This is a genomic window from Ruegeria sp. O4 (assembly GCF_056535125.1).
In genome coordinates this window covers 56398-111565 of sequence record NZ_JBQERO010000006.1, presented here as the reverse complement: position 1 = coordinate 111565, position 55168 = coordinate 56398, and the positions used below count along the sequence as shown (strand labels likewise).

Genomic DNA, 55168 nt, shown 5'->3' with positions numbered 1-55168 from the left:
GAATTTTTCAAACGCGAATTTCGGGATCTTGGTGACGACATAGTCGATGGTAGGTTCGAACGACGCAGGCGTGACCTTGGTGATGTCATTGTCCAGCTCGTCCAGCGTGTAGCCGACGGCCAGTTTCGCGGCGATCTTGGCAATAGGGAAACCCGTCGCCTTGGAGGCCAGCGCCGATGAACGCGACACGCGCGGGTTCATTTCGATCACAACCATGCGGCCATCATCGGGGTTGATTGCCCATTGCACGTTCGAGCCACCGGTTTCCACCCCGATCTCGCGCAGGACGGCAATCGAGCCGTTGCGCATGATCTGGTATTCCTTGTCGGTCAGCGTCAGGGCAGGGGCCACGGTGATCGAGTCACCCGTGTGCACGCCCATCGGGTCGACGTTTTCGATGGAACAGACGATGATGGCGTTGTCGGCAGTGTCGCGCACCACTTCCATCTCGTATTCTTTCCAGCCCAGCAGGCTTTCATCGACGAGGATCTGGTTGACAGGCGAGGCATCCATGCCCGAGCGGCAGAAATGGATATAATCCTCGCGGTTATAGGCCACGCCGCCGCCTGTGCCGCCCAAGGTAAAGGCCGGGCGGATGATGGCGGGCAGGCCGATTTCCTCCAACTCGTCCAGAGCGATCTGCACACCTGCTTCCAGATCGGCAGAGCCGTCGGCCTTCTTGGGGGCGGTCACGATGGTGGCTTTGGGGTTTTCCAACCCCAGCCGATCCATCGCCTCGCGGAACAATTTGCGATCCTCGGCCATCTCGATGGCGTCGCGTTTGGCACCGATCATCTCGACACCGAACTTGTCCAACACCCCCATCTCTTCCAGCGCGAGCGAGGTGTTCAGACCGGTTTGCCCGCCCATTGTGGGCAGCAGGGCGTCAGGGCGTTCCTTTTCGATGATCTTGGCGACGACCTCGGGCGTGATCGGCTCGATATAGGTGGCATCGGCAAGTCCGGGGTCAGTCATGATTGTCGCCGGGTTCGAGTTGACCAGAATAACCCGGTAACCTTCTTCGCGCAGGGCCTTGCAGGCTTGAGCGCCGGAATAGTCGAACTCGCAGGCCTGACCGATAACAATGGGACCCGCCCCGATGATCATGATCGACTTGATGTCGGTTCTCTTCGGCATGGTCTGGCCCCTTCGATTTTGCACGAGTCGCGGGCGCCGCCCAAGCGCCCAAATTGTCGTGCGTTATAGGGACCACGCAGAAAGGTTCAAGGGGTATCGGAAACAGAAGCGAAATTGCCGCTTTCCCCCCTTTCCCCTGCCAGAGTATTCTCTATATCGCCCTTCACGGCAAAAGAGGATGCAGTTGCGTATTCGTTTTGATCAGGGACCAGCCGGTCGCGGAACCCGGTTTCAGCGCCCGTCTCGGATTATCCGCGCGGATACGGCGGAGGACGTGCCCCAGGCTCTGGCGGCGCTGGATGAGGCGCGCGCGCGCGGCGCCTGGCTGGCTGGCTATGCCAGTTATGAACTGGGATATGTGCTTGAACCCCGGCTGATCAAACTTTTGCCGGAATCGCGTCGGCTGCCCTTGCTGTGCTTTGGAGTTTACGGCGCGCCGGATCGGGTTTCTTTACCGACGCCCGCAGGCGAGGTGCGCGCGTTTCAGCCGCGCTGGGACGAGGCGCGCTATGGCGAAGCCTTTCAAGTGGTGCATGATGCCATCGGTGCCGGTGACATCTATCAGGCGAACCTGACCTTTCCGATTGACCTGACCGTCTCGGGCAGCAGTGAAACCCTTTATGCGGCACTGGCAGCGGGGCAGCCCGTTGGGCATGGTGCGCTGGTGCAGCAGGTCGGGTTGCCGGATTTGCTCAGCCGCTCGCCAGAGTTGTTCTTCCGCACAGACGCGGATGGAAAGATCGAGACTCGACCGATGAAGGGCACCCAGCCGCGCAGCGAAGACCCGGATGAGGATATGCGGCGCCGGGCGTTTCTGACCACGGACGAAAAGAACCGGGCGGAAAACCTGATGATCGTCGATCTTCTGCGCAACGATATCAGCCGTGTCGCGTTGCCCGGTTCCGTTCATGTCCCTGAACTGTTCAAGGTGGAAACCTATGCGACAGTGCATCAGATGGTTTCACTTGTCCGTGCCCAGTTGCTCAAATGCGCAGGGCTCAGCGATATACTGACGGCTCTGTTTCCCTGCGGCTCGATCACGGGCGCCCCCAAAATTCGCGCCATGGAAATTCTGGCCGGGCTGGAACCCTGGCCGCGCGACATCTATTGTGGCACCATCGGCTGGGCCGCGCCTGATGGCCGGTCCGAGTTCAACGTGGCCATCCGTACGCTGATGCTGGAAGACGATCAGGCCACCCTGAACGTGGGCGGGGGCCTTGTCTGGGACAGCACCGCCCCGGCAGAATATGAGGAGGCGCTATGGAAAGCCCGCTTCGCCCGCCAGCTGAGCCTCATTTCCGCCTGATCGAAACACTGGCGTTTCGGCCAGGTCAGGGCTTTGTCCGAAAAGACCGTCACCTTGCGCGCATGGCCCGAACCGCTGCGGCCTTTGGCCTTCCCTTCAACCCGGATTCAGCGACCGCCGCGCTGGATGGCGCGTTGGGCGACACCCCCTTGCGGTGCCGCCTTACACTGGACGCATCGGGCGCATTCGAATTGACCACCGGGGTTCTGGCCAGCAACCCTCCGGTCTGGCGCATCGCCCTGTCTGATCAGCGACTGGCTTCCAATGATCTTTGGCTGCGTCACAAGACAAGCCGCCGCGCCCTTTATGACAATACTCGCGCCGCGCTGACGGATGGCATAGACGAGGTGTTATTCCTGAATGAGCTTGATGAGCTGTGTGAGGGCACCATCAGCAACCTTTTCGTCGAAAAACAGGACGGTCGTATTCTGACACCTGCGCTCTCCAGCGGTCTGTTGCCTGGCATATTGCGCGAAGAATTACTGGATAAAGGAACGGTGTCTGAGGCCGTGCTGACCTTGAGCGACCTGAAAAATGCACAAACTGCCTACATGGGCAATTCATTGCGCGGGCTGATCCGGGTGGAGCTGATAGACACGTGACCAAAGACAGCGCGATGGTCGGACCGCCGGTTGCATTGCCGCGGTTAAGAGTTGAGTTCGGCCTGTTCTATGTTGTCCTGCCGCTGATCATCGCGGTTTTGTTTCCACCGAACTGGATGTTTCCGGCTCTGTTTGCCCTGACCGGGCTGGGGATCATGCTGCTGCATTGGACACCGGGCTTTCAATGGGCCGAGCTGCGCTATGATTGGGCCAACTGGTCGCTTCGCGAAGTTGTGCTGTTTACCGCTTTCATGTCCGTGTTTTGCGTTGGGCTGATTCAGGTGACACGCCCCGACGCCGCGTTTTTTCTGCTAGTACACCGCCCTGAGATGCTGGCGTTTATCTGGATCGGTTATCCTGTTTTGTCTGCACTGCCACAGGAACTTCTGTTCCGCCCACTGTTCTTCCGTCGCTATCACGCGATCCTGCCAGAAGGGCGCGCGGCTTATGTGCTGAATGCTGCCATCTTCTCGTTCGCGCATCTGATGTATTGGAGTTGGATTGTCGTCCTCATGACATTTGCGGGCGGGCTGCTGTTTGCATGGGCCTACAGGCAGCGCGGCTCGTTCTTCTATGCGGTGCTGCTGCACGCGATTGCGGGCAATATCATCTTTGCGGTCGGGCTGGGTGTCTATTTCTACTCAGGCAACGTGCAAAGGCCGTTTTGACAGGGCGACCCGCCTTGACTTTCCGGGCCTGACAGGGTGTATCGGCGCGACGAATTCTGCGCCCGAAGGGATATGATCCATGCACGCCTATCGCAGCCACACCTGCGCCGCACTGACCGCCGCTAATGTCGGTGAAACCGTTCGCCTGTCCGGTTGGGTGCATCGGGTCCGAGATCATGGGGGCGTCCTGTTCATCGACCTGCGCGACCATTTCGGCGTAACCCAGATCCTGTGTGACGGCGACAGCGCCGCTTTTGCTGCGCTTGAAAAGGTGCGTTCCGAATGGTGCATCCGCATCGACGGAACCGTCAAGGCGCGTGCCGCCGAACTGGTGAACCCGAAACTGCCCACCGGTGAGATCGAGGTTTACGTGCGCGAACTGGAAGTTCTGGGGGCCGCCGAGGAACTGCCGCTAATGGTGTTCGGCGATCAGGAATACCCCGAGGAAACCCGCCTGCGCTATCGTTACCTCGACCTGCGACGCGAGGCGATGCAGCGCAACATGACCTTGCGCTCGGACGTGGTGGCCTCCATGCGCAAGCGTATGTGGGATCAGGGGTTCCGCGAGTACCAGACGCCGATCATCACCGCGTCCTCACCCGAAGGCGCGCGTGACTTCCTTGTGCCGTCGCGCCTGCATCCGGGTAAGTTCTACGCGTTGCCGCAAGCCCCGCAGCAGTTCAAGCAGCTGATTATGGTGTCGGGTTTCGACAAGTATTTCCAGATTGCGCCCTGCTTCCGCGACGAAGACCCGCGCGCCGACCGCTCACCCACCGATTTCTACCAGCTTGACCTCGAGATGTCCTTTGTCGAGCAGCAGGACGTGTTCGACACGATCCAGCCCGTTCTGACCGGTGTGTTCGAAGAGTTCGGTGGCGTTCGCAAGGTCGATCAGGACTGGCCGCAGATTTCATACAAGGATTCGGCTCTGTGGTACGGCACGGACAAGCCCGACCTGCGGAACCCAATTAAGATGCAGGTGGTTTCCGACCACTTCCGCGGGTCTGGTTTTGCGATTTTTGCAAAGCTGCTCGAACAGGAAGGCACCGAAATTCGCGCTATCCCCGCGCCAACCGGTGGCAGCCGCAAGTTCTGTGACCGCATGAACGCCTTTGCCCAGAAAGAGGGTCTGCCCGGTATGGGCTACATCTTCTGGCGCGATCAGGGCGAAGGGATGGAAGCCGCAGGCCCGCTGGCCAAGAACATCGGCCCCGAGCGGACCGAGGCCATCCGTCAGCAATTGGGTCTGGGTGTCGGCGATGCGGCGTTTTTCCTGGGCGGCAAGCCGAAAGCCTTTGAAAAGGTTGCAGGCAAGGCGCGCGATGTGATCGGCGACGAGCTTGGGCTGACCGAGAAAGACCGCTTTGCCTTTGCCTGGATCGTTGATTTCCCGATCTACGAGCAAGACGAAGAAACCGGCGCGATCGACTTTGAGCACAACCCGTTCTCGATGCCGCAGGGCGGCATGGAAGCGCTACAGGGCAATCCGCTGGATGTGCGCGGGTATCAGTATGACCTCGCGTGCAATGGATATGAGCTGGTGTCGGGTGCGATCCGGAACCACAAGCCGGAAATCATGCTGAAGGCCTTTGAACTGGCAGGCTATGGCGAGGATGAAGTGAAATCCCGCTTTGGCGCTCTGTTCAACGCCTTCCACTACGGTGCGCCGCCGCACGGTGGCTGCGCCGCTGGGATCGACCGGATCGTGATGCTGTTGGCGGATGAGGCCAATATCCGCGAGGTCATGATGTTCCCTATGAACCAGCGGGCCGAAGATCTGATGATGGACGCACCTTCAGACCCGACCTCGGATCAGCTGATGGAACTGGGCTTGCGCCTCATCCCGCAGGACTGAACGAGAGCCGCCCGCATTCAGCGGGCGGTTTCATTTTGGTGCCGGTGCGTATTCGCGGGTCAGTCCAGTGGGTTGTTCAAATCGCCTCGGTTGACACGAATTGAGCGTGCAGTCTGCCGTGTTTGGCGATAGGCCCAGATGCACAGAAGCGTTGCAGTGATGAAATAAGCTGCAATCACGTCAAATCGCCTTTCTTTGTTCCAAACGGTTCTGCACCATGCCGGCGACCTGCGCTGCCTGCGCCGTGATCGGTGCGCCGTTCGCCCGTGACAGCGCCAGCTTTCGGGCGGCTTCTGCCAACGGTCTGTCATCGGCTTCCCGTGCGACCCCTTGCAGAAACTGGGCGGCGTAATCCCATGTGCGATGATCGTTGGGCCCGGTAAGGACATCGGCGATATGCGCCATGTCGTCCTGATAAGCCATCGGGTCGGGTCGGATGACTTCGTCGCGAACCGAGTGGAGCCCGCTTGGGCGTCGATCTTCGGGCAGGCGCTCCAGAATGGACTTCTGAAAATAAGACAATGATTTTATCGGCTTGGACAGAAATCCATCCGCTCCGGCTGCGTACGCCAGACCTTCGGTAGCGTCATCGCCCGACAGGCCCATGATCACGCTGATCCGTGGTGAAGCTTCGGCCAGTTCGGCGATCAGGTCAGCTCCGGACCCGTCGGGCAGGCCCATATCGACCAGAATGACCGAGGGGCGATAGATCTGCAGGTGTCGCCGTGCCGATTTCAGGCAGTCAGCGCGTCGGATGCGTGCGCCGCTGTGCAGGCACATCAGGCGGATCGCGTCGCAGGCATATCGGCTGTCTTCAACAACCAGAATTGTCTGTCCCAGCAAGGGCCGCGTTGCGGTGGGCGTGGCGGCGGTGGTGGCAATGAGGCCCGAATCGTCCATGGCAGCTCTCCTATCCAGCAGATGCTTCACGCTAGGAACTTCTGGCTAACACGACGTTAACGCGCGATTTGGCGCACTTGTCCTTTTGCAGAGCAGCCCCCATAACCCACGCAACGCAGGACATCAGGAGTGAGACATGATTGGGCGTCTGAACCACGTTGCCATCGCCGTACCCGACCTTGAGACGGCATCCGAACAGTACCGCAATGCGCTGGGCGCTAAGGTTGGCGCGCCGCAGGACGAACCGGATCATGGCGTCACGGTTGTGTTCATCGAACTGCCCAACACCAAGATCGAACTTTTGTACCCGCTGGGCGACGACAGCCCTATCAACGGGTTTCTGGAAAAGAACCCGGCAGGCGGTATTCATCACGTATGCTATGAGGTCGAAGACATCATCGCCGCCCGTGATCATTTGAAAGCGACCGGTGCCCGTGTTCTGGGGTCGGGGGAGCCCAAGATCGGCGCGCATGGCAAGCCGGTGCTGTTCCTGCATCCCAAGGACTTCAACGGCTGCCTTGTCGAGCTGGAACAGGTATGATCCGCAAAATCCGGAGGGGCTGAAGTGACCATTACTGCTGCATTGGTGCTGTTTGCCGTCATCTGGTTCATGACGTTGCTAGTGGTTTTGCCCATTCGCATCAAAACTCAGGGTGACCTGAACGATATCGTTCCGGGCACCCATGCGGGTGCGCCGGAAGTCCATCATCTGAAGGCAAAGATGTGGATCACCACCGCCATTGCTGTGGTTTTGTGGGCTATCATTGCCGGCATCATCATTTCCGGTGTGATTTCAGTGCGGGACTTCGACTGGCTGAACCAACTGGAGCCGCGCTAATCTGTGTCAGACCTTTTGGCCTGACACAGCATGAAAAATATGGGTGAATGTCGCCGCGCCAAGGATCGGGATCACCAGATTCAACAGCGGTATCGACAGCGGAATGGCCATCAGGGTTCCAGCGACCCAGATCGTGGTCGAATGCCTGGCTCGCAATTGGCGTGCGCCATCCCGTCCGATCCGGCGCATTGCAGCCAGCGTGAAGTATTCCCGCCCCAACAGGAACCCGTTCATGGCCCAGAAGATGAAGGGCGCAAACGGGGTGAAGATCGCATAGAGGATCAGCGCCAGCAGGTTTGCGACAATCAGCACGCCAAGAAAGCTGAGGCCGTCCAACAGGGCTTCTGACACCGGGATGCGTCGTGCAGGTGGTAAGGCTGGAAAGTGCTTGTCCTCGACGGCCTGTGCCACTTCGTCCAGAAAGATCGATGTGATGGCTGACGCCACCGGCACCATCAGGAAAACAGGCAGGATCAGGACGAGAACGATACCTGAATAGTTCAGAACGTCGTTCAGCCACGGGACAGCTCCGACAAATGGCAGCGAGATTTCACTGCCTGACAACAAGTTGATCAACCTGATCGCACCCGCACAGGCGAGACCCAGCAACAGGATGGTCAAACCTACACCGCGCAGCAGAACGGCGCGGAATTTGGGGTCTCCGATCTGGCCGAGCGCGCTGAAAAAGGCGTTCAGGATGATCATTCTGTGATCCATTCCGTCAAGGCTGCCACATCGGGCCGCGGGCGTTCGGGTGGCGCTGTTCCCTCGGTGGCGATATGTATCAGCCCGGCGACACGTTCGTTGTCGGCAAGCCCAAAGGCGTCGACGCAGAAGTCGTGGTCATGGGTTTGCCAACCCGATAGCCAGTTTGCGCCCCAGCCTGCGGCCAGCGCGACATTCAGCAGGGCCAGACAGACCGCGCCCGCAGAATAGGTTTGTTCGATCGCGGGTATTTTCTCGGACGGTTTTTGTACTTCGATCACGGCTACGGCCAGATGCCCCATGTCGAACTGGCTGCGCGCTTTTGAAATATCTTCCGGACTTTTGTTCAGCCGTTGCCCGCAGGCCTCGGTCAAGGTTGCCAACCGTGCCATGGCCCCCTGTTCCAGAACGATAAATCGCCAGGGTTCCAGTTTTCCGTGATCGGGGCTGCGTGCGGCTGCGGTCAGCAGGGGGCGCAATTCGTCCCGTGTCGGAGCCGGGGCAACCAGTGTCTTGGCGGGTCGGGACCGGCGCGACTGCAAAAACTCCAGAGCAGCGGGGTTTTTCATGGACATATGTTAACTTCCTTTACATCACGTCTCTGTATCTTGGTCGGCATGCCGAGGGTTTCAAGGGCGCGGCGACGGATCGCGTGGATCAATTTCATTCCGCCGCCCATCATGCAAGACTATTGAGGGAAGGGGCGACAATGGCGAAATCCAAACTACGAGATCTGCCGGATCTCAGCGCGCAGGCGCACGCCGGGGCAACGTTTCATCTGAAAGTTATACCCAAGGCCGCGCGCGACCGGGTGGTCGTGAAAGACGGGCAGATCAGGGTATTTGTCACGGCACCGCCTGACAGCGGCAAAGCCAACCATGCGGTTCAGGTGATCCTTGCGAAATGTCTTGGCGTTGCCCCTTCGACACTGACACTCAAGCAGGGGCAAACCGCGCGCAACAAGGTGTTTGTCTATGTGCCCTAAGGCCCCGTTTCACGGATCTGGTAAACACCCTCGGGCAGGTCCAGCGCTGCGGCCAGATCGCGGACCTGTTCGGGCGACAAGGTGATCTTTTGCACCTGGTCGGTTCGCGGATCAAACTGTTCCAGCGTGACGCATTCGGCGAAATTGTTGATCACAACATCCTCTTGCAAAGGTTTTTCACCTTCGTCCACAAGCGTTATGACCGTCGAGTCGAATTCATGCTCAATCGAAAACATAAGGACAGAGTGCAAGCCGTCGACGCGCAATGCAAGACGTTCGTTTCAAAGCATTGTGTGGTTACTCTGAACAGCACGTACTATGTTGAAATCACGGTCAGACCGAGCCGAAGGATGTAACATGCGCAGACGCTTTGTTTTGGTGCTTCCCCTGCTGCTTGCGGCCTGTGCGGAAGGTGCATTGCGCGTGCAACCCGCCGCGGATTGGCTGGGTGAAGGGCCGGAGTCCGAAACCATGGCCCAGACCTTTCGCGAAGTCAGCCAGAACATTGGGGCCGAGGCTCGCAGCCAGTGTTTGAAACAATCAAGGCCTCAGAAATGCGATTTCCGGGTTCTCGTTGATCTGAACCCACGTGCGCCGGCCAATGCGTTTCAGACATTGGACGACCAGAAGCAACCCACCATAATCTTTACACTTGCGATGATCCGTTCCACACAAAATGCAGATGAACTGGCTTTTGTCATGGGGCACGAGGCGGCCCATCACGTGCTGGGCCACATCGCACGGCAAAGCGAAAATGCCAGCGCAAGCGCAACTGAGTTCGGAAAGGCGGAAAAGCTGCGCGGGGGCGACGCCGCCGACATAGAAGAGGCCCAGAAAGTTGGGGCGCAGGTTGGTGTTCAGGCTTATGTGAAGGATTTTGAGCTTGAGGCTGACCAGATGGGCACGATCATTACACATAATGCGGGCTACAACCCGCTGATCGGGGCAAAGTTCTTTGATCGCATTCCGGATCCCGGTGACAGGTTTCTGGGCACCCACCCGCCAAACGCGCAGCGCGTTCACATCGTGCTTGAAACCGCGACACAACTGGGACTGACGCAATGACCGATCTTGTGCGCCTTGGCGTGATTTTGACGGATCGCGGGTCGAAATATGCGGTATCTGGCGCGCCTGTGGCGTCACGCGCGGACGTCGACGCGGTTTTGGACCAACTGAAGTCCGATAAATCCTATGCCAAGGCCACACATAACACCTGGGCCGCCTCTTTGCCGACCGGCGCGCTGAAGGCCGATGATGGGGAGAGCGGCGCCGGTATGGTAATCCTGCGGATGATCGAGCGTGCAGGGCTGGACAATCACGTGATCATCGTCACCCGCTGGTACGGAGGCAAAAAGCTGGGCGGGGACCGCTTTCGCCGCGTTCAGGATGCAACCCGGGCCTATCTGGACCACATCGGCGTCCAATCTTGACCTGTATCAAAGTCTGACCTTCCGGATGCGCTAGGATTTCGTAAAGCGCGAAAGGGAAAGGATATAGCATGCCCACCCGAGAGTCCTTGCGGCTTCATGCCGGATTGGTGGACGATATGGCCAGAATGCTGGACATCGATCTTGAGGAAGCAGCCATTGGCGGCAAGCTATCTGTCGACCAGATTTCTGACGCAGTTCTGCGATGTACCGATTGTCCGAACCCGGATCATTGTCAGGATCTGCTTAAGAAAATGGCGACCGCTGGGCGGACACCTGAATATTGCCGTAACCAGGAGTTACTGCACAAATTGATGCCTTAACTGTCAGGTTCGCCATGCCACGTCTCGGTGAAATCATGGCCCACCTGCGCCTGGTACTGCGGATGGGCGAGGTCACAGGAACCGACCTGGCCGCAGCCTATCGGGACGGTCACCTGAAACATGAGGATTGGGCCGAGATCGTGCAGCAATGCCGAGGCTGTGCCTGGGCCAGAACCTGCCCAGAGTGGCTGGAACGGCGCGAACAGATTGATCATGCCCCATGCACATGCCCGAACCGTGAGCGTTTCAAGGCCATCAAAGCTTTGCAAGCGGAGGACGCGTGATGCCTCGGGATATTCTGGGTGAGGTCGAAAAGCACTTTTGGTTGACGCGCTCTGTCTCGCGAAGCATGGGAATTTCACTGAGCGAAGCAATGGCCGAAGGGCGGCTGTCGCCCGAAGAATACGCCAAACTGGTCACGCGTTGTCGCGCATCGGGCTGTGATGCGCAATGCACCAGCTGGCTGGCTCAGCGGCAGCATCCAGCGGATACGGCCCCGGATTTCTGTGCAAATTCAGAGACACTGAACCGATTAAAAGGTTGATCAAAGGTCTTTGTGCGTTCCATCGCATAGCGGCGCGTTTGCACTGTGTTTGCACCCGCAAAAGAAGACCTTTTTGCTGGTCTCGGCCGTGTATTTCACCGGTTCGAACCCACTGCCTTTATGTGAGCCATCGCAAAAGGGTTGGCGGTTCGATTTTCCACACGCGCACCAGAAATAGGTTTTCCCTTCGACAACCTCGACTGAAAAAGGGGTTTTCTGGGCAATAACGGGTGTGTCTGACATGTGGCTTCTCCGTCTTTGGCTGAAACGTCGCACAGTTTAGGACGATGCAGACAAAAAGGTAGCTGTAATGCCGCAAGGATCATCATTTGGGCTTCGAACTGGCATGGAATCGCTCTTCCTCACGAGGAAGTGACCGTTTCAGTTGCCAGATTGCCGTTCAGCCCGTACTCTGGAAACGGCCCGAAAAGCTGGGCAATATCAGAAAAGTAATAGAGGATTGACGGACATGAAACTGAAACTTGCAGCCGTTGGCGCATTTGCTCTGGTCCTGACCGCTTGTGCGCAGCAGGAAGAACCGACCCCTGTTTACGTACAACCCGACTACGACAAGTATGGCTCGGCCAGCTGCTCGGCAGGCTATGAACTGGCAACAACCGAAGCAGGTCAGACTGTCTGCAACCCGGTTTCTCAGTAAGCTTATCGCAGGCGGTCTGATTGCGGACCGCCTGCACCATTTTCAGGAATTATCGCCGCCATTCATGGCGGTTTATTTCTACCTGCGCTGTAAGGGGTAACTATTCACCCGAGGGCATTATGGGCAGGTTACTGGCGTCAAACGGGTTTCCCCCACAGATCGTATTCCCCCGCCTCGTCCACTTCGACCGTGACGATATCGCCGGGTTTGAGGCTTTCGAAGCCCTCGTCAATGAACAGGTTGCCGTCGATCTCGGGCGCGTCCGATTTGGTGCGGCAGGTGGCGGCTTCGTCATCCACTTCATCGACGATTACTTGAAGCGTTTGTCCGACTTTAGCTTGCAACTTGGCTTCTGAAATGGCCTGAGCCTTTTCCATGAAGCGATCCCACCGCTCTTGTTTGATTTCGGCCGGGACATGATCAGGCAGGTCGTTTGAGCGCGCACCATCCACGTTTTCGTATTGAAAACAGCCGACACGATCCAGTTGCGCCTCGTCCATCCAGTCCAGCAGGGTTTGGAATTCGGCCTCGGTCTCACCCGGGTAACCGACGATAAAGGTCGAACGCAGGGTGATATCGGGACAGATTGCGCGCCAGGCCTGAATTTCGTCCAGAGTTTTGGCCGCTGCGGCGGGGCGGGCCATCCGTTTCAGAACATCCGGGTGGGCGTGCTGGAACGGGATATCCAGATAGGGCAGTATGTTGGACCCGGCGTCCGCCATCAGCGGGATCAACTCGCGCACATGTGGATAGGGATAGACATAGTGCAGCCGTACCCAGGCATCCATCTGACCCAGTTCTCGGGCCAGATCGGTGATGTGGCTGCGCGCCTCGCGGTCTTTCCACGGGTTCACATCGTATTTCCGGTCCAGCCCATAGGCCGAAGTATCCTGCGAAATCACCAACAGTTCACGCACGCCATTTTCGACCAGCTTTTCCGCCTCACGCAGAACCGCATGGGCCGGACGGCTGGCCAGTTTTCCCCGCATATCGGGGATGATGCAGAACTTGCATTTGTGGTTACAGCCCTCGGAGATTTTCAGATAACTGTAGTGGCGGGGGGTCAGTCGAACACTGCTGGCGGGCAGCAGATCAACGAACGGGTCAGGGTCAGGGGGAACGGCGGCGTGAACCGCATCCAGAACCTGCTCGTACTGATGCGGTCCGGTGACCGCCATGATGCGGGGGTGGTGCTCGCGGATGTAATCCGGTTCGGCCCCCAGACAGCCGGTGACGATGACCTTGCCGTTTTCAACCAGCGCCTCTCCGATTGCGTCCAGCGATTCCGCCTTGGCGCTGTCGAGGAACCCGCAGGTGTTCACAATGACGGCATCGGCCCCGGCATAATCGGGCGAAATGCCGTATCCTTCAGCACGAAGCCGGGTCAGAATGCGTTCGCTGTCGACCAAAGCTTTTGGACAGCCCAGCGACACCATGCCGATCGTCGGCTGGTTTGAACGGGGTGTCTCGGTGATCCGGGCGGCCGGAGCCAGGTCAGGGCGGAGGTTTGGCGGGTTCGTCGTCATGGCGCGGCATATAGTGGGGAAAGCTTCCCCTTGCAAATGTGACGTGCGATTTGAATGATCGCGGTAAAGACAAGCCAAAAGGCGGAGAGCAGATCATGAAATGGCTGATACGCATCCTGTTTATTGTTGTGGCGGTGGTTGGGCTGGTCATTGGCGCGCTATTGCTGATGCCCGGCGACAAGCTTGGCGCGATTCTGGCCGAGCAGGTCAAAGCCCAGACAGGGCGCGAACTGACATTGAGCGGCGATGTGCGCCTGTCGTTCTGGCCGGTGCTGGGTATGGAAACCGGGCCGGTGCGTTTTGGGAACGCCAGCTGGGCCGGGCCAGAGCCGATGCTGAGCGCTGATAGCCTTGCCGTGGGCGTGGATGCTGCTGCGCTTTTGAATGGGGATCTGCGGATCAAACGCGTTTTCGCGGAAAACCCGGTGCTGCGGCTGGAGCGTTCGCAAGGGCGCGGAAACTGGGAGCTGAGCGCGCCTGTGACCACCGCGACTGCCACACCGTCTGCGGGGACGGTTCCGGCAGGCGCATCGTCGGCCGTAACTTTGGAAGAGTTGCAGCTAAATAATGCGCGACTGATCTATGTGGAAGACGGTGCCACGCAGATGGATTTTCCTGATGTCACCTTGTCGGCCAGTTGGCCTCAGGTCACTGCGCCGATGGTAATGGAAGCATCAATGCCTGTACCCGGAGGTGCTGTTCAGGTTGATTTGAAGATCCCGGACTTGCCAACTTTTGCCGCAGGGTCCGTAACCGCGCTTGAACTGGCCCTGACTGCACCGGGTGGTGAGATAGGCTTTGACGGCCACGTCAATCTGGCCGGAGAGATGGACGGGACCACAAAGATCACCACCCGAGATACGGAAAAGATGCTGGCGGCCTTCGGTCAGGCGGGTGTGGCTGTGCCGTGGGGATTGGGTAACGTTGCCGATATCTCTGCACAAATGACCTATACGCGGGACGGTCGGATTTCCCTGCGGAGCATGACAGCGCAGTTGGATGGCAACCAGTTCGTCGGAGAGGCGGATATCACCATTTCCGATCCCCCTCAGATCGTCGCACGGTTGGATGCGGGCGATCTTGACCTGTCAAAGATATCCGAAACCGGCGCCGGGTCGGGTGGCGCGTCTCAACCTGCGTCACCAGTTCAGGAAGGCTGGTCAAAAGACCCAATCGACGCATCCGCATTGGCTTTGGCGAATGGCAATATTCGCCTGACGGCCAACTCAATCGCGGTTCCCGGCATGACCTTTGGGAAAAGTGACCTGACGCTGACACTTGATCGCGCGCGGGCGGTTCTTGCCATGCATCCCGCGACGTTGTTTTCGGGTCAGTTGAATGGGCAGGTGGTTGCCAACAATCGCAATGGCCTGTCCGTGGGCGGCAAGGTGACGGCAAGTGAGATTGATCTGAAACAGGCGTTGTCGACACTGGCCGGGGTCGAACGCCTGTCGGGAAGCGCGGCAGGAACCGTTGAGTTTCTGGGTGTAGGTCAGTCTGAGGATCAGATTATGCATTCTCTCAGCGGTAAGGGAAATCTGGATGTCGGGACGGGGGTAATATCCGGTTTCGATCTGGATCGACTTATGGGGCAGGGGACCGGATCAGGCGGGACGACTGTGTTCAACAGCCTGTCGGCCAGCTTCGCCATCGATCAGGGTGTGTTGACGAATAACGATCTGCTTATGTCGCTCAAGAATTTTCGCGCCGATGGTCAGGGGATCGTGGGTCTGGGTGCGCGCAATATCGATTATCTGTTCACGCCCGTAGCTTTGCGGGCCAATTCGGGGCAGGGCATATCGGTGCCTGTGCGTATCGTTGGCCCGTGGAGCAACCCGTCAATCAAGCCGGATCTGACCAAGGTCATCGAAGCAGCGGCAGATGTGAAGGTCAAGGAGCTGGAAAACGACGCGAAACAGAAAGTTTTCGAAAAGGTTGGAAACGAGCTGGATACCACCATCACGGACAGCGATCAGATCGAAGATGCGCTTAAGAACAAGCTTGAAGAAGAGGCGAAGAAAGGGCTGCTCAAACTGTTTGGCGGCAACTGAGCAAGTGTTGCGCTTGGGGCGATCAGATATGCCCCAAGCAGTTTTCTTCAGATGGTCTGGTCGTAATCGCCAACACCGGGTTCGGTTCGGATCACCGCATCGATATCGGCAAAGATCGCCCGCATCTCAGCCTCGCTTTCGCTGCTTTCACAGACGACCACCAGATTGGGTGTGTTGGATGAAGCCCGCACCAGCCCCCAGCTGCCATTGTCCAGAATGACACGTGCGCCGTTCACCGTAACGACCTCTTTGATCGCACGGCCAGCAAATGTCTCACTAGCTTCGCTTTTGGCAACGAGCTTGTCGACCAGACGCTGCAGGATATCGTATTTTTCGGTATCTGCTGCATAAGGTGACATGGTGGGCGTTGACCATGTTTTGGGCAGCGCCTTGCGCAGGTCGGACATGCTTTGATCCGGGTTGCGGTTCATCAGCTTGCAGATCTCGACCGCTACGCGCATTCCGCAGTCATAACCGCGCCCGACCGGCTCGGCCAGAAAGTAATGGCCCGACTTTTCGAACCCAGCCAGCGCGCCGATTTCCTTGACGCGCCGTTTCATGTGGCTGTGGCCGGTTTTCCAGTAATCTGCCTTGACGCCAAGGGCCTGCAACTCGGGATCGCTGGCAAACAGGCCGGTAGATTTCACATCTGCGACAAAGGTCGATCCGGGGTGCAGCTTGGCAAGATCGCGGGCCATGATCACACCCACCTTGTCGGCAAAGATTTCTTCGCCTTCATCATCTACGACGCCACAACGATCACCGTCACCGTCAAACCCAAGTGCCAGATCGGCACCGCTGGATTTTACCGTTGCCGCCATGTCATGCAGCATTTCCATCGCTTCGGGGTTCGGGTTGTAATTCGGGAAAGTGTAATCCAGCCGATTATGGCTGGGGACGACCTCAACCCCCATCCGTTCGAAGATTTCGGGCGCAAAGGCCGAAGCGGTGCCGTTTCCGGTTGCGCAGACAATCTTTAGCGGGCGGGACACTTTGAAATCACCGACGAGGTCGTCGATATACGCTTCCTTCACGCCCTCGACGAATTCCCAAGATCCACCCTCATGCGTCTGACCTTCGCCGTTTAGAACGATGTCGCGCAATTCAGACATCTCGTCGGGGCCGTGTGTCAAAGGGCGGTCAAAGCCCATTTTGACCCCAGTCCAGCCGTTTGGATTGTGGCTGGCCGTAACCATCGCCACGGCCGGTACATCCAGATGAAACTGCGCGAAATAGGCCATTGGGCTAAGCGCAGGGCCAATGTCTTTCACGCGGATACCGGCCTGCATCAATCCCAGGATCAGGGCGTTTTTGATCGCCAGTGAATAGTCACGATAATCGTTTCCTACGGCGATCACGGGTTCGATCCCGCGCCTGCGCATTTGGGTACCCAGCCCAAGGCCCAGCGCCGTCATGCCCGGCAGGTTGATCTCTTCCGGATATTTCCAGCGGGCGTCATATTCGCGAAACCCGGTGGGTTTGATCATCGCGTCACGCAGAAAGCTCCAGGTATTTGGTGTTACCTCGGGAATTGGTTTGGTCATAACAAGTCTCAGTCGTTAAATCTGAATAGGATCAGCTTTGGCCAGCGCATCAAAGCGCATCAAAGTGTCAATGAGTTGGGGCATCTGATCCAACGGAATCATGTTGGGCCCGTCCGAAGGAGCATTGTCCGGATCCTGGTGTGTTTCAATGAACACCGCGCCAATACCCAGCGACACGGCGGCGCGCGCCATGACCGGAGCAAATTCGCGTTGCCCACCCGAGGAGCCACCTTTTCCGCCCGGTTGCTGCACGGAATGGGTCGCATCCATCACTACTGGATACCCGGTCTGGGCCATTTGCGGCAGGGACCGCATATCAGCCACCAGTGTGTTATAGCCGAACGAAGTGCCACGTTCGGTCAGCAGGATATTATGATTCCCCGTGCTTTCGATCTTGGACACGATATTGGGCATCTCCCACGGCGCGAGAAACTGACCCTTTTTCACATTGACCACAGCGCCCGTATTGCCCGCAGCCAGCAGCATATCCGTCTGGCGGCACAAAAACGCCGGGATTTGCAGGACGTCTACCGCCTCGGCGGCGATGGCGCACTGCGCTTCGGTATGAACATCGGTCAGGACCGGAATGCCCATTGTCTTGCGGATGCTATCCAGAACCTGCAACCCGGCATCAATGCCCATGCCGCGCTTGCCGGACAGTGAGGTCCGGTTCGCCTTGTCATAAGATGCCTTGAAGACATATTGCGCACCGGCTGCATCGCAGGCCTCTTTCATCTTGCCAGCAATCATCTGTGCGTGGTCTGCCGTTTCAAGCTGGCAGGGGCCCGCAATGATAGTCAGCGGAAGGTCGTTGCCGACTGTCAGGTCGGAGATTTTTACATGTTTCATGAGTCTTATGAGGATACCTGTTCACGAAGGACCGACGCGGTAAGCGAGATCATGAGGTAGATACCAGCAAACAACAGGAATGCCAAAATCGTATTTTCGAACTTGCGCGGATAGCTGGGTTCCTGACTTGGGATCGGGTTCACCGAGACGGTCAGGTAACGCACCTGCCGGTTAGCTTCGGATCGGGTCGATTCCATTTGCTGCATTGCCGTTTGCAGCATCATGTCCCGTGCCGCCAGATCCGCCTGAGCGATCTGGATGCGCACGCTCAACCGCGCCAGCGAATTTTCGCCATCGGAAGCATCCTGCATCTCGGCATTCAGTTGTTCCAGCACCTTTTCAAGCCGGGCAATGTCAGCCTTGACGCCGTCGACCTTGGCTTTGTTCGGGCGCAGGTTGTCTTGCAGGGCGGCAAGTTCAAGCTCTTTGTCCTGCACCAATATCTCGATCTCGTTGATGCGGGCGCGCAGGCTGGCAATGACATTCTCGGGGTCCAGCACCGCCCCTTGAAGCTGAAGCTCGATCAATTCCTCCTGCGCCTGCCGCCGCGCCTCCTGCGCCGCTTCAAAGCTTTCCAATGCGTCGCGCATCTGGTCTTCGCGCTTCTTGCCGGACAGGGCATTCACCCGATCTTCGGCGTAAGAGATCAAACGCTCCGAGAACTCGGTCGAGGTCTGTGCGTCTGGTGCAACAACCTCCATCCGGATGACCCCTTCGGTTGGATCATACCCGATTGTGATCATGCGTTTGAACAGCTTGTATGCGTCTTCCAGCGTGGCGTCGGGTGATAGCCTTTGAATCGGATCAATCACTTCCTGCTTGAAGACATCAGAAAAACCGGCGTCCCGATCCAGCAGTAACAAAGCCTCTTTCGATTCCAGGAAAGATTGAACCGAGATTGAATCTTGCGTGGTGGCGAATTGCGTTCCAGCGAGCAGCCCGCCGATGGAACCCGGCCCGCCATCGGCTTGCAGGATCAGAAACTCGGAATCGCTGGCATACATCGGGGTGGCGATGCGATAGAAATAAAACCCCACAACAAAGGTCGGAAGGAACACAAAGGCGGCCAGACGCGCGAACAGGCCAAACAGTTTACGCCTGCGTCGGCGCGCGATGTCCTTCTGAATCTGACCGATTTCAAGGTTCCGCCGCTCAGCCGGGCTGAGCTCGGGTCCCGGAAGGTTTGGCGTGCTTGCGCCTATGGATTGCGGCAACTGAATGCTGATCTTGTCTTTGACCTTCGAACTGTCGCCCTGTCCCGAGGGCTTTGCCGCGGCAAGATCAAGAAGGTTCGTGCGCTGAAACGGATCAATGCCTTTCTTGCGCAGCAAGCGCACCGCATCATAGTCCGATGTTGCCGCCAGTCCGTGTTTCTGCGCGAGTTTACGCGCAATACGCAACTGGCGGCCTGTCAGGCCTTCGCGCTTGATGTCGTCAATTTGCGTGCCTGGCTGGGCCTCGGCCGCCGGTGCCTGACCTTGCGTCGCGCCCCGTATGCGCGAGATTGCATCCGCTCGCGCCTCGGCCGAATCGTCCACCTGTCGATTGCTGCGCCAGTTGTACTTTCTAACCTTGGGTTTCGTAGTCATATAGCTGCTTTGCCTCTTCCAAGGAGTCAAACATGTACAATTGCCCGTCCAGCAGAACGGCGGCCTGCTGCGCGAATTTTTCCAAAACAGTCGGGCTGTGCGACACGATCACCAATGTCGTGGTGCGCAACCTTTCCTTCAGGATCGCCCCTGCCTTCTCGTTGAATTCAACATCTGTAGACGCCGGCATCCCTTCATCGACAAGATACATGTCGAAATCCAGCGCCAGCATCAAAGAAAACGTGAATCGAGACCGCATCCCCGAAGAATAGGTGGACAGCGGCTGTTCGAAATATTCACCCAAACCGCAGAGCCATTTGCAATACGCCTCAACATAGTCCGGATCCATGCCGTAAATCTTGGCGATGTATCGCGCGTTCTCAAGCGCCGACAACTTGCCGGTTACACCCCCGGTGAAACCCATGGGGAACGAGACCCGGCATTCGCGGCGGATCACGCCCTCGTCGGGTTTTTCCAGACCGGCCATCATGTTGATCAGCGTGGTTTTGCCAGTACCATTCGGGGCCAGAACGCCCAGCGACGTGCCCAGTTCGACACGGAACGAGACCCTGTCCAGGATCACCTTGCGGCGCGTCCCGGTCCAGAAGGACTTGCTGACATTGTCGAACTCTAGCATTCGGGGCCTGCTGCTCGTTTCCGTTGTGTCGCCGCGCTTTCAGGCGGTCAGAAAGGATGGTTTTTACCGTTCCATGTTGGCTACATTATGTCGAATTATGAAACAAATGTTCAATGCGTTGCTGCCGACCCCTCAAACAACTGATCGGTTGTCGGCAATTCCGCTGCACTTCTAGAAATCTACCGCACCATTATTATGTGGTTTCACACCTGATCCTTGCAAAACAGCTTTGGGAGGTTTTGCAACAAGATGAAAGATTTAGATGGCGAAATCCGCGCGTGCCGCCTGTGCGCCGCGTCCTTTGCGCAAACCAAAACTGCCCATGAACCCCGCCCGGTGGTTTGGTTTCGGCGCGGGACACCCATCCTGATCGCAGGGCAGGCACCGGGTGCGCGCGTGCACGAGTCGGGGCAGCCCTTTACTGACCCGTCAGGCGATAGGCTGCGCCACTGGCTTGGGGTCGATGAACCTGTTTTTTATGATCGTGACCTTGTGTCGATTGTGCCCATGGCATTCTGTTTCCCCGGCTATGATGCCCGCGGCGCGGACCTTCCTCCGCCCGCGATATGCGGCAAAACCTGGCATGACAGGGTGATGCAGGAACTGGGGCAGGTGCCGTTGACGGTGTTGGTCGGTGGTCATGCGCATAAATATCATCTGGGCGCGCGAGGGTCGGTGACGGATACCGTTCGGAACTGGCAGGACCATGCGCCGCGGGTCTTTGCCTTGCCTCATCCGTCCTGGCGGAATACGGCATGGGTAAAGAAAAACCCGTGGTTCGAGGCAGAACTGCTGCCGGTTCTGCGCGCGCGGGTCCAAGAGGTGCTGAATGACTGAAACCACAGCGTTGGACACGGCGCATGCCGCGATGCTGGCAGATCCGCAGAACGATGCTGCCCGTCTGCGGTTTTTTGAACGGCTTGCAGATAGTGAGCTGTTTTTGATGCTGACCGAGGAAGCGATGGGCGAAAACATCTCGCCCGAGGTGTTCGATGTGGCCGACGGGCGCTTTGTGTTGGCGTTCGACCGCGAGGAACGATTGGCGCAGTTTGCCGGGAGGCCTGTGCCTTATGTTGCGCTGTCGGGGCGTGTGTTGTCGGGGATGCTGGCAGGGCAGGGTATCGGGCTGGGCCTGAACCTGGAAACTGCGCCATCATCCATGCTGGTGCCTGCCGAGGCCCTGGGCTGGTTGGCCGAAACGTTGCAGCATGGCCCCAAAGAGGTCGAGGAAAAGCTTGCCGAGTTCATGCCGCCCTCCGGTCTGCCGGACAGCCTGTTGACCGCCCTTGATGCAAAGCTGGCAACTGCTGGCGGGCTTGCCAGTGCGGCCTATCTGGTCGCCACGAAATCCGAAGCGGGCGCTCAGGGTCATTTGCTGGGGTTTGTCGGTGCGGTCGAAGGGGCCGAGCCAGCGCTGGCCAGGGCAGCTTCAGAGGCGTTGACGTTTTCGGGGATCGAAGCGGGGGCGATAGATGTCGGGTTCTTTGCCACAGATGACGCCGCTGCCGCGCTGCTGGCGAAGACGGGGCTTCGCTTTGACCTGCCCGAACCGCAGGTTGCAGATCTGGTACGCGAGGTTCCGGGCAGCAATCCCGCGAAACCGCCAATTCTGAAGTAACGACCAAAAGGCAAACACGCGGCGCATATTGCGCCGCGTGGTACCAGGATCGGACGCTGCTATTCCGCAGCAGCTTCCAGTTTGTCCTGCGTACGTGTTTCGAAATCACTGGCGTCGTGACGCTCGTGAAGCTGCGTGTGCGGCTCGCCAAAGGCGCGGTTGACCATACGGCCACGCTGAACCGCAGGCCGTGCGTCAATCGCCTTGGCCCAGCGCACCACGTTCTTGTAGGATTCCGCGTCAAGGAACTCTGCCGCGCTATACAGACGGCCCAGAACCAGTTGACCGTACCACGGCCAGATCGCCATGTCGGCAATCGTATATTCCTCGCCCGCGATATAGGTCTTGTTCGCCAGTTCCCTGTCCAGAACGTCCAGCTGGCGTTTTGCCTCCATCGCAAAGCGGTTGATCGGGTATTCCCACTTTTCGGGCGCGTAGGCGTAGAAATGGCCAAACCCGCCGCCCAGATAAGGGGCGCTGCCCATTTGCCAGAATAGCCAGTTCATGACTTCGGTCCGTTCCGGCCCGGACGCGGGCAGAAACTCTCCAAACTTCTCAGCCAGATGAAACAGGATCGAGGCACTTTCAAACACCCGAACCGGCTTGTCGCCAGAGCGATCCCAAAGGGCCGGAATTTTCGAGTTTGGGTTGGCCTCGACAAACCCTGAACCGAACTGGTCGCCATCGCCGATGTTGATCAGCCAGGCGTTGTATTCAGCACCTTCGTGACCCAATGCCAGCAACTCTTCCAGCATTACCGTGACTTTGACACCGTTGGGCGTGGCAAGGGAATACAACTGCAAAGGGTGACGTCCAACCGGCAAGTCCTTGTCATGGGTTGCTCCGGCAATAGGTCGGTTAATGTTGGCGAACTGTCCGCCACTTTCACTGTCCCATGTCCAGACTGCTGGTGGGGTATACGAAGATTGGTCGCTCATTTCTTGCCTTTCATGCCTTTGTCCGGGCCGCGTTCGATGCAGTCTTACAGGTAGTGTTGCAATCCGCCGAGTCCAACCCAGCTTTTCCGGCATAATTTGTAATAATCCGCGACCAAACTCTCACGTTTGCTCGAGAGGGGTCACAGCGGCGCGAGGAGGGCTACGAACAGAATGGGAATCGCATATTGTTTTGCCAGACCTGCCATCACGGCGTCACCGATACCGCTGGAACGAAAAGGATAAACTACATGAAACGCTTTGCTTTGACCTTTGCTGCGGCCATGGCCCTGGCCGTTCCGGCATTTGCCGGGCCGCAATATATTGACGGCACAGGGTTTGCCGTCTCGGGGTATGATGTTGTCGCCTATCGCAACCTGGATCAGGTACCGGTAGGTCAGCCACAGAACGAAGGCGTGCGTGGCAATGCCAGCATTACTGCCGAATACAATGGTGCAACCTGGGCATTCTCGTCCGAGGAAAACCGCGACAAATTTCTGGAAAACCCGGCCTATTATGCGCCGCAATATGATGGGCACTGCGCCTATGGCGTGTCGCGCGGTGGCAAGGTTCCGGCAAACCCGAACTTGTGGCGGATCGTTGACGACAAGCTGTATCTCAACATCACGGATGTGGTCGTCGGGTTCTTCGAAGAAGACATTCCGGGCAACATCAACCTTGCTGAAGGCAACTGGCCGGGTATCGAGCCGTCTGACGCCTCGACCAGCGTGATCCCGAAATTTACCTCGGAAGGTCCGGTGAAAAACTGACCTGGCCGCAAATGCACAAAGCCCGGCTTAACCAGCCGGGCTTTTTCGTTCAGCCAGCAAGCCAGAACTGATCCCGTATCGTCTGGTCGGCGTCAAACCGGATCCTGACGCTCTTGGCACCCGGAAATTTGCGTTCTCGGATCGTATCGGGAATGACGACTTCCCCAGCGCCCGTGTCGCTGGATTGAAAGCTCAGGATTTCCGCTGTGGTGTGCCGCGCACTGGTCAGAACGGTCGTTGGCAAAGCCACACGATTTGCGCCCTGATTAACCGGTGTCGTGACGAAGTAGGTCAGGTGTCGCCCAAAGCATCCGACCGCGTCGGGGACATGGTCAGCAACACCGCTGCCACATTTGGGTTGAATACCAGGCTGACTGTTCATATGCGACAGCACTTGCCCCGGATTCAGCATTGCCTCACAGGCGGCAATATCCTCTTGCGGAAGCTCGATGATACGTTTTTTCAACCGTGCCCGACGTGGTTGCGGCGGGCCAGCAGCGGCACCGCCCTTTGTCGCCAGCCCTTCTTTGCGCAGAAAATCATAGGCTGCCTTGGCGCGCGAAAACCCGGAACTGTCGCCTTCCTTGTGATCAGGATGCGTGTGAAAGGCGATGTGACGCCAGGCCTCTCGTATTTCACTGGAATTGGCAGACGGGTTTAGGCCCAGATCTGCCAGGGCATCCGTGCGTGCCCTAACCTTATCGACAGGTTCCATACTCAAAACACTCATTAAAAACTACACAGCCCTAGTGTTGCCGAGGGCATGGTTTTGTCAAATTTCATGGTTGATTGAGAGGGAAGCTGACAACAATCGCGATGCGAAGATTCTATTGTTCCGCAAAGGTGTGAATTCGCGGATACGACTGTGAAACAGGTCACGCATAAGAAAAGGAAAACGCCCGGGAAAATTCGTAACCCGGGCGAATCATTGGATTTTTCAGTTGTCAGGCGACGTTTTGAAGATCGACTTGTGGCGTAATTCCAAGGGCAAAGCACACATCGCGCGTCAATTCCGGGCGGTTGAGGGTATAGAAATGCAGCTTGTCCACACCACCTTCGATCAGGTCCGAGCACAACTCGGTGCAGATCGCAGTTGCCAGCAGATCCTCTCGCCCGTCGCGCACGGCCTTTTCAAAGGCTTGTTCGACCCAATCGGGAATATGTGTGCCACAGCTTTTGGCGAACTTGCGCGCACCTGCCCAGTTTTCTATCGGCAGAATGCCCGGAACGATCGGTTTGTCGATACCCGCCTTTGCGCAGGCATCACGGAAACGGAAGAAGGTTTCGGCCTCGAAAAAGAATTGCGTCAGCGCTTCGTCAGCGCCCGCGTCAAGTTTGGCCTTCAGCCAGTCCACGTCTGCTGACATGTCGGCGGCTTCAGGGTGCTTGTCAGGATAAGCCCCGACACGGATGCTGAACATTTCGGTTTCAGCCAGCGCCTCAATCAACTCAATCGAACTGTTAAAGCCTTCGGGGTGCGGTACGAACCGATCATGCCCTTTTGGCGGGTCGCCCCGCAGGGCCACGATGTCCTGCACGCCCGCACGTGCGAATGTGTCGGCGATTTCCAGCGTTTCCTGCCGCGAAGCGTCAACACAGGTCAGGTGTGCAGCGACCTTCAAACCAGAGGATTTATGCAGGGTTGCGACCGCGTCGCGCGTCAGTTCCCGGGTCGTACCGCCTGCACCGTAGGTGACGGATACAAAACGGGGCTCCAGCGGTGCCAATGTCTGGACCGTATCCCAAAGGCGGAAAGAAGCCTCCAGAGTTTTGGGCGGAAAGAACTCGAATGAAATTTCGGGTTTGGACATGGCTGCCTCACTGGATCAACTGACTATCTTGTGCCATGACGGGCATTGTGAGACAAACTCATATTATTCAACAACAACATGAACGATACTTGAGATGCATATTGAATTCCGGCACCTGCGTACCATAAAGGCGATCCATGAATGCGGTGGGTTGGCGCGCGCTGCCGACCAGTTGAACATCACTCAATCCGCATTGAGTCATCAGATCAAAGGGTTGGAGGATCAGGCCGGGGTCGAGCTGTTTCTGCGACGTTCAAAGCCGATGAAGCTGTCAGCCGCCGGTTTGCGTCTGCTGCGGTTGGCCGAGCAGATCCTGCCGCAGGTCGAGGCGGCACAGAATGAGTTTTCATCGCTGCGGGACGGGCGTACCGGGCGGATGCATATCGCCATCGAATGCCACGCGTGTTTCGAATGGCTGTTTCCGGTTCTTGAATCTTTCAGGAAATCCTGGGGCGACGTGGATGTCGATATCCGACCCGGTCTGGCCTTCGACGCCCTGCCAGCCTTGCAGAAGGAAGAGGTTGATCTGGTGGTCTCATCCGATCCCGAAGACCTGCCGGGTGTCGAGTTTGTGGAGCTGTTTGACTACAACCCCGTCTTTGTCGCTGCATCAGCCCATCCACTGGCGGAAAAAGCCTATGTCGAGGCTGAGGATTTCCGAGGCCAGACCCTGATCACCTACCCGGTGGAACGCACACGTCTGGATGTGTTCAGCCAATTGTTGATCCCTGCACGGGTCGAACCCGCCTCGATCAGGCAGGTGGAACTGACAGCTGTCATCCTGCTTCTGGTGGCCTCAAACCGAGGCATCTCGGTTCTGCCGGATTGGGTCGTGCGCGAGGTCAAATACAACTCGGACTATGTGACCCGCCCCCTGACCAAAGAGGGGATCACGCGTCGCCTTTATGCAGCGGTCCGTTCAGAAGATCTGGACAAGCCCTATGTGCAGGAACTGGTGAAACTGGCCCGCGAAGAGGCGCGCAAGCTGCAATCCCGGTAGAGGCGTTTTCTGCGGGTCTGTTATGCACATCATTCCTCTTGGCAAGGAAGCCTTGCGGCAGTATACGCGCGGTTTGACCGGACAGGAGCCTTTTTACAATGGTTGGCAGTGCAAATCTCAACATCATGATCAAGGCCGCGCGCAAGGCGGGGCGTTCTTTGGTCAAGGACTTTCGTGAAGTCGAGAATCTGCAGGTGTCGATGAAAGGCGCTGGTGACTTTGTGTCTAAGGCCGATATCGCGGCCGAAGCCATCCTGAAGGACGAGTTGCTGGGCGCACGCCCGACCTATGGCTGGCTGGCTGAAGAGGGTGGCTCCATCGACGGAGAAGACCCGACCCGCCGCTGGATCGTTGACCCGTTGGACGGCACCACCAATTTTCTGCATGGCCTGCCGCACTGGGCGATTTCCATCGCGCTGGAGCACAAAGGCAAGATCGTAGCCGGCGTGATCTATGACGCCGCCAAGGATGAGATGTTCTTTGCCGAAAAAGGCGAGGGCGCGTGGATGAACGACACCCGAATTCGAGTGTCGGGGCGTCACCGCATGATAGAATCGATCTTTGCAACCGGCCTGCCCTTTGGGGGTCGTTCTGACCTGCCTGCAACCCTGCAGGATTTGGCGCGTCTGATGCCCGCTTGCGCCGGTGTGCGCCGTTGGGGTGCTGCGGCGCTTGACATGGCATATGTGGCTGCGGGCCGGTACGAAGGCTTCTGGGAACGCCGCCTGAACGCGTGGGATGTCGCCGCCGGTATCATCATCGTGAAAGAGGCGGGCGGCTTTGTGCAGGCCCTGAACCCCGAGGGTAACGCGCTGGAAGATGGTGAAGTGATCTGTTCGAATGAACCAATCTTTGATCAATTCGCCAAAGTGATCCGGGGCTGATCGCCCACAGGCGCTAACTTAAGCGATCCATAAATCAGTCTTGCTCTGTTTTGGAAGGCGTAGGACTGGTTTCATTCCCGAGTTAAAGGGCCGGAGCGGGCTTGTTTCCGTTCATGGTGATGTAGTTGACATTTGGGTGGCCGCACGGGAAGCCGGTGCCTGCCGACGCAGCCGGAAGGTCGCGGTCTCCCAGTCACTTTTGCGGCTTGCCAGCATCATAGGCCCTATGGCCATTCACTATCGTCCGCTTCGGCCTGCGCAGCGTCTGCCGAGATCACGGTTTGTATGACGTTGGTGTATTGAAGCGGCCCCGCGGGAGTGCAAGCTGGCTGGAAACAACATGCCAGATGCTTTTGGCGGATAAGATCAAGATCTGGTCACATGACCGTTCGGTTGCCTCATTGGTTGACGGAATAACGGTCATGGGACCCAGAAAGAATGGTCAGGCGTGGCGATTACATATCGTTGCGGGGCGACGGACATATTCCGGGCCATTGAGGTTACCGACGGGCATAGTGGTGAATGCCACAAGCACTTTCCGGTTCATACCGGGGATATTGCCGATGGTGCCCGCGCCAATGAGAGGCCGTCGCGGCTGGAGTATATTTTGGAGAGCGGTGCCGATTTCATTGTCCGCTCGGGATGGCCCGCGTATCAACAATCGTCACCAAATGGCGATGTGTTCAGCATGACATGTACAAGTTCGGCTAATACTGGCTTTGCCGCGAAAGCCAGAGACCGGCGAAGCGCGAGTGGATGGCCTCGCGGAAGGAGAACCTGCTTCCCATAGAGTACTTCCACACTTTGTCGTCACGCTGCCAGCCGATCCCGAGCACCACGTCTGGACATGACAGCCGTGCAATGGGGCCGCTGCTATCCTTCCAGGTGCTTGCTGATGCGCCAGGTCGATTCTCAGATCACCTCTCCAGTAAGTCCCGCAGACGAAAGTACCAGATCGCGGCGGTGCCGTAATATGGGTGCAAGCGATGAAAGGGGAGTTGCTTCATCCGGTCCGCCGGCAACGGCAGAGGGATGGAAGAGTTCGCCAGATGGGCACCAATTGCCGCCCCCTATGCACTGCCAAGCGCCAGACCTCTGCCATTATACCCCAGTGCGGCCGTGACTCCGGCAGCCGGTTGATAGATATGAGGCAGGTGGTCCAAATTCATTGCAGCGCGTCCAGACCACATAAATTCCAACTCTTGATTTTCCAGAGAAGGGAAAAGCGCCTTCAAGTCAGCATGGATACGTTTGAAAGAGTTCGGCCCGCGTGGTTCTGCAAAATGTCCTCGCCCCCCCACCATGAGACGGTTCCCCGGGCCAATCCGAAAATAATTAGCGATACGCCGAGTGTCCGATACAACGCAGCCTTCGGGCAAGATTGATTGGCTAATGCTTTCGGGCAGAGGCTTTGTGGCCACCTGAAAACTGTTGGCGGGCACCATTGTCTGGCGCAATCCGGGCCACAGGTGGCTTGTATAGCCGTTGGTCGCCAGCACCACCTGATCTGCTTTGATCTGCCCTTGCTCGCCTACCGACAGTTTCCATCCCGCTCCATCTGATTGTATCCGGGAAACAGGGCTCTTGCCGTAAATCTTACACCCGGCATCCGCAGCCGCTTGTGCAAGCCCGGTGGCATAATTCAGCGGGTGCACACAGCCAGCCCTCCGGTCTTTCCAACCTGCAACAAACCTTCTTGAACCCGTCTGACGAGCGACCTGCGCAGCATCCAGCCATTCGACGGAGGCCCCCCGCTTTTCCCATTGCTGCATCCGGCTTTGCAAAGTGGGGATATGCGAGGTTTTTACAGTTGTCTGAATCCAGCCGTCCTGGCGGTGGTCACATTGGATGTTATGCCTATCGATAATATCAAACACATGTTGCGCAGCACCGCCGACAAATTCGGTGGTTGCCTCGCCATACATGCGGTCCAGCTTGTCAGGATCGTACTTGAGGCCGGGAATGACCTGACCACCATTTCTCCCACTGGCACCAAATCCAGGTTGCTCAGCTTCAACGACGATGACGTTTGCACCCGCTTCAGCAAGAGAAAGAGCACAGGAGAGGCCAGTGTAACCTGCGCCTACGATCGCGACATCAGCCTTGCAGTTGCCGGCCAAAGCGGGGAATTTTGGGGTGCTATTTGCCGTAGCGGACCAGATAGAGTCTAGCATTGCGGTCAAACTCCGAATCTCAAAATACGGTCGTCAATTTGCGTTCTCTACCAGGAAATAGAGCTTGCGGACGTGGGAGTGGATTGCCCAGGTGCCTTTCCAACCTTTGGGCAGGGCAAGAAAATCATTCGCGCCAAGGGTTACGGAACGGCCACCATCGGCATCAGTGATCGTCGCCGAACCAGACAGAATGTGACAGTATTCTGCCATGCCACTACGGTCTGCGGTGAACTCGCCCGGAGTGCATTCCCAGATACCGATCTTGGTATCGCCTGTTGGCGATGTGTAAACGTGCGCAGTAGCTTACTGTTGCCCCGGCGTCAGGGTTGTCGGTTTGGGTCTGTAGTCGCCAACTTGGATCGCATCGAGATCTTTCAGGCCAACAAGATTGAACATTGTTGTTCTCCGTAAATGTCATTGGGGCAGCGGCTGGATTTAACCAGCATCATTTCACCCTTGTTCAGGGTGTGTGACCCGCCTTAGGAATTCCTGGGTGCGCGGATGTGTTGGATTTCGCAAAACTTCCTGCGCCTTACCCTGCTCAGCGATTTGACCCTTATCCAGGAACAGCACGCGGTCAGCGACTTCCCGGGCAAATTGAATCTCATGGGTCACCACAAACATGGTCATGTGCTCCTCAGCGAGGGCGCGCATAACCTGTAACACCTCGCCGACCATTTCCGGATCAAGTGCCGATGTTGGTTCGTCGAGCAAAATGGCTCTGGGTTGCATAGCCAAGGCCCGGGCAATAGCGACCCTTTGCTGTTGCCCTCCGGACAGCGAGGCAGGGTAGGCGTTGATTTTTTCGGCTAATCCGACCCGCTCCAGATATCCGATTGCGCGATCCCGCACCTCGGACTTGTCCTGTTTCAGAACATAAAGCGGCCCCTCCATGACATTCTCCAAAGCCGTTCGGTGGGGGAAAAGGTTGAAACGTTGGAACACCATAGCCACTTGCGCTCTAAGTTGGTGAATTGTCGGTGATGCGACATCGACACGCTTCCCATCGATCAGAATGTCACCTGCCTGGTAAGATTCCAGACCGTTTACGCACCGGAGCATCGTTGATTTACCAGAGCCCGAAGGCCCGATAAGGCAAACAACTTCGCCCACTTCGACATTGGCGTTGATACCTTGCAACACGTTCAGTGAGCCGAAGGATTTATGAACCTCCTTGAATTCGATCATTTTGCGTCGCCCATTTTGTTTTCCATTCGCCGGTTCGCGATGTTCAGGGGGATGGTCAAGCTCAGGTAAAGCAGCGCAACCAAAGTGAAAATTGTCATGTTGTCGAAGGTTGAAGAAGCCAGTGTTTTTCCCCGCATGGTCAACTCGGCAACTGAAATAACAGAGACCTGTGAACTGTCTTTGAGTAGCATGATCGTATTGTTGCCATAGGGTGGCAGGACAATTCTAAACGCCTGCGGCAGTACCACTCGACGCATCATCATACCGTGCTTCATTCCGATGGCTTTTGCCGCCTCTACCTGGCCGCGGTCTACCGCCTCTATCCCCGCACGAAAGGTTTCGCCGATATAGCAGGAATAGGTCAGCGCCAACCCGATGATGCCAGCCTGAAACGCGGTAAGGTCGATGCCGATTTCGGGCATCACAAAATAGATATAGAACAAAACCACGAGGATCGGGATGCCGCGTATGAATTCTGTCAGATACCGAATACCTTGAGCAAGGACTGGGATTCCTGAAGTTCTGAGCAGAGCCCACAATAATCCCAACAAGGTTGATAAAAGCAGTGCAAGCACTGTGACGGCAATTGTAAGCTTCAATCCACTCCAAAGCAGAGGTAGATACTCGATCGAGCGTTCAAGAAAGGTTGACATTGGCGCTGTTCCTACGGTCGTAGCGCTGGCACATCACTTGGTGAGCTGCCAGCGCCCTCTTGCTGGATAGGGAAGTTTCTCAAAGGCCGTATTTGTTGAAGATGGCCTTTAGCTCACCCGAATTCTGCAACTTTGCTAACGCCCCGTTCACCTGTTTCAGCAGCTCGGCATTTCCTTTGTCTACAGCCAACCCGACTCTGCCCGGTTTCATTGGTTCATAGCCTTCAACCAGACGAACACCCAGATTGGGATATTGTGAAATCTGGTATCCGACAATGGGGCCGTCGCCGAAACCCGCTTTGATCCGACCAAGTTGAACGTCGCGCATGATATCTACGATCGAGTCATACAACTTGATCTCGCCGAATCCCCCAATCTCCGCCAGGGAATCCGCGTACACAGTTCCAACCTGCGCTCCAATCACCTCGCCCGCTAGATCGTCTCGCGTATAGTTTTCAGGGTTGTCCGCAGCGACGAACATGGCGTCCCCATAGCTGTAGGGGCTGTCTGAGAAGTCAACGACCTCTGCGCGTTTGTCGGTGATCAGCATGCCCGCAGAGATAAGATCAATCTTTCCTGTGGTCAGCGCGGGAATGAGTGCCGAAAACGCAGTAACTTCAAATTGCATCTCCATTCCGATTTCCGCACCAATCGCATTTGCAATGTCAACCATGGCTCCTGTCGGTTGTCCGGTTTGGATATCAACAAACGTAAACGGCACACCCGTGGTCGTTACCCCGGCATTAAGAGTTTCCGCGAAAGTGCCGTTCGCAACAGACAGCCAGGTCGCTGCAGCGAGTGTGGTAAGTATTTTCATGTTCATGAAACTTCTCCTTGTTGGTTCTTCACTGTTCTGAGGTCCTGCGGACCCACCTGACAGGTCAACATTCCTCGAGTGTAGATGAGATTGAAAAATTTTCGACATTCTTTCATTAAAATGAAATATTATGCTTATGCGGGCTTCTTCCACGGTCAATGTGAAAAGCTGGGTGTATTTCATGGACATGAAGAGTGGTGGAAGGTATTCTTCGTATTCAAGCAACGAAGAGAGCGTGTCTTTATCATTATGCCAAACAACTCAAATCACTCAGCAGCGGCTGCAACGGATGGAGTAAGCGAAGACGTGCGACTTGGTCGCGCGATACGCGATCGGCGTAAAGAACTGGGACTTACACTGACTTATATCTCTGACGAGGCAGGGATATCGGTGGGCCTTCTCAGCCAAATCGAAAGGGGGTTATCATCGCCGTCGGTTCGGGTCTTGCGCTCGATCAGTGGCGCGTTGCGGTTGTCGGTACTACAGCTGTTCAGTGTAGATGAAAACGAGGCGGCAGATGATGAGAGCTATATCGTTCGGGCCAATCACCGCAGGTCAATTGATCTCAGCAGTAAAGGGGTGTTCAAGTCCTTTTTGACAGCGCACGACGAAGGTGAATTACAGGTCATGGATCTAGATCTTGAGCCGGGTGGCGGATCAGGTGATGAACCGTATTCTCATGCCGGTGAGGAATGCGGGGTCGTGATTGAAGGATGTCTGGAAATATCGATTGATGGCAGGCCGCATATCCTGAACCAAGGGGATTCATTTCATTTTGAAAGTAGCCTCCCTCATCGGTATCGAAACCTTGGCGAGGGAAAATGCAGGGTTATCTGGGCAACGACTCCTCCAATCTGGTAGTGTTGAGGCAGGGTGTTCAGCAATGAACCGCTCAACGTCAAACTTTTTTCGGAGCTTGGGCAACGCACCTGGCTGCTCGGAGCGAAATCTGACACCTCAGGTGCGAACAATTACCGTGCCGGTGAACGGCGAGCGTGCCTTGCAACCCTGATTTTGGAATCTAATCTCGCAGGGCCAAGCTTGAATGGCTGGTTTTAACCCGCGCGGCGGCGTTGAGAATGAAGCAGCCGCGGCGGTTCCCATGCCGCGAACACGCGCACCAAATCTGGCATGCTGACCCCGAGTTCTCTTGGCACCTTCGCCGCGTTCTGCACGAACGGCAACAACCGCTCACAGGATGCGTGGGCTACCCAATTTTGGTATTCGATTTGGTAAGATAGCGCCCATGGGCTGATCGCCCCTCATTTCAGCTTTATCGACGCGGAACGCGCGGTATACGTGACTGCGACAGCTTGTACTTTGCCTCAGGGTGGGGCGGGTGCCCGTGCGTGCGGTTCCAGAATTGCACGCCACCGCGTCGCAGCCATAGCGGCACACATAGGATCAGCCCTACTGCAAATCCGCCGGTATGGGCCCAGTAGGCGATACCGCCTTCGTCCGGGTTGCTGGTGACGCTGCCAAAGAACTGTATCGCTAACCATACGCCCAGCATGATGAAGGCGGGGATGGTAAAGACCCTGAAATAGACAACCAGGATCAGCAGAATATCCACACGCGCTTTGGGAAACAGCAGCAGGTATCCCCCCATGACACCCGCAATCGCGCCCGAGGCGCCGACGGTAGGCACCTGAGAGTCCGGCCCTGTAACCACATGGATCAGACCTGCGCCGATACCTGCGACCAAGTAGAACAGCAAAAAGGGCAGATGGCCCATTTCGTCTTCCAGATTGTCGCCGAATATCCATAAGAACAGCATGTTCCCGGCCAGATGCATCCATCCCCCATGCAGGAACATGGATGTCACAAGGGTTTCCAGACCAACCCCGTCGCTGACCCGCGCCGGGATGATCGCATAGTCGAAGAACAGCCGGTTAATAAGTGGCGCATCATTCATGATCCCCACATAGCTGAGGAAGATCAGGATGTTGGCCGCCAATAAGGCGTAGACAACATAAGGCGTGCGCCCCGAGGGGTTATGGTCGCGGATCGGAAACATGAGGTGACGCTGGGCTTTTGCGCGCCCAGCGTCAAGGCAAGCTTACGCCGCACCTCCCAACAACGCAGCGTTTCCGCCAGCTGCGGTCGTATCGACACACACATGGCGCTCACCCAACACACGCGCGCGGTCGGGTCTGCCGGGAATCAGGGGCAAAATGGGGCCGTCTCTGCGGGCCAGGTGCTGTTCGATCTGCTGCGCGGTTTCAGCATCCCCCCACCAAAGGACACCAGAGATACCGGTCAGGTTCTCTAACCGGTGAAGGTCAAGCATTCCGGTTGCCTGAATGGCGGTTCCACCCAGCGCCTGTACAGCTTCAGCCTGCGCGCGCGCCGCCGTTTCCCCCGGCCCCATGCACAGAAGAGGCGGGCGGGGATATTCGCTCAGCCGGTTCGATTCTCCGGTCGGACCGGGCAGAGAACGGGTTTGGATTGGGGCAGGCTGGCCTTGAGGGGCAGGTAGGTCTGCCAAATGCTCCCAGGATTCTGTCGTGATTTGCCGATCCGGTGCACAAAACCGGGCCATGTAATTCGGGCCGCCCGCCTTCGGGCCGGTGCCTGACAGCCCTTCACCGCCAAAAGGTTGGGAGCCAACGATGGCACCGATCTGATTGCGGTTTACATAGATGTTTCCGGCATGGATTGCTTCGGTCACATGCTGCACCCGGTCGTCGATCCGGGTTTGCAGGCCAAAGGTCAGCCCGTATCCGGTTGCGTTGATATCCGCGATGACCTTGTCGATTTCCTGCGCTTTGAACCGTGCCACGTGCAACACGGGGCCAAAAATCTCGCGCTCCAGCGCGGCAATGCCCGAGATTTCGATCAGCGTGGGGGCAACAAAGATGCCCTCTGTCGGCGGAGGCAGCTCTTTCAGAACGCGCCCTTCGGCCCGTGCAATAGCGACGTGATCGGCGATGACCTGCCGGGCCTGCGCGTCAATCACCGGGCCGCAATCGGTAGAGATCAGCCAGGGGTCCCCGATGCGCAGGGCGTCCATTGCCCCTTTGAGCATGGTCAGCACGTCATCTGCGATATCCTGTTGCAGGTACAGGCATCGCAGTGCGGAACACCGCTGACCCGCGGACTGAAAAGCGCTTTCAATGATCGATTGCACGGCCTGTTCGGGAAGTGCGGTGCTGTCGACGATCATGGCGTTCAGGCCGCCAGTTTCTGCGATCAACGGCGTGCCGGGGCGCATGGCCCCAGCCATTGCCGACCGGATTCTGAGAGCGGTCGTTGTCGAGCCGGTGAAGGCCACGCCCGAGACGCGCGCATCCGATGTCAGCGCCGCGCCCACGGCCGGACCACCCGGCAGCAATTGCAGCGCGTCGCGCGGCACACCAGCCTCATGCAGCAATTGAATGGCGCGGTGCGCGATCAGGGGTGCCTGCGGCGCAGGCTTGGCCAAAACGGCGTTCCCGGTCGCCAAAGCAGCCGAAATCTGCCCGGAAAAAATCGCCAGCGGGAAGTTCCACGGGCTGATGCAGGTAAATATGCCAGCGGGCTCGGCATCAGGAATGTTGGCGGCGTAGTAACGTAGGAAATCCACCGCCTCACGCAGTTCCGCCACCGCGTCGGGCAGCGACTTGCCAGCCTCACGCGCCAGCAGGGCGAACAACTCGCCGTAATGTGTTTCATAAAGATCGGCGGCAGAGTTCAGGATACGGGCACGTTCGACTGCCGGGGCCTGCCACGGCTTTGCCGAAGCCAGCGCCAGTTCAACATCCGCGTCACTTGCCGAGGCGACCGCACCTGGTTTGTCGGCAGGATTCGCCGGGTTGATTACCTGCTCATCCGCTTGGGGTTTGGCAGCGTCAGCCAGCAAGGGTTGTGCATACCAGTGATACGCGCGGAACTGGTCCCGCGCTGCGTCAACCTTGTCCAGCGTCGGGGTGTGGTGCAGATCGAAGCCCTTGGAATTGGGGCGATCCGGCTGGAACAGTTCGGGGCCGGTGGGCAGCGGGGGCGGAGGCGTTTGAACAGTAACAAACGGATCTGCGGCAACCACTTCCGGCGGGACGTTATCGTCGACAATCTGGTTGACGAAGGATGAGTTCGCTCCGTTTTCCAGCAGACGCCGCACAAGGTAGGCCAGCAGGTCACGATGCGCGCCAACCGGTGCATAAATGCGGCAGCGGGTCTTCTGCCTGTTCATCACAAGCTGATGCAATGTCTCGCCCATGCCGTGCAGGCGCTGGAACTCAAAAGGCTGACCTTCGGCCATGTGCAGGATGGCGCTGACTGTATGGGCGTTGTGGGTGGCGAATTGCGGATAGATCCGGTCTGTCATGCCCAGCAATTTGCGCGCATTGGCGATATAGGACACATCGGTGACCGCCTTGTGGGTGAAGACGGGAAAGCCGTCCACACCTTCGACCTGCGCGCGTTTGATCTCGGTATCCCAATAGGCGCCTTTGACCAGACGGACCATCAGCTTGCGATCGTGGCGTTCCGCCATGTCATAGAGCGTGTCCAGAACCAGCGACGCGCGTGGCCCATAAGCCTGAACTACGATGCCGAACCCATCCCAGCCGGCCAGAGCCGGATCGGACATCACCGCTTCAATCACCTGCAATGACAAAGACAGGCGATCCGCCTCTTCCGCGTCGACGTTTAGCCCCATACCAGCGGCCTTGGCCAAAAGGGCCAGCGCCCGCAGTCGGGGAACCAGTTCATCCATCACGCGCTTTTCCTGCGCCAGTTCATAACGGGGATGCAGGGCTGACAACTTGACTGAAATTCCCGGGTTGGCGCGGATATCCTCATGGGTGCAGGCTTCGGCGATGACCGAGATGGCGCGTGAATACGACAGGTGATATCGTGCGGCGTCCGCCTCGGTTCGCGCGGCCTCTCCCAGCATGTCGTAGGAGTAGGTATATCCCTTGTTTTCCATCCCGCGCGCACGCTCCATCGCGGCGTTGATGGACTCACCTAACACGAATTGCCGCCCCATTTCCTTCATCGCACGCGACACGGCGGTACGGATCACGGGTTCACCCAATCGCTTGATGGCCCCGCGCAGGGCGCCAACAGGCGAGGCCTTGCCTTCGTCCAGAACCTTGCCCGTCAGCATCAGTGCCCAGGTTGAGGCGTTCACCAAGGATGAAGACGAGTGTCCAAGATGCTTACCCCAATCCGAAGGGGCGATTTTGTCTTCAATCAACGCGTCAATCGTGTCGGCATCCGGCACGCGCAACAGCGCCTCGGCCAGGCACATCAGGGCGACGCCTTCGTCGGTGGACAGGCCGTATTCGGCCAAAAACACCTCCATCAACCCCGGAGACGTGCTGGATCGGATGTCGCGCACAAGCTGCGCGGCAGCGGCGCTGATGGCGCCGCGGTCCGTGGCGCTCAGGCTGGCCTGAGAGATCAGGGTTTCAAGGATCGCCGACTGGTCAGCATAGGTTGAGGTGTCGATTAATGTACGCAGGGTATGAGACATGAGTCCTCCGGTCTTTGTGCCAATATACCTGCGAAAACTCAGGACAATCGCCTGAGTTTACGATAATTGAAGGCGGAACACCTGAAATTTCGCCAGAGAGCAGCGCAAATGAACTTTCCTGACCTGGACCGGTTTGACCGGTCGATTCTGAGAATTCTGGCCGAGGATGGGCGCATTTCGGTCGCCGATCTTGCGCGCGAAATTGGTCTGTCGAAATCACCGACACAGGCGCGCCTGAAACGGCTTGAAGCAAGCGGGGTGATCAAAGGATACCGGGCGATGCTGGATCCGATCAGACTGGGGCTGGACCACGTTGCCTTTGTCGAAGTGCGCCTGACCGATACCCGCGAAAAGGCACTGGCCGAGTTCAATGCGGCTGTCCGAAAAACTGCCGAGGTCGAGCAAGCCCATATGATTGCTTCGAATTTCGACTATTTGTTGAAGGTCCGCACAGCCACGATGTCAGAGTATCGTCGTGTTCTGGCCGAAAAGATTTCATCCATGCCGCATGTCGCCAGCACCTCGACCTTTGTGGCGATGGAGGCGGTTAAGGAAGCCGGCAGTTTGGGTGGGTTCGAGCATCAGGCTTGACGGATCAGGATTACGAGCCATCCTTGGTACATGACACACGCTTTCCTCTTTGCTCTTTCTGTTGTTGCCTTGTCTTGTGCGGCGCACGCCCAGTCCTGCCCTGATGCTCCGGATCATTCAGAAGGTGTGGATGCGCTAATCAATCAGGTTCGGAAGGCAGAATCGCAAAGTGATGCGCGCGCCATTTCCAACCAGATGTGGGAGCTTTGGACGGACGCGCCGGATGCGCGTGCGCAAGGCTTGCTGGACCGGGGAATGGCACGGCGGGAGGCTTGGGATTTACTGGGCGCGTTGGAAGAGCTTGACCAGCTTGTCGATTACTGCCCGAACTACGCCGAAGGCTACAATCAGCGTGCGTTTGTGAACTATCTCAGACAAGACTTCGCTGCTGCCTTGCAGGATCTGAATGTCACGATCGAGTTGTCGCCGAACCATATAGGTGCGCTGAGCGGTCGCGCCTTGTCATTGTTGGGTCTGAAGCGCCTTGACGACGCGCGCGCTGCCCTTGCCGCGGCGCTAGAACTTAACCCATGGCTGTCAGAGCGGGCATTGTTAGAACCCGGCGGTCTTTTGGAACCGCCCGGTCAAGATATTTGACGCCGGGTTTTCGAAAGAACCGAAAGGGAAACCTAACCTTTTTGCGGGCAAACTGGTTGTGTTGGACCCCTTCGGAGTTGTTCACTGGCTATCCAGTGGTATGGGTTCTGACTGGCGTGGGCGTGTATCGGACGCTGAACATCATTGACGAATACACCAGCGAGGTGCTGATGATCCGCGTCGATCGTAAGCTCAACTCAACAGATGTGCTGAATGCATTGACTGACCTGTTCATCCTCCGCGGCCCGCCGGCATTCATAAGATCCGACAATGGGCCGGAATTTATCGCCCAGAAGGTGCGGGAGTGGATTGCAGCTGTCGGGGCGAAGACGGCTTACATCGAACCGGGATCACCCTAGGAGAACAGTCATTGCGAAAGCTTCAACGCCCGGTTCCGGGATGAGCTGCTCAACGGCGAAATCTTCTAAAGCCTAAAGGAGGCGCAAACTCTGATCGAGCAATCTCGTATCCACTACAACACCGTCAGGCCGCACAGTGCGTTGGGCTCCTGCCCGCCTGCGCCCGAAAGCATCGTCCCGATAGACCAGAGGCCCACGATGCACTAACAAACAAACCGGACTACCCGATAGGGGCACGCGACCGAGCGCGCTGAAGGCGGCAATGCTGGCCCTGTTTGACGAGTGCGGTGCGGAATATCCTGCCGAACACTATGTGGGGCACATGTACAAAGCCAAACCCGATTTGGCGGCGCATTACAAATGCTGCGTTCCGACCAACTCTTTCAATCCGGGGAACGGGAAGATGTCCAGGGCGCGAAGCTACAGGTGATTAACGGTCACATGGGATTTGGGCGCGTGTGATAGGCATCCAGCAGGGCTTTGCCGTTTTCATAAAACGCAGTTTCACCAATCAGTTCTGTGATGCCGTAGCGATCCAGCTCGGCTTTCACATCTGGCTCGACCAGCGTGAAAACCAGCCGTATCCCCTTGGATTGCAGGAAATTGGCGATACTGCGCAACGTGAACCCGGCTGTGAAATCGACAACGTCAATTGCCGAGGCGTCGATGCAGAACCATGTCAGTTTTCCGTCTGCGTTCTGAACGATTGTTGTGACTTCCTCGGTGAATATCTGCATGTTCGCGTAGTACATGCCGTGGGAAAACCGGTAGATTACCAGACCGGGCTCGAATTGGTTTGGTGCTTCCAATCCCTTTGAACGCCAGCCACCGGACTCGGTACGCAATACTACCGAATTCTTTGGGTGGTATCCCCGGCGTGTGTGGTCGACCAAAGACAGGACCATGGCAAAAATGACGCCTTGCTCGACACCAACCAGAACAACCACGGTGGCGGTTGCCGTGGCAACCCAGAACTCGGACCGGGCCTGCCTGTAAATTGTTGCCATTCCGTGCAGGTCGATCAGCTTGAGACCGATCAGGAAAACGATGGCCGAAAGTGCTGCTGTGGGAAGATAGGCTAAAGGCTTGGTCAGAAACAGGATAACCAACAGGACTATTACCACTGTTGTCAGTTGCGCCACCTGGCTGCGCCCTCCGGCGCTGGCGACCATCTCGGTCTTTGTGGGGCTGCCATTGACCACGAATGTCCCCGTGAATGCGGCTCCGAAATTCGCAAGACCCAGTCCGATCAGGTCCGTGTTTTCGTTGAAAGTCTCATCATATCTCGAGGCGTATGCCCGTGATGTTGCGGCGCTTTGTGCCAGAATAACAACGAAGATGGACAAGGCCGTGGGGAGCAATTGTTTGAACAAGGTCCAGCTCCACTGCACGTCCGGGATCGAGAACGAGGGCAAACCGCCGACAACCTCTCCCAACACCGAGATTCCGGAAATGTTGAATGAAAAGGCCCAACTGCACAGGATCACCCCGACAATGGCAACCAATGGCCCCGGGATTTTGCGCGACAGTCTTGTGCATCCCAGGACAATGCCTAACACGGCTGATGAGACGATCACGGTTGGCCAGTTGACGTTGGATATGTTGAAGTAAACGTCCTTCAACCTTGCAAGTGTTCCGTGCCCAGCGGATTCGATGCCCAACAATCCGGGGATTTGACCCGTTGCAACCTGAATGCCCACGCCGGTCAGAAAGCCGACCAATACCGTTCTGGACAGAAAATCAGCCAGAAACCCCAGCCCGATGACACGCGCGGCAATCAAAAGCATGGCAGCCATAAGCGCCAGCAAGGACGCCAGTGCCAGATACTCAGACGTTCCGGACATCGCCAAGCCCGCCAGTCCCGAGGCGGTGATGGCTGCTGTCGCCGAATCGGCACCGACAACAAGGTGTCGGGACGATCCGAACAGCGCAAACAGAGCCATGGGAATCAGGATCGTATACAGCCCGGACATGACCGGAGTGCCGGCGATCTTGGTGTAACCCATGACTTCGGGGATCGCGAGGCAGGCAAAACTCAGACCAGCCAGCATTTCCGCCGGAAGGCGCGCGCGGTCAAAAGGCAGAATGCCCTGCAGGATTTGCAGACGCGCCGCTCTCTGATTTCTGTCCTGTTTTTTCATGGGTTACCCTATACCCATTCAACCAGCGAACCGAATGTTCGAACCGTCGGGCTATCTTACAGGCAAATTATCACAGGTAAATTGTGTGGTCTGACGTGCCTCTTTTTCCAGTTTTTCAGTTATTTTCGCCGAACTACGGGAATCCCCCAATTTCGCAAACTGCCGATCAGGGGTAAACATGACCTACCGTACTTACCACACACAAACACGGTATTTACTTTCCCCGATGAGGGGCTGGTCACACCCCCTCGGCCGGCCCCTCTTAACTTTTTGGGGTTTGCGAAAGCCCAAGTCATTCGTTTTATGACTCGTGTCGAGTGAACTTACTTAGTTTTGGATCAATTTGGTCACGAGTGTCGGCAGTGTTTCGGACGCACTGTAAGCAACGGTGTGCGGTATATTGGCCACCGGGGTTTTGCGGTACCCTTCCGTGAACAGCAGAAACGGTATCCTGGCGTTTACAGCTGTTTCTGCGTCGACCTCGCTGTCACCCACATACAAGCGTGTGCCCGAGGTCCCAAGTGCTTTGAAGCTTTCCAGCAGGTGGCCCGGATCCGGTTTGCGAATTGGCAATGTATCACCGCCGAAAACAACGTCGAAGAACCGGGATAAGTTGAGCGCCTCCAGCACGTGACGTGCGGGTGCTTCGGGTTTGTTGGTGCAGATACCAAGAACGCAACCCATCTGTTTCAGTGTTTCCAGGGCCTCCAGAACCCCGGGATAAGGCACTGTCGTTGCACTGACCGCCGCATTGTAATGCTTCAGTGTCTGTTGGGTCAGTTCCGCGTGGCGATCCATGGGCAAATCACAGTGTCGCATCAAACGCTCGACCAGTTTGGGAAGGCCATTGCCAACAAACCCTCTGATCACATCAACGGGCACAGGATCGTGACCCAGACCGTTCAGCGTTTTATTGGCCGCTGCTGCCAGGTCCCCGACGCTGTCGACCAACGTTCCATCCAGATCAAAAACAACTGCTGCGGTCACGTTTTGCTTGCCTTTCAATACCCGCCCCAAGTCTTAACCCGTCGTTTTCAGGGGCGCAATCGGCTCAATGACGCCTGATTTGAAACAGCGCTTGACATTCCTTACTAAAATAATCAGATTTAATGACAGGAACGGAAAGCCAACCCTCTCGGGTCAGCCAGATAAAACGAAACGCAACAGGTATGGCACCATGCCGACTCGCTCTGGAGATGCCCCGATGAACGTACAGAACCCGACCCCAACCCAAGGTTATGCTGTCTCGATGCTGCCTGCGCACAAGGCCGAGGATTTGACCAAAGGTGGCCACCTGGCCCATATCGAGTTGGGTGACCAATTGTATACCCTGCGCATCACCCGTGCAGGTAAACTGATCCTGACGAAATGAGCGCGCATTCATTGCGCGGCGGTGCCGCGGTCGGCCGTCTGGCGGATCTTGATCCAGTCGAAGCGGGTGCGGTGATGTATCTGCGGATGTGGAGCCAGGGTGAAAGCGGTCGCGCTGATATCGCGAGCGATTTTTGCATAGCGCTGGGATCAGATTATGGGCGTGCCGCCATGCTGACGCTGGATCGTCTGTGTTCGCTTTGCGCAACGCATTGTCGACGCCCGCTAATCAGGCACGGTCTGGGGTGTGCATGTCTGGGCGCGGATGAGAATTGTTTTGCCCAAATGGTTGCCGCCGCATCCGAAGGGGCACGCGAAGACGCGATGATGATGGCGTCACTGATCGTGCGCCCGGATTTTGCGCCTGCTCTGGCATCCCTGTCGGAGGAACTGGGCCTGACGCTCCGGCGTATGACAACGGGAAATGCGATTCCGACGACAGGCCACGATACCTCCACTGCCGTTTTGCATTGACTGTGCTTGCAGGACGGTCAAACCCGGCAAAGCGCCGGGGTCAATCCTTCAGCAGCACCCGCATCCCGCGTGGTGATGGTCGTGATCGCAAACCGGAGCAGGAGAGAAGTCACCGACCTCGGACAGCACGTCCCTTAGCGCCCACAGGATCATGTCCACATCCTCGGCCTCAATCGTCAGCGGTGGGCGGATTTTCAGGATGTTGTCCTTTGGTCCCTCACTGCCGATCAGAATTCGGTGATCGCGCATCCGATTTTTGACATAGCTGCAGATCTCGGTTCCTTCGGTTCCGTCGGGATTGATCAGCTCAACACCCAGAAACAGTCCCATGCCCCGTACATCGCCAACGCAACCAAAGTCGGCTTCGATCTGGCGCAGCCCGATTTTCAGGCGGTCACCCATCTGACGCGCATTGTCCTGCAGGCCCTCGTCATCGACGATGTCCAATACTTCCTTGCCGATCCGGCAAGACAGCGTCGATCCGCCAAAGGTCGAGAAGAATTCGATCCCGTTATTGAAGCTGTCGGCAATCGCCCGCGTCGTCACCAGCACACCCAGAGGGTGCCCGTTACCAATGGGTTTACCCATCACCACGATATCAGGAAGCGCGCCCTGATGTTCAAATCCAAAGTAATACTCACCCAGGCGACCCAGACCGGTCTGTACCTCATCTGCTATGCAGACACCCCCGGCGGCACGGATTTCTTCATAAACCGCAGGCAGGTAACCTTTGGCCGGAATGATTTGTCCACCGACAGACGGGAAAGTTTCGGCGATGAACCCGGCCAGACCCTGACCCCGGTCCTGCAAGGCAGCAATGGCCGGGTCCACAAGATCAGCAAATTTCTGCGCCCGATCCGCATCGTCACGCTTGAACGAACCGCGATAGTCGTCTGCAACTTCAACCAGTTGAACCCAGTCGGCTTTCCCGATGCCGCCCGGTTTGTTGAACTTGTAAGCCGATATCGCCACAGCCGCATTCGTATTGCCGTGATAGCCATGGTCTGGTGTCACGATCCCCTTGGCCCCGGTATGGGCACGGGCAAGCCGCAGGGCCAGTTCGTTGGCTTCAGTTCCGGAATTGACGAAGAAGCAGACCTCGAAGTGATCGGGCAGTTTGGACAGGATCTTGTCAGCAAAAGCTGTCTGTGCCGGATGCAGGTAGCGGGTATTTGAGTTCATCCGCTTCAACTGATCCGCCGCCACTGCCTGAATACGGGGATGCGCATGACCCACATGAGGGACGTTGTTATAGGCGTCCAGATAGGGGCGGCCCCATTCGTCAAACAGGTGATGTTTCCACCCGCGTACCAGCATGACAGGGTCATCATAAGTCAGCGACAGGTTGCCACCAAAGTGATCGCGGCGGCCTTGCAGGATCGCCTGCTTGTCGGTGGGTTGGTAGAACACCTTGTCATCCGGCAGGTTCAGCAAGGCCGCCGGGTTCGGGCAAACTGCGTGCCATAGCTCCATCTCATCCGGGTCGCCGACACCGGGCCAATCCGCTTCCATGCCATTGGTTGTCAACGCCAGCTGGAAATGCACATGTGGGGCCCATCCGCCATTCTGGCTGGCGTCGCCCAATCGGGCAAACGCCGACCCCTGTGCCACCGGATCACCGGGTTTCAACCGGTCACAGCATTCCGGGTCCAGATGACCATAGAGTGTATAGAACGGATCGCCCTCGGGTGTTTCATGGTGCAGGATAATTACCCCACCGTAATCGAGGTGCTGATCTCGGTTCTCGACCACCTCGACCCGCCCGCTCATTGGTGCGTGCAGCACCGTCCCTGCGGGTGCAAACACATCCACCGCCAGATGCACTGTTCGCCGGTCCGAGGCTTTCCATGGCCCTTTGCGAAATCCTGGCTCGGCATAAATCAGGCGGGGTTCGTTGTAATAGCCCAGCCACAGCCCTTCGCCGTATTCCTCGCCAACACGTGCGGCCTCGGCCAATGGCATGTGGAAAGGGTTCTGGGGCCACACGCAATTCTCGACTGACAACGACCCCATCGGAGTATCGCTTAGGTCCTGACCGAACATCTGGGAAAACCGGCCGCGATGTCCTTGCAGATACGCATGGATGCGTTCTGCGCCGTCCACGACCGGCAGCCCGCACGCTGCCCGAAGACGCGCAGACATCAGCCCGCCATTGACGGAAGCATTCTCAAGAAACCGCCACGCAGGTGCCTGAGAGATTGTCACATATGGGTCGTCCGGGTTTTCGACTGCCATCAGGGTCGAGTTGAGGACAGACACTGCCAATCGCATCCGCAGCAGCGGCCAGATCAGGTCGATCTCCTCGGCTTGCAGCCGGTTTGCGGCATGGTATCCCCGCACGAGAGCAGTCAATGCCCGCTCGGGTCTGGCATGATCTAGCACCACATAGGCCCCGGCGATCGCAAGATCACAGACGCGCGGTGCCGCACACATGTCACCCAGATCAATCAGGCCGGAAACCTGCCTCCGCTCACCCAATTCACCTTCAACCAGAATGTTATAGTCATTGGCGTCGTTGTGAATGGCCTGTTTCGGCAGCCGCCCCAGCCTATCCGTGATCGCCGTGAATTCGTTGCAGATATCCCGAAGCAACGCCCGACGCGCGGGATCGCTGATAGCGCCTATCTTGTTACTGATCCAACCCGCTTGCGTCAGGTCCCATTTGAAATCCGGGCGGTGCAAAGCTTCATGTTGAAACCCCTCCAGAGCGCGATCCGTTGCGCCCAGAACACGACCCAATTTCAGGATCAGCTCTTCGGATTTCGGGTTCGCTTGTGCATAGCATCGCCCGGGCAGGCGTTCCTGCAACCACACCAGCCGCGACTTCCCTTCGGAATCGGAATTTTCCGGCAATATTGCGCCGTTCAACGCCGGGAACACCTTTGGAAACGGCAACCCCGGTGCTTCCGAGGCGATATGCGCAAGTGCTTCGATCTGAAGATCTACCAGACCCGCATCGCACCCCGCGCGCATGACTTTCAGCACATAGTCCTGGCCATTTGTGGCTTGCGCCAGAAAGTTCAGATCATATTCGCCATCCAGCCGGGTCAACCGTGCGTCCAGTCCCCAGTTTTGGCGCAGCGCGTCCGCCCAGAAGTTCACCAAATCGCTCATGTCTTTCTCCGTCCCGCTCATCCGGGATCCTCTTCATCTGGCCGAAAATATCCTCGGGGGTGAATTGGCCCAAAGGGACAAGAGGGGGCAGACAGCCCCCCGACCCCTTAATCCAAGGCACGCAAACGTTTGAACAGCGATGATGTGTCCCATCGCCCGCCGCCCAGTTTCTGCACGTCCTTGTAGAACTGATCGACCAGAGCGGTCACCGGCAGAGACGCGCCGGTTTCATTGGCCGTATCCAGACAAATCCCCAGATCCTTGCGCATCCAGTCCACAGCAAAGCCATGTTCGAACTGATCATTCAGCATGGTTTCATACCGGTTTGCCATCTGCCAGCTGCCAGCCGCACCCTGGCTGATCACCTCAACAACGGCCTTCCCGTCCAGGCCCGCTTTTTCGGCAAAGTGCAAGGCTTCGCTGAGACCCTGAACCAGACCAGCAATCGCGATCTGGTTGCACATCTTGGTCATTTGGCCCGCGCCGCTGGCTCCGAGTCGACGGCAGATTTTGGAATAGACATTCATCACCGGCTCAGCCGCATCATAAGCTGCCTGATCACCGCCACACATTATCGAGAGAACGCCGTTTTCAGCACCTGCCTGACCTCCCGAAACAGGGGCGTCTACAAAAGCGATACCCTGAGATTGGCCAGCAGCGTAAAGCTCGCGCGTGACCTTTGCTGAAACTGTCGTGTGGTCGACAAAAATGGCCCCGTTGGACATTCCTTGGAACCCGCCGTCCTTTCCGGTGCAAACCGCGCGAAGGTCGTCGTCATTGCCGACGCAGGCCATGACAAACTCAGCATCCTTGACGGCGCCTTTCGGAGTGGTCGCCATTGCGCCGCCATGCTGCGCGACCCAGGCCTCGGCCTTGGTGGTCGTGCGGTTGTAAACGGTGACGTCATGGCCTGCGGCTTGCAGATGTCCGGCCATGGGATAGCCCATGACACCAAGGCCAAGGAACGCGACTTTTGCCATTTTGTGATCCTCTCCGCTGTTCGGTCGGCTTCCGCGAAACAGGCCTGACCGAAATCTCTGGCGAAGACAAAGCAAAGCTGCGCCCAAAGGGCAACCCCAAGTCAGCCTTTCCCGCCCAGATCTCGCAGGATTGGGCAATCGGGCCGGTCGTCCCCCGCGCAGGCCTCGATCAGATGGCTCAGCGTATCGCGCATGGCGTTCAGGTCAGCGATCTTGGTTTCAATCTGAACAAGATGATCGCGTGCAACCTGTTTCACGTCGGCACTGGCACGGGTTTCATCTTCGTAGAGTGCCAGCAGGGTCCGGCAATCCTCGATGGTGAACCCAAGCGCCCGGGCGCGGCCCAGAAAGTTCAGCTTGTGCACGTCCTGGTCGCGAAACCGGCGATAGCCATTGTCGTCGCGCATTGGTTTGATCAGGTTGATGTCCTCATAATACCGGATCGTCTTGGCGGGCAGGCCGGTGCGCGTGGAAACATCTCCGATATTCATGCGCGCACCTCTTTGGTGGCCGTACCTGAGGTTTCCGGCACGCTAGCGCGAATACGGCGCAGGCGCAGCGCATTCGAGACCACAAAAACGCTCGACAGTGCCATTGCACCAGCTGCCAGTGCTGGGGACAGAAGATAGCCGCCAAACGGGTACAGCGCACCGGCAGCCACCGGTATCAGAAGGACATTGTATCCGAAGGCCCAGCCCAAATTCTGGCGAATATTCCTCATTGTCCGGCGGCTGATCTCGGTCGCATTCGCGACGCCCCGCAAATCACCGGACATGAGGACAACGTCGGCTGTTTCGATGGCCACATCCGTGCCGGTTCCGATGGCGATGCCGATATCAGCCGCCGCCAGAGCGGGGGCGTCGTTGATCCCGTCACCGACAAAGGCCAGCACTCCGAACCGGTCCTGTAAGGCCGTGATTGCGTCTACCTTGCCATCAGGCAGTACCTCGGCAGTGACATGATCAATCCCCAGCCGGTCGGCCAGAGCCCGCGCCGTGCGTGCGTTGTCACCCGTGATCATGGCCACGGTCAAACCCATCTGGTGCAACCGTTCCAGCGCTTCCACTGTGCCGGGCTTGATCGGGTCGGAAACGGACAAAGTGGCCGCTGCCTGCCCATCCAGAGCGACGAACAGAGGGGTTGCCCCCTGTGCGGCACGGGCTTCTGCCTCATCCGCCAGGGCTCCAAGGGTGATCCCACGCTGCTGCATCAACCGGTGCGACCCGATCAACACGTCGCGGCCTTCAACCAACCCTTGCAGGCCAAGCCCGGTAAGCGAACGGACATCCGATACCTCTGGCAGTGTCGCGGGCCCCGCGCGGGTGATGGCGGATGCGATCGGGTGTTCCGACCGTGCCTCAAGGGCTGCAGTCAGCCGCAGAACCTCCTCCCGGTCAAACCCCTTTGCCGTTGTCACGCTGTCCAGTTCGGGGCGCCCCAGCGTCAGGGTTCCGGTCTTGTCCAACGCAATGACGCGCGCCTGCTGAAGCTGTTGCAACGCATCCCCCTTGCGGAACAAAACCCCGAGTTCTGCCGCACGCCCGGTGCCCACCATGATCGAGGTTGGGGTCGCCAACCCCATAGCGCAGGGGCAGGCGATGATCAGAACTGAAACACCTGCGACAAGCGCCAGGGGAAGGGCCGGGCTGGGGCCGAAGATCAGCCAGAGCGCGACAGTGATCACCGCAACAGCGATGACCGCAGGAACAAAGCGATAGGTGATCCGATCCACCAACCCCTGGATCGGCAGCTTCACGCCCTGCGCCTGCTGCACCATACGAATGATCTGTGCCAGAGCCGTGTCGCCGCCGACGCGGGTAGCGCTTACCCGTAAAGCGCCGGTGCCATTCACGGTGCCGCCGACAACAGGCGCGCCTGCCGACTTGCCAACAGGCACTGGTTCTCCCGTGATCATGCTTTCATCGACGTAAGAGGTGCCTTCAAGCACTTCGGCATCCACCGGTACACGCTCGCCGGGGCGGATGTGCAGGATATCTCCGACAACAATTTCGGCGATTGGCCGGTCCTGTATCTGTCCATCCAGTTCGACCCGCGCGGTTTTTGGTTGCAAACCCACCAGTTTTCGGATCGCAGCTCCTGTTTTGCCTTTGGCACGCGCCTCCATCAACCGGCCGAGAAGGATCAGAACGACGATCACCGCGGCCGCTTCGAAATAGACATTGGCGGTACCTTGCGGCAGCAGGCCGGGCGCGAATGTGGCCGTGACCGAATACAGATAAGCCGCGCCGGTCCCAAGCGCTACCAACGCGTTCATGTCCGGCGTGCCCTGCAACAGCGACGGGATACCTTTGCGGTAAAACACACGGCCCGGTCCGATCAGCAAAGCCGAGGTCAGGGCAAATTGAATCAAGTGGCTTGTCTGTGTTCCAATGGTCGCCTGTATCCAATGGTGGAAGGCGGGGATCATGTGCCCGCCCATCTCAAGAATGAATACGGGCAGGGCCAGTGCCGCTGCCAGTATTGTGGAACGGACCAGCCGCTGAATTTCGTCGTCTTCCCGGCTTTCTGGTTCCGCAACGCCTTGGATACGCGCGGGGTATCCAATTCCGGTAACAACCTGAGCCAGCGCCTCGGGCGTAGTTGCAGCTGTGGCGTAAGTCACCGTAGCTGTCCGAGTTGCCAGATTGACCTGCGCTTCGATCACGCCAGCGGTGGATGCCAACGCGCGCTCGATCTTGCCAACGCAGGATGCGCAGTTCATGCCCTCGACGCTCAGATCCGCATGACTTGTTTCAGCCGGATAGCCGGCTGCATCCAGCGCCGCTGTCAGGGACGAAACCGGCCCGTCAAATTCCACCTGCGCCGTTTTGGTCGCGAAATTGACCGAGGCCGCATCAACACCAGACACATCACGCAGTGCAGCCTCGACACGGCCCACGCAGGATGCGCATCCCATGCCGGTGATTTTCAGTTCTGTCAGTGTTTTTTGCGCCATGCGACTCATCCCACGTGGTTTTCTGCCCTCCAGATGGGGGTTCCAGTGACGGGAAGGTCAAGGGGGTCACGGCAAAATTCTACGATCCCGGCCCGCGCATGTTACGCTCCATTAAGCGCTGATACAGGCGTGGGGACAGACGGTTGAGCCACCACGATAAGTGTGCAACGCGTCCGACCGGGATCGTGGGCTGCGATTTGTCCAGTCCGCGCAGGATCGCCATGGCGGCACTCTCGGGGCTCATTTCGTCCATTCCGTCCTTGGCAGATCCGGGGCGCGCGGTTCCATCGGGTTGCTCCATTGCGTTGCCGGGGTTGGTGGCCACAAAAGACGGCGCTGCAATCTGAACCTGAACGCCATGTGGCTTTTCTTCGGATCGAAGCGATTTGAAAAAACCCTCAAGCGCGTGTTTTGAGGCTGCATAAGCCGTGCGATGGCAGAGCGGAGCGAAACCAGCCACCGACGAGATCGCCAGATGTGTTCCCTTTGACGCGCGGAGAGGCTGCAAAAATACGCGAGCCATCTCAACGGCTGCAAAATAGTTGATATCAAACAGTGCACGGTGACTGGCCGTGTCGGACTGGTCAAACCCCCGAATTTGCGTAACCCCGGCGTTGTAGATGACCAGATCAATGCTGTCGCTTGACGTGATCGCCCTTTGAGCTGCGTTGGCAAGCTGTTCGGGGTCAGTCAGATCACAGGCAATTGGCAGTTGGTTCGGTTCTGTTTGCAGACCGGACACATCAAGATCCAACAGCACCACCCGCCACCCACGGGCTTGCAGTGCACGGCTTAAAGCCTGTCCCAAACCGCCCGCACCGCCAGAGATGACCGCGGTTTTCATAACCCGGCCTGCCGTTGCCACAGCGCAAAAACCTCCGCGCTGGACTTTTCGGGCACATAGCCGAATTCAGATTTCAGGGCAGAATTATCCAGAACTGGCCGATATTGAAGGAACCGTACCTGTTCCGGCCCATAGCGAGATAAACCCAGTGGGCGAGCCAAGGCTAGGGCCGCTTTCAGCACCCAGGGGGGGAGGCGCAGAACCGGCTTTCCCATGGCGCGCGCCAAGTCGTTCACGCCCATCGTGCCGTCACCGGCGACGTTGTAAATCCCGGCTGGTCCGTCGGTTGCTGCGCGCTGAAGGATGCGTGCCAGGTCCCGGGTCCAGATAAAGACAAACGGGCTTTCGCTGCCGGACACCGCCAGCAACCGGGGCTTTCGAAACAGGGCGGTGATCTGGTTCTCGGTTCCAGCCCCCAGAACCGTACCCACACGCAGAACAACCTGCTCAAGATCGGGGGCGGTTCTGCGGGCTTCGGCCAAAATCTCTTCGACCTGACGCTTGTGATCTGAATAAGGAAACTCGGGGTTGCCGCGCAATGGATCGCCTTCGCGCAACGGCACAGGATTGTCTGCATGATAGCCATAAGCAGCACCGGAAGACGTAACGACCAGTCTGCGCACCCCGTTTGCGATGGCGGCATTCACCACATTTCGCGTGCCTTCGACATCGACAGCATAGGCTGCGGCGCGCCCCATCTTCGGCGGCGGCGTTACGACTGAAGCCAAATGCACAATCACATCCGGATTCACCTTGGCAATCACACGTGCAGGAGCGTCGGTTGTAACATCCATGGACAAAAATGAGGCGTCTTCCGGCAGGTTAACCGGGCGTTTCAGATCGGTTGCAAAGACCTCGTGCCCAACAAATTCGGGCAACAGCGCTTGCCCGACCATCCCGGCAGCGCCGGTAATCAGGATGCGGGTCATCGCGCGGCCTCGGTTCGTGCCATGACCGAAGCCAAAGCCAGGCCCGAAATAGCGTGCCATACTCCCCAGAATGCAGCGACCACGGCCATGCCGCCAAGACCGTTGAAGAATGCAAAGATCAGGACGAGCCCAAGTCCGGAGTTCTGAATTCCGGTCTCAATGGTGATGGCGCGGCGATCAAAGGGGGACAGCCGGGTCAGAGTGGCCACAACCCAACCGCCCCCCAGCGCCAGGGCGTTGTGAAGGATCACAAGCCCGGCAACAGCCCCGGCAAACCCAAGGAAAAACCCCCAGTTGGCAGCCAGAGCAAGTACGATAAACCCAGCAAAGATACCCATCGACAGAAGTTGCAGCGGTGCGCGTAAACGTGCCGTCAAGGCGGGGAGGCGTTGATTCAGCGTAATTCCCAGAACCAGCGGCAGGATCAGCATCAGACCGACCAGGATCGCGATCTGCATTGGGTCGATCTGGGTCTGTTGCAGGATTGCGCGGGTTGGTTGGTAAAGCCCGCCCCAAAGCGCAATATTGAAAGGTGTCATAAAGATCGCACAGATGGTGGCGAAGGCTGTCATCGACACCGAAAGCGCTGCATTTCCGCCCGCGCGGTGGGTAATGAAGTTCGAGATATTGCCCCCTGGGCAAGCCGCCACAAGGATCAGGCCAAGCGCAATTGATGGTTGCGGTGCCGCAATCCACACCATCACAAAGGTCAGCGCAGGCAGGACGACGAGTTGTGAAAACAATCCGACAATCACAGGTTTGGGTGAGCGCCTTAAACGGTCAAAATCCCGAGGCGTAAGGTCGATGGCAATCGAGAACATCACGATTGCCAGAATAGCATTCAACAGCGTCAGAGACGCCGGACTGAAATTCAGTGTGATCTGGTCAATACCACTCATGCGGCGGCCTTCTGCAGCCGGTCGATCCAGCCGGTGACAGCCTTTCTGTAGGTATTCTTGTCCACGTAATAGGCCATGCGGGGCAGGTCGATATAGTTCATACCTCCGGTGGCGCGCGTATAGTCTTTTTGCTTTTCTTCGTGCAGATCGGCTGCCACGGGGCAGCCGTGTCGAAGCCCCTTGATGTAGCGCGCCACCATCTCGGCCTGCTCGTGCCTGCCTTGCCAGCCCAGGCCCGTGGCCTCGACCATGCCCAGCACGAACAGATCGTCCCGTTCGGGATGTATCGTGTTCAGATACAGATGCGGGGCGTCGCCCTGCCAGTTCAGCAGGCCCTTGTCGATGAACGGGTAATGCAGTTTGTATCCGGTCGCGGCGAGGATCATGTCATAGTCGTCGCAGGAGCCGTCCTTGAAATGCACGGTGTGGCCCTCCAGCCGGGCGATATCCGGGCGGATGCTCAGATCGCCATGGCCTGCGTGATACAGAACCAGCGAATTCACCACGGGGTGGCTTTCGTACAGCTTGTAACCCGGTTTGGGAAAGCCGTATTTCTGTGGATCGCCGACAAACCAGCCAAGGATCAGGCTGTCGACCTTACGCTTCAGCCACATCGGCAGACGGATCTTTCCACCTATTGTGTCAGCGGGTTTGCCAAAGACGTATTTCGGGACGAAATAATACCCGCGCCGCATCGACAGATCGCAGCGTTTCGCGTGGTGGATGGCGTCGACTGCGATGTCACAGCCGGAATTGCCTGCGCCCACGACCAGCACACGCTTGCCGTCGAATTGGCTTGGGTACCGATATTGCGAGGCATGGATCAACTCGCCGTCAAATGTACCCGGAAAGCTGGGTACATTCGGTTCCGACAGGGTACCGTTCGCAATGAGTACGCCGGCATATTCGGCCTGATGGTCGCCATCTTGGTCTCGCCAGCACACGCGCCAACCGTCACCCGGATTGCCCAGCGGAGCGACCTGAGTGACTTCTGCATTGAATTTGTAACCCTCACGCAACCCGAAACGGTCCGCAAATGCGCGGAAATAGTCGCGCATCGCCCGGTGCGAGGGGTACTCGGCAACCGCGTCATTCATGGGGAAATCCGCAAATTCGGTCATACGCTTGGATGAGATCAGGTGCGCCGACTCGTACATGGTTGATCTTGGGGCATCGATATCCCACAAACCGCCCACATCCGAATGCAACTCAAACCCCTGAAATGCGATTCCCTGTTCTTTCAGCACCTTGGCCGCGGCCAAACCCATTGGCCCCGCCCCAATCAGGGCGAATGTGTCGCGCGTTTCTGTCATGAACCCTCCCAAAGTTCGTGAGGTTTAAATTGAACGAACGACCAAAATAAGGCAAGGTGAATTTTATGACGCTGAAAAACGTAGAAAAGCCAAGACAAAGAGCACCGTCCAAGCGGTCTTTGGAAACCAAAGCGCGGATCATGGACGCGGCCGAAACAGTCTTTGCCGAACGCGGATTCGAAGGCGCGTCGATCCGCGATATCGCTGCGCTTGCAGGGGTTCAGGTTGGCCTTGTTCATCACCATGGCGGCGGCAAGGAAGAGCTGTTTTTTCGAGCGATCGAACGCCGTGCGGGCAAGCTGGCACAAATCAGAACCGATGCGCTGGCCAAGGCAAGAAAAGCAGGTCCGCTAACATTGCGCAGCATTCTGGACAGTTTTATCCGGCCTTATGTGGAACTGGCAGAAACAGGCGGTTCGGGATGGATGGCGTATGGGCGCCTTGTGGCGCATGTCTCGGTCGATCCCCGCTGGCGCGATATCGCGGCTGAGTGTTTCGACCCGACCGCCCGGCATTTTATCGACGAAATCGCTGCGCTTTATCCGGATGTTGACCCTGCGCTGCTGGCCAGCGGCCAGGTCTATTCCGTGTCGGCAATGCTGGCGCATCTCAACAGTGGTTGGCGGGTCGGGGCCCTGTCGCATGGCGGCGGAGTGTCAGAGGTGGAACGCCTGATCGAATTTTGTGCAGCCGGTATCGAAGCGATGGTTCAGACCAGTCGCGGTTGAACGCGCAGCATTGCTATTGCTGCAAATGGTTGAACAGGATGGTGCTGAACACAGAAGGTGGTGACGTCCGGACGGCGCTGGGTGAAGCAAAGAAACCAAACATCATGATCATAAGGATCAGGGCTGCTCCGGCAAGGAACGCCGCAGAAAGCTGAAAGACCGAACGAACCATTGGATTATTCCCTGTAAATACTCAACAAAGTTTGCGGTGTCTTGCGCATCACGAGAGCTTTGACAGTTCTTGTCTCAGCCTTTCATTTTCGGCCTGCAACTGGGCCAGTTGCTGGCCTAAACTGTTTAGATGCGGGCGCAGTTCGGCTTCGGTGAAACGCGGCGTGATGTGGCGTGGGCAGTTCCAGTCAAGCGCCTCAACTCGAATGATCGCGGCCCGCTCTGCGGGGGCTTCGGCCCCCTCCGGAT

Annotated in this window: 57 protein-coding genes and 4 pseudogenes (2 of these 61 running past the window's edge); 28 read left to right on the top strand and 33 right to left on the bottom strand. The window is 57.6% G+C overall.

The window, feature by feature from the left end; translation table 11 throughout:
• Positions 1-1137, bottom strand: partial view of a carbamoyl-phosphate synthase large subunit gene (carB, locus tag ACR0J7_RS09775; protein WP_480914059.1) — the 5' portion only. It extends 2217 nt beyond the left edge of the window; only the first 1137 of its 3354 coding nucleotides appear in the window; the start codon lies at positions 1135-1137; its stop codon lies off the left edge, out of view.
• Between the two features lie 178 nt (positions 1138-1315).
• On the opposite strand from carB, the gene ACR0J7_RS09770 reads away from it, so the two are divergent.
• The 4 genes from ACR0J7_RS09770 (at position 1316) to aspS (ending at position 5568) form a co-directional block, all read left to right on the top strand.
• Positions 1316-2443, top strand: coding sequence for an aminodeoxychorismate synthase component I (locus tag ACR0J7_RS09770; RefSeq protein WP_480565363.1), 1128 nt, complete (start codon positions 1316-1318; stop codon positions 2441-2443).
• A complete protein-coding gene (locus ACR0J7_RS09765; RefSeq protein ID WP_480914056.1) occupies positions 2398-3045 on the top strand; it encodes an aminotransferase class IV family protein in 648 nt (215 codons plus the stop codon). The genes ACR0J7_RS09770 and ACR0J7_RS09765 overlap by 46 nt, the downstream gene beginning before the upstream one ends.
• Entirely contained in the window at positions 3042-3713 is a 672-nt protein-coding gene (locus ACR0J7_RS09760) for a CPBP family intramembrane glutamic endopeptidase (protein WP_480565369.1), read from the top strand. The genes ACR0J7_RS09765 and ACR0J7_RS09760 overlap by 4 nt, the downstream gene beginning before the upstream one ends.
• A 79-nt stretch (positions 3714-3792) precedes the next feature.
• A complete protein-coding gene (aspS, locus tag ACR0J7_RS09755) occupies positions 3793-5568 on the top strand; it encodes an aspartate--tRNA ligase (protein ID WP_480914053.1) in 1776 nt (591 codons plus the stop codon).
• Between the two features lie 180 nt (positions 5569-5748).
• On the opposite strand, the gene ACR0J7_RS09750 is transcribed toward aspS, so the two are convergent.
• Positions 5749-6468, bottom strand: coding sequence for a response regulator (locus tag ACR0J7_RS09750; RefSeq protein ID WP_267364252.1), 720 nt, complete (start codon positions 6466-6468; stop codon positions 5749-5751).
• A gap of 136 nt (positions 6469-6604) precedes the next feature.
• Between ACR0J7_RS09750 and mce the strand changes: the two genes are divergently transcribed.
• Entirely contained in the window at positions 6605-7009 is a 405-nt protein-coding gene (gene mce / locus ACR0J7_RS09745; protein ID WP_267364251.1) for a methylmalonyl-CoA epimerase, read from the top strand.
• Positions 7010-7033: 24 nt separating this feature from the next.
• Positions 7034-7306 (top strand): DUF1467 family protein, encoded by a 273-nt coding sequence (locus tag ACR0J7_RS09740; RefSeq protein WP_267364249.1) that lies wholly within the window; start codon positions 7034-7036, stop codon positions 7304-7306.
• A 6-nt stretch (positions 7307-7312) separates the two neighbouring features.
• Here the strand turns inward: ACR0J7_RS09740 and ACR0J7_RS09735 are convergent, their stop codons facing one another.
• Positions 7313-8023 (bottom strand): EI24 domain-containing protein, encoded by a 711-nt coding sequence (locus tag ACR0J7_RS09735; protein WP_480899400.1) that lies wholly within the window; start codon positions 8021-8023, stop codon positions 7313-7315.
• Entirely contained in the window at positions 8008-8586 is a 579-nt protein-coding gene (locus ACR0J7_RS09730; protein ID WP_480557776.1) for a nitroreductase family protein, read from the bottom strand. The genes ACR0J7_RS09735 and ACR0J7_RS09730 overlap by 16 nt, the downstream gene beginning before the upstream one ends.
• Positions 8587-8720: 134 nt before the next feature.
• On the opposite strand from ACR0J7_RS09730, the gene ACR0J7_RS09725 reads away from it, so the two are divergent.
• Entirely contained in the window at positions 8721-8996 is a 276-nt protein-coding gene (locus ACR0J7_RS09725; RefSeq protein WP_480899402.1) for a DUF167 domain-containing protein, read from the top strand.
• Here the strand turns inward: ACR0J7_RS09725 and ACR0J7_RS09720 are convergent.
• Entirely contained in the window at positions 8993-9232 is a 240-nt protein-coding gene (locus tag ACR0J7_RS09720) for a hypothetical protein (RefSeq protein ID WP_267364243.1), read from the bottom strand. The two genes, ACR0J7_RS09725 and ACR0J7_RS09720, sit on opposite strands and share 4 nt — an antisense overlap.
• 121 nt (positions 9233-9353) lie before the next feature.
• On the opposite strand from ACR0J7_RS09720, the gene ACR0J7_RS09715 reads away from it, so the two are divergent.
• The 5 genes from ACR0J7_RS09715 to ACR0J7_RS09695 all read left to right on the top strand — a co-directional run bounded on the left by ACR0J7_RS09715 (position 9354) and on the right by ACR0J7_RS09695 (position 11290).
• Complete coding sequence (locus ACR0J7_RS09715) at positions 9354-10061, top strand: M48 family metallopeptidase (RefSeq protein ID WP_480773755.1); 708 nt, start codon at positions 9354-9356, stop codon at positions 10059-10061.
• Positions 10058-10426: a YigZ family protein gene (locus ACR0J7_RS09710; protein WP_480773754.1), complete on the top strand. Its 369-nt coding sequence runs from the start codon at positions 10058-10060 to the stop codon at positions 10424-10426. The genes ACR0J7_RS09715 and ACR0J7_RS09710 overlap by 4 nt, the downstream gene beginning before the upstream one ends.
• A gap of 68 nt (positions 10427-10494) precedes the next feature.
• The gene (locus ACR0J7_RS09705) at positions 10495-10746 is read left to right on the top strand and encodes a DUF6455 family protein (protein ID WP_267366457.1); all 252 of its coding nucleotides are present in this window, start codon (positions 10495-10497) and stop codon (positions 10744-10746) included.
• Positions 10747-10760: 14 nt separating this feature from the next.
• Positions 10761-11030 (top strand): DUF6455 family protein, encoded by a 270-nt coding sequence (locus ACR0J7_RS09700; RefSeq protein ID WP_267366459.1) that lies wholly within the window; start codon positions 10761-10763, stop codon positions 11028-11030.
• Positions 11030-11290, top strand: a complete 261-nt coding sequence (locus tag ACR0J7_RS09695; RefSeq protein WP_480487616.1) for a DUF6455 family protein — start codon at positions 11030-11032, stop codon at positions 11288-11290. Before ACR0J7_RS09700 ends, ACR0J7_RS09695 begins: the two co-directional genes overlap by 1 nt.
• Here the strand turns inward: ACR0J7_RS09695 and ACR0J7_RS09690 are convergent, their stop codons facing one another.
• Positions 11291-11533: a CDGSH iron-sulfur domain-containing protein gene (locus ACR0J7_RS09690; RefSeq protein ID WP_480773753.1), complete on the bottom strand. Its 243-nt coding sequence runs from the start codon at positions 11531-11533 to the stop codon at positions 11291-11293. It abuts the gene before it with no gap.
• Positions 11534-11759: 226 nt separating this feature from the next.
• Between ACR0J7_RS09690 and ACR0J7_RS09685 the strand changes: the two genes are divergently transcribed.
• Positions 11760-11948: a hypothetical protein gene (locus ACR0J7_RS09685; protein WP_209504738.1), complete on the top strand. Its 189-nt coding sequence runs from the start codon at positions 11760-11762 to the stop codon at positions 11946-11948.
• 137 nt (positions 11949-12085) lie between these two features.
• On the opposite strand, the gene rimO is transcribed toward ACR0J7_RS09685, so the two are convergent.
• On the bottom strand, positions 12086-13474 hold the full coding sequence (gene rimO, locus ACR0J7_RS09680; RefSeq protein ID WP_480914050.1) for a 30S ribosomal protein S12 methylthiotransferase RimO: 1389 nt from the start codon (positions 13472-13474) through the stop codon (positions 12086-12088).
• Positions 13475-13569: 95 nt separating this feature from the next.
• On the opposite strand from rimO, the gene ACR0J7_RS09675 reads away from it, so the two are divergent.
• On the top strand, positions 13570-15525 hold the full coding sequence (locus tag ACR0J7_RS09675; RefSeq protein ID WP_480487621.1) for an AsmA family protein: 1956 nt from the start codon (positions 13570-13572) through the stop codon (positions 15523-15525).
• Between the two features lie 47 nt (positions 15526-15572).
• On the opposite strand, the gene ACR0J7_RS09670 is transcribed toward ACR0J7_RS09675, so the two are convergent.
• From ACR0J7_RS09670 to ACR0J7_RS09655, 4 genes are read right to left on the bottom strand one after another with little or no spacing between them, the layout of a single operon-like run.
• On the bottom strand, positions 15573-17069 hold the full coding sequence (locus ACR0J7_RS09670; protein WP_480539276.1) for a phosphomannomutase/phosphoglucomutase: 1497 nt from the start codon (positions 17067-17069) through the stop codon (positions 15573-15575).
• 15 nt (positions 17070-17084) lie between these two features.
• The gene (kdsA, locus tag ACR0J7_RS09665) at positions 17085-17918 is read right to left on the bottom strand and encodes a 3-deoxy-8-phosphooctulonate synthase (RefSeq protein ID WP_480487624.1); all 834 of its coding nucleotides are present in this window, start codon (positions 17916-17918) and stop codon (positions 17085-17087) included.
• Positions 17919-17923: 5 nt separating this feature from the next.
• Positions 17924-19507 (bottom strand): capsule biosynthesis protein, encoded by a 1584-nt coding sequence (locus tag ACR0J7_RS09660; RefSeq protein WP_267364356.1) that lies wholly within the window; start codon positions 19505-19507, stop codon positions 17924-17926.
• Complete coding sequence (locus tag ACR0J7_RS09655) at positions 19485-20144, bottom strand: ABC transporter ATP-binding protein (RefSeq protein WP_209504732.1); 660 nt, start codon at positions 20142-20144, stop codon at positions 19485-19487. The genes ACR0J7_RS09660 and ACR0J7_RS09655 overlap by 23 nt, the downstream gene beginning before the upstream one ends.
• 249 nt (positions 20145-20393) lie before the next feature.
• On the opposite strand from ACR0J7_RS09655, the gene ACR0J7_RS09650 reads away from it, so the two are divergent.
• A complete protein-coding gene (locus ACR0J7_RS09650; protein ID WP_267364354.1) occupies positions 20394-20981 on the top strand; it encodes a uracil-DNA glycosylase family protein in 588 nt (195 codons plus the stop codon).
• Positions 20974-21762 carry an SseB family protein gene (locus ACR0J7_RS09645; protein ID WP_480482184.1) on the top strand — a complete coding sequence of 263 codons (789 nt, stop codon included), beginning with the start codon at positions 20974-20976 and terminating at the stop codon, positions 21760-21762. The genes ACR0J7_RS09650 and ACR0J7_RS09645 overlap by 8 nt, the downstream gene beginning before the upstream one ends.
• Before the next feature lie 59 nt (positions 21763-21821).
• On the opposite strand, the gene yghU is transcribed toward ACR0J7_RS09645, so the two are convergent.
• Complete coding sequence (gene yghU / locus ACR0J7_RS09640; protein WP_480482182.1) at positions 21822-22700, bottom strand: glutathione-dependent disulfide-bond oxidoreductase; 879 nt, start codon at positions 22698-22700, stop codon at positions 21822-21824.
• Between the two features lie 248 nt (positions 22701-22948).
• Here yghU and ACR0J7_RS09635 point away from each other — a divergent pair, with 248 nt between their 5' ends.
• Entirely contained in the window at positions 22949-23467 is a 519-nt protein-coding gene (locus tag ACR0J7_RS09635) for a YHS domain-containing (seleno)protein (RefSeq protein WP_480482180.1), read from the top strand.
• 49 nt (positions 23468-23516) lie between these two features.
• On the opposite strand, the gene ACR0J7_RS09630 is transcribed toward ACR0J7_RS09635, so the two are convergent.
• Positions 23517-24182 (bottom strand): J domain-containing protein, encoded by a 666-nt coding sequence (locus ACR0J7_RS09630; RefSeq protein WP_267364348.1) that lies wholly within the window; start codon positions 24180-24182, stop codon positions 23517-23519.
• A gap of 229 nt (positions 24183-24411) precedes the next feature.
• Positions 24412-25278 (bottom strand): methylenetetrahydrofolate reductase [NAD(P)H], encoded by an 867-nt coding sequence (gene metF / locus ACR0J7_RS09625; protein WP_480773748.1) that lies wholly within the window; start codon positions 25276-25278, stop codon positions 24412-24414.
• Positions 25279-25372: 94 nt separating this feature from the next.
• On the opposite strand from metF, the gene ACR0J7_RS09620 reads away from it, so the two are divergent.
• The 3 genes and pseudogenes from ACR0J7_RS09620 to ACR0J7_RS09610 all read left to right on the top strand — a co-directional run.
• A complete protein-coding gene (locus ACR0J7_RS09620) occupies positions 25373-26278 on the top strand; it encodes a LysR family transcriptional regulator (protein ID WP_480482174.1) in 906 nt (301 codons plus the stop codon).
• 98 nt (positions 26279-26376) lie between these two features.
• On the top strand, positions 26377-27162 hold the full coding sequence (locus ACR0J7_RS09615) for an inositol monophosphatase family protein (RefSeq protein ID WP_480773747.1): 786 nt from the start codon (positions 26377-26379) through the stop codon (positions 27160-27162).
• 720 nt (positions 27163-27882) lie between these two features.
• Positions 27883-27989, top strand: a pseudogene (locus ACR0J7_RS09610) (transposase zinc-binding domain-containing protein); the annotation flags it as partial.
• 243 nt (positions 27990-28232) lie between these two features.
• Here the strand turns inward: ACR0J7_RS09610 and ACR0J7_RS09605 are convergent.
• The 5 genes and pseudogenes from ACR0J7_RS09605 to ACR0J7_RS09585 form a co-directional block, all read right to left on the bottom strand.
• A complete protein-coding gene (locus ACR0J7_RS09605; protein WP_480914046.1) occupies positions 28233-29336 on the bottom strand; it encodes an NAD(P)/FAD-dependent oxidoreductase in 1104 nt (367 codons plus the stop codon).
• Between the two features lie 33 nt (positions 29337-29369).
• A pseudogene (locus ACR0J7_RS09600) lies at positions 29370-29606 on the bottom strand (cupin domain-containing protein); the annotation flags it as partial.
• Between the two features lie 180 nt (positions 29607-29786).
• Complete coding sequence (locus tag ACR0J7_RS09595; RefSeq protein ID WP_480557754.1) at positions 29787-30524, bottom strand: amino acid ABC transporter ATP-binding protein; 738 nt, start codon at positions 30522-30524, stop codon at positions 29787-29789.
• Positions 30521-31177, bottom strand: coding sequence for an amino acid ABC transporter permease (locus ACR0J7_RS09590; protein ID WP_480899412.1), 657 nt, complete (start codon positions 31175-31177; stop codon positions 30521-30523). Before ACR0J7_RS09590 ends, ACR0J7_RS09595 begins: the two co-directional genes overlap by 4 nt.
• A 79-nt stretch (positions 31178-31256) precedes the next feature.
• Positions 31257-32000 carry an ABC transporter substrate-binding protein gene (locus ACR0J7_RS09585; RefSeq protein ID WP_480616676.1) on the bottom strand — a complete coding sequence of 248 codons (744 nt, stop codon included), beginning with the start codon at positions 31998-32000 and terminating at the stop codon, positions 31257-31259.
• A gap of 114 nt (positions 32001-32114) precedes the next feature.
• Here ACR0J7_RS09585 and ACR0J7_RS09580 point away from each other — a divergent pair, with 114 nt between their 5' ends.
• Positions 32115-32855 (top strand): helix-turn-helix domain-containing protein, encoded by a 741-nt coding sequence (locus tag ACR0J7_RS09580; protein WP_480914044.1) that lies wholly within the window; start codon positions 32115-32117, stop codon positions 32853-32855.
• Positions 32856-33267: 412 nt separating this feature from the next.
• Here ACR0J7_RS09580 and ACR0J7_RS09575 read toward each other — a convergent pair whose 3' ends face one another.
• Complete coding sequence (locus ACR0J7_RS09575) at positions 33268-34011, bottom strand: rhomboid family intramembrane serine protease (protein ID WP_480870092.1); 744 nt, start codon at positions 34009-34011, stop codon at positions 33268-33270.
• 42 nt (positions 34012-34053) lie between these two features.
• Entirely contained in the window at positions 34054-37452 is a 3399-nt protein-coding gene (gene putA, locus ACR0J7_RS09570) for a bifunctional proline dehydrogenase/L-glutamate gamma-semialdehyde dehydrogenase PutA (protein WP_480914041.1), read from the bottom strand.
• Positions 37453-37560: 108 nt separating this feature from the next.
• On the opposite strand from putA, the gene ACR0J7_RS09565 reads away from it, so the two are divergent.
• From ACR0J7_RS09565 to ACR0J7_RS09550, 4 genes and pseudogenes are all read left to right on the top strand, one after another.
• Positions 37561-38043 carry an Lrp/AsnC family transcriptional regulator gene (locus ACR0J7_RS09565; protein WP_480475581.1) on the top strand — a complete coding sequence of 161 codons (483 nt, stop codon included), beginning with the start codon at positions 37561-37563 and terminating at the stop codon, positions 38041-38043.
• A 30-nt stretch (positions 38044-38073) separates the two neighbouring features.
• The gene (locus tag ACR0J7_RS09560; RefSeq protein ID WP_480773740.1) at positions 38074-38640 is read left to right on the top strand and encodes a tetratricopeptide repeat protein; all 567 of its coding nucleotides are present in this window, start codon (positions 38074-38076) and stop codon (positions 38638-38640) included.
• Between the two features lie 119 nt (positions 38641-38759).
• A pseudogene (locus tag ACR0J7_RS09555) lies at positions 38760-39206 on the top strand (integrase core domain-containing protein); the annotation flags it as partial.
• 34 nt (positions 39207-39240) lie between these two features.
• Positions 39241-39429, top strand: a pseudogene (locus ACR0J7_RS09550) (D-lactate dehydrogenase); the annotation flags it as partial.
• Between the two features lie 7 nt (positions 39430-39436).
• On the opposite strand, the gene ACR0J7_RS09545 reads toward ACR0J7_RS09550, so the two are convergent.
• Both ACR0J7_RS09545 and gph read right to left on the bottom strand, forming a co-directional pair.
• Positions 39437-41140 carry a SulP family inorganic anion transporter gene (locus ACR0J7_RS09545; RefSeq protein WP_480914040.1) on the bottom strand — a complete coding sequence of 568 codons (1704 nt, stop codon included), beginning with the start codon at positions 41138-41140 and terminating at the stop codon, positions 39437-39439.
• Between the two features lie 327 nt (positions 41141-41467).
• Positions 41468-42127: a phosphoglycolate phosphatase gene (gph, locus tag ACR0J7_RS09540; RefSeq protein WP_480482160.1), complete on the bottom strand. Its 660-nt coding sequence runs from the start codon at positions 42125-42127 to the stop codon at positions 41468-41470.
• Between the two features lie 217 nt (positions 42128-42344).
• On the opposite strand from gph, the gene hemP reads away from it, so the two are divergent.
• Together hemP and ACR0J7_RS09530 are read left to right on the top strand one after the other, a co-directional pair.
• Complete coding sequence (gene hemP / locus ACR0J7_RS09535) at positions 42345-42512, top strand: hemin uptake protein HemP (protein ID WP_209504713.1); 168 nt, start codon at positions 42345-42347, stop codon at positions 42510-42512.
• Positions 42509-42985: a hypothetical protein gene (locus ACR0J7_RS09530; RefSeq protein ID WP_480910585.1), complete on the top strand. Its 477-nt coding sequence runs from the start codon at positions 42509-42511 to the stop codon at positions 42983-42985. Before hemP ends, ACR0J7_RS09530 begins: the two co-directional genes overlap by 4 nt.
• A 48-nt stretch (positions 42986-43033) precedes the next feature.
• On the opposite strand, the gene ACR0J7_RS09525 is transcribed toward ACR0J7_RS09530, so the two are convergent.
• From ACR0J7_RS09525 to ACR0J7_RS09490, 8 genes are all read right to left on the bottom strand, one after another.
• Positions 43034-46099 carry an aminotransferase class III-fold pyridoxal phosphate-dependent enzyme gene (locus ACR0J7_RS09525; RefSeq protein WP_480914037.1) on the bottom strand — a complete coding sequence of 1022 codons (3066 nt, stop codon included), beginning with the start codon at positions 46097-46099 and terminating at the stop codon, positions 43034-43036.
• 107 nt (positions 46100-46206) lie between these two features.
• Positions 46207-47154, bottom strand: coding sequence for an NAD(P)-dependent oxidoreductase (locus tag ACR0J7_RS09520; RefSeq protein ID WP_480914035.1), 948 nt, complete (start codon positions 47152-47154; stop codon positions 46207-46209).
• Between the two features lie 26 nt (positions 47155-47180).
• Positions 47181-47570 carry a Cu(I)-responsive transcriptional regulator gene (cueR, locus tag ACR0J7_RS09515; protein ID WP_480557736.1) on the bottom strand — a complete coding sequence of 130 codons (390 nt, stop codon included), beginning with the start codon at positions 47568-47570 and terminating at the stop codon, positions 47181-47183.
• On the bottom strand, positions 47567-50035 hold the full coding sequence (locus ACR0J7_RS09510) for a heavy metal translocating P-type ATPase (RefSeq protein WP_480914034.1): 2469 nt from the start codon (positions 50033-50035) through the stop codon (positions 47567-47569). The genes cueR and ACR0J7_RS09510 overlap by 4 nt, the downstream gene beginning before the upstream one ends.
• A 79-nt stretch (positions 50036-50114) precedes the next feature.
• Entirely contained in the window at positions 50115-50879 is a 765-nt protein-coding gene (locus ACR0J7_RS09505; protein WP_480914032.1) for an SDR family NAD(P)-dependent oxidoreductase, read from the bottom strand.
• On the bottom strand, positions 50876-51868 hold the full coding sequence (locus tag ACR0J7_RS09500; RefSeq protein WP_480914029.1) for an SDR family oxidoreductase: 993 nt from the start codon (positions 51866-51868) through the stop codon (positions 50876-50878). Before ACR0J7_RS09500 ends, ACR0J7_RS09505 begins: the two co-directional genes overlap by 4 nt.
• A complete protein-coding gene (locus ACR0J7_RS09495; RefSeq protein ID WP_480914026.1) occupies positions 51805-52707 on the bottom strand; it encodes a bile acid:sodium symporter family protein in 903 nt (300 codons plus the stop codon). The genes ACR0J7_RS09500 and ACR0J7_RS09495 overlap by 64 nt, the downstream gene beginning before the upstream one ends.
• Positions 52704-54020 carry a flavin-containing monooxygenase gene (locus ACR0J7_RS09490; protein ID WP_480914024.1) on the bottom strand — a complete coding sequence of 439 codons (1317 nt, stop codon included), beginning with the start codon at positions 54018-54020 and terminating at the stop codon, positions 52704-52706. Before ACR0J7_RS09490 ends, ACR0J7_RS09495 begins: the two co-directional genes overlap by 4 nt.
• Before the next feature lie 65 nt (positions 54021-54085).
• On the opposite strand from ACR0J7_RS09490, the gene ACR0J7_RS09485 reads away from it, so the two are divergent.
• Entirely contained in the window at positions 54086-54748 is a 663-nt protein-coding gene (locus tag ACR0J7_RS09485) for a TetR/AcrR family transcriptional regulator (RefSeq protein ID WP_480487655.1), read from the top strand.
• A 13-nt stretch (positions 54749-54761) separates the two neighbouring features.
• Here ACR0J7_RS09485 and ACR0J7_RS09480 read toward each other — a convergent pair whose 3' ends face one another.
• Both ACR0J7_RS09480 and ACR0J7_RS09475 read right to left on the bottom strand, forming a co-directional pair.
• Positions 54762-54920: a hypothetical protein gene (locus tag ACR0J7_RS09480; RefSeq protein ID WP_480487657.1), complete on the bottom strand. Its 159-nt coding sequence runs from the start codon at positions 54918-54920 to the stop codon at positions 54762-54764.
• Positions 54921-54968: 48 nt separating this feature from the next.
• On the bottom strand, positions 54969-55168 hold the end of the coding sequence (locus ACR0J7_RS09475) for a pyridoxamine 5'-phosphate oxidase family protein (protein WP_480487659.1). Its footprint extends 421 nt past the window's final position; only the last 200 of its 621 coding nucleotides appear in the window; its start codon lies off the right edge, out of view; it ends in the stop codon at positions 54969-54971.

Coding starts and splice junctions, on each gene's coding strand:
- ACR0J7_RS09770 (WP_480565363.1), top strand. CDS start 1,316: ATGCAGTTGCGTATTCGTTTTGATCAGGGACCAGCCGGTCGCGGAACC.
- ACR0J7_RS09765 (WP_480914056.1), top strand. CDS start 2,398: ATGGAAAGCCCGCTTCGCCCGCCAGCTGAGCCTCATTTCCGCCTGATC.
- aspS (WP_480914053.1), top strand. CDS start 3,793: ATGCACGCCTATCGCAGCCACACCTGCGCCGCACTGACCGCCGCTAAT.
- ACR0J7_RS09750 (WP_267364252.1), bottom strand. CDS start 6,468: ATGGACGATTCGGGCCTCATTGCCACCACCGCCGCCACGCCCACCGCA.
- mce (WP_267364251.1), top strand. CDS start 6,605: ATGATTGGGCGTCTGAACCACGTTGCCATCGCCGTACCCGACCTTGAG.
- ACR0J7_RS09735 (WP_480899400.1), bottom strand. CDS start 8,023: ATGGATCACAGAATGATCATCCTGAACGCCTTTTTCAGCGCGCTCGGC.
- ACR0J7_RS09730 (WP_480557776.1), bottom strand. CDS start 8,586: ATGTCCATGAAAAACCCCGCTGCTCTGGAGTTTTTGCAGTCGCGCCGG.
- ACR0J7_RS09725 (WP_480899402.1), top strand. CDS start 8,721: ATGGCGAAATCCAAACTACGAGATCTGCCGGATCTCAGCGCGCAGGCG.
- ACR0J7_RS09720 (WP_267364243.1), bottom strand. CDS start 9,232: ATGTTTTCGATTGAGCATGAATTCGACTCGACGGTCATAACGCTTGTG.
- ACR0J7_RS09715 (WP_480773755.1), top strand. CDS start 9,354: ATGCGCAGACGCTTTGTTTTGGTGCTTCCCCTGCTGCTTGCGGCCTGT.
- ACR0J7_RS09710 (WP_480773754.1), top strand. CDS start 10,058: ATGACCGATCTTGTGCGCCTTGGCGTGATTTTGACGGATCGCGGGTCG.
- ACR0J7_RS09705 (WP_267366457.1), top strand. CDS start 10,495: ATGCCCACCCGAGAGTCCTTGCGGCTTCATGCCGGATTGGTGGACGAT.
- ACR0J7_RS09700 (WP_267366459.1), top strand. CDS start 10,761: ATGCCACGTCTCGGTGAAATCATGGCCCACCTGCGCCTGGTACTGCGG.
- ACR0J7_RS09695 (WP_480487616.1), top strand. CDS start 11,030: ATGCCTCGGGATATTCTGGGTGAGGTCGAAAAGCACTTTTGGTTGACG.
- ACR0J7_RS09690 (WP_480773753.1), bottom strand. CDS start 11,533: ATGTCAGACACACCCGTTATTGCCCAGAAAACCCCTTTTTCAGTCGAG.
- ACR0J7_RS09685 (WP_209504738.1), top strand. CDS start 11,760: ATGAAACTGAAACTTGCAGCCGTTGGCGCATTTGCTCTGGTCCTGACC.
- rimO (WP_480914050.1), bottom strand. CDS start 13,474: ATGACGACGAACCCGCCAAACCTCCGCCCTGACCTGGCTCCGGCCGCC.
- ACR0J7_RS09675 (WP_480487621.1), top strand. CDS start 13,570: ATGAAATGGCTGATACGCATCCTGTTTATTGTTGTGGCGGTGGTTGGG.
- ACR0J7_RS09670 (WP_480539276.1), bottom strand. CDS start 17,069: ATGACCAAACCAATTCCCGAGGTAACACCAAATACCTGGAGCTTTCTG.
- kdsA (WP_480487624.1), bottom strand. CDS start 17,918: ATGAAACATGTAAAAATCTCCGACCTGACAGTCGGCAACGACCTTCCG.
- ACR0J7_RS09660 (WP_267364356.1), bottom strand. CDS start 19,507: ATGACTACGAAACCCAAGGTTAGAAAGTACAACTGGCGCAGCAATCGA.
- ACR0J7_RS09655 (WP_209504732.1), bottom strand. CDS start 20,144: ATGCTAGAGTTCGACAATGTCAGCAAGTCCTTCTGGACCGGGACGCGC.
- ACR0J7_RS09650 (WP_267364354.1), top strand. CDS start 20,394: ATGAAAGATTTAGATGGCGAAATCCGCGCGTGCCGCCTGTGCGCCGCG.
- ACR0J7_RS09645 (WP_480482184.1), top strand. CDS start 20,974: ATGACTGAAACCACAGCGTTGGACACGGCGCATGCCGCGATGCTGGCA.
- yghU (WP_480482182.1), bottom strand. CDS start 22,700: ATGAGCGACCAATCTTCGTATACCCCACCAGCAGTCTGGACATGGGAC.
- ACR0J7_RS09635 (WP_480482180.1), top strand. CDS start 22,949: ATGAAACGCTTTGCTTTGACCTTTGCTGCGGCCATGGCCCTGGCCGTT.
- ACR0J7_RS09630 (WP_267364348.1), bottom strand. CDS start 24,182: ATGGAACCTGTCGATAAGGTTAGGGCACGCACGGATGCCCTGGCAGAT.
- metF (WP_480773748.1), bottom strand. CDS start 25,278: ATGTCCAAACCCGAAATTTCATTCGAGTTCTTTCCGCCCAAAACTCTG.
- ACR0J7_RS09620 (WP_480482174.1), top strand. CDS start 25,373: ATGCATATTGAATTCCGGCACCTGCGTACCATAAAGGCGATCCATGAA.
- ACR0J7_RS09615 (WP_480773747.1), top strand. CDS start 26,377: ATGGTTGGCAGTGCAAATCTCAACATCATGATCAAGGCCGCGCGCAAG.
- ACR0J7_RS09605 (WP_480914046.1), bottom strand. CDS start 29,336: ATGCTAGACTCTATCTGGTCCGCTACGGCAAATAGCACCCCAAAATTC.
- ACR0J7_RS09595 (WP_480557754.1), bottom strand. CDS start 30,524: ATGATCGAATTCAAGGAGGTTCATAAATCCTTCGGCTCACTGAACGTG.
- ACR0J7_RS09590 (WP_480899412.1), bottom strand. CDS start 31,177: ATGTCAACCTTTCTTGAACGCTCGATCGAGTATCTACCTCTGCTTTGG.
- ACR0J7_RS09585 (WP_480616676.1), bottom strand. CDS start 32,000: ATGAACATGAAAATACTTACCACACTCGCTGCAGCGACCTGGCTGTCT.
- ACR0J7_RS09580 (WP_480914044.1), top strand. CDS start 32,115: ATGAAATATTATGCTTATGCGGGCTTCTTCCACGGTCAATGTGAAAAG.
- ACR0J7_RS09575 (WP_480870092.1), bottom strand. CDS start 34,011: ATGTTTCCGATCCGCGACCATAACCCCTCGGGGCGCACGCCTTATGTT.
- putA (WP_480914041.1), bottom strand. CDS start 37,452: ATGTCTCATACCCTGCGTACATTAATCGACACCTCAACCTATGCTGAC.
- ACR0J7_RS09565 (WP_480475581.1), top strand. CDS start 37,561: ATGAACTTTCCTGACCTGGACCGGTTTGACCGGTCGATTCTGAGAATT.
- ACR0J7_RS09560 (WP_480773740.1), top strand. CDS start 38,074: ATGACACACGCTTTCCTCTTTGCTCTTTCTGTTGTTGCCTTGTCTTGT.
- ACR0J7_RS09545 (WP_480914040.1), bottom strand. CDS start 41,140: ATGAAAAAACAGGACAGAAATCAGAGAGCGGCGCGTCTGCAAATCCTG.
- hemP (WP_209504713.1), top strand. CDS start 42,345: ATGAACGTACAGAACCCGACCCCAACCCAAGGTTATGCTGTCTCGATG.
- ACR0J7_RS09530 (WP_480910585.1), top strand. CDS start 42,509: ATGAGCGCGCATTCATTGCGCGGCGGTGCCGCGGTCGGCCGTCTGGCG.
- ACR0J7_RS09525 (WP_480914037.1), bottom strand. CDS start 46,099: ATGAGCGATTTGGTGAACTTCTGGGCGGACGCGCTGCGCCAAAACTGG.
- cueR (WP_480557736.1), bottom strand. CDS start 47,570: ATGAATATCGGAGATGTTTCCACGCGCACCGGCCTGCCCGCCAAGACG.
- ACR0J7_RS09510 (WP_480914034.1), bottom strand. CDS start 50,035: ATGGCGCAAAAAACACTGACAGAACTGAAAATCACCGGCATGGGATGC.
- ACR0J7_RS09505 (WP_480914032.1), bottom strand. CDS start 50,879: ATGAAAACCGCGGTCATCTCTGGCGGTGCGGGCGGTTTGGGACAGGCT.
- ACR0J7_RS09500 (WP_480914029.1), bottom strand. CDS start 51,868: ATGGCACGCTATTTCGGGCCTGGCTTTGGCTTCGGTCATGGCACGAAC.
- ACR0J7_RS09495 (WP_480914026.1), bottom strand. CDS start 52,707: ATGAGTGGTATTGACCAGATCACACTGAATTTCAGTCCGGCGTCTCTG.
- ACR0J7_RS09490 (WP_480914024.1), bottom strand. CDS start 54,020: ATGACAGAAACGCGCGACACATTCGCCCTGATTGGGGCGGGGCCAATG.
- ACR0J7_RS09485 (WP_480487655.1), top strand. CDS start 54,086: ATGACGCTGAAAAACGTAGAAAAGCCAAGACAAAGAGCACCGTCCAAG.
- ACR0J7_RS09480 (WP_480487657.1), bottom strand. CDS start 54,920: ATGGTTCGTTCGGTCTTTCAGCTTTCTGCGGCGTTCCTTGCCGGAGCA.